General features: G+C 56.6%; 42 protein-coding genes and 3 tRNA genes (1 of these 45 cut by a window edge). 20 read left to right on the top strand and 25 right to left on the bottom strand.

Translation table 11 applies throughout. The annotated features are described in order from the left end of the window. The first annotated feature begins 88 nt into the window (after nt 1-88). Nucleotides 89-1,006: an IS5 family transposase gene (locus tag AB5Y76_RS12250; protein ID WP_100645812.1), complete on the top strand. Its 918-nt coding sequence runs from the start codon at nt 89-91 to the stop codon at nt 1,004-1,006. On the opposite strand, the gene AB5Y76_RS12245 is transcribed toward AB5Y76_RS12250, so the two are convergent. The 5 genes from AB5Y76_RS12245 to AB5Y76_RS12225 form a co-directional block, all read right to left on the bottom strand. Then, complete coding sequence (locus AB5Y76_RS12245; protein WP_368177729.1) at nt 913-3,402, bottom strand: DUF4011 domain-containing protein; 2,490 nt, start codon at nt 3,400-3,402, stop codon at nt 913-915. The two genes, AB5Y76_RS12250 and AB5Y76_RS12245, sit on opposite strands and share 94 nt — an antisense overlap. A 182-nt stretch (nt 3,403-3,584) precedes the next feature. Continuing rightward, on the bottom strand, nt 3,585-5,627 hold the full coding sequence (locus AB5Y76_RS12240; RefSeq protein WP_263717044.1) for a DUF262 domain-containing HNH endonuclease family protein: 2,043 nt from the start codon (nt 5,625-5,627) through the stop codon (nt 3,585-3,587). Further along, on the bottom strand, nt 5,620-7,074 hold the full coding sequence (locus AB5Y76_RS12235; protein ID WP_263717043.1) for a DUF262 domain-containing protein: 1,455 nt from the start codon (nt 7,072-7,074) through the stop codon (nt 5,620-5,622). The genes AB5Y76_RS12240 and AB5Y76_RS12235 overlap by 8 nt, the downstream gene beginning before the upstream one ends. Further along, nucleotides 7,071-8,468, bottom strand: a complete 1,398-nt coding sequence (locus AB5Y76_RS12230; RefSeq protein WP_263717042.1) for a restriction endonuclease subunit S — start codon at nt 8,466-8,468, stop codon at nt 7,071-7,073. Before AB5Y76_RS12230 ends, AB5Y76_RS12235 begins: the two co-directional genes overlap by 4 nt. Then, on the bottom strand, nt 8,468-10,930 hold the full coding sequence (locus AB5Y76_RS12225; RefSeq protein WP_263717041.1) for a type I restriction-modification system subunit M: 2,463 nt from the start codon (nt 10,928-10,930) through the stop codon (nt 8,468-8,470). Before AB5Y76_RS12225 ends, AB5Y76_RS12230 begins: the two co-directional genes overlap by 1 nt. 499 nt (nt 10,931-11,429) lie before the next feature. On the opposite strand from AB5Y76_RS12225, the gene AB5Y76_RS12220 reads away from it, so the two are divergent. Next, complete coding sequence (locus AB5Y76_RS12220) at nt 11,430-12,602, top strand: hypothetical protein (protein WP_263717040.1); 1,173 nt, start codon at nt 11,430-11,432, stop codon at nt 12,600-12,602. 986 nt (nt 12,603-13,588) lie between these two features. Here AB5Y76_RS12220 and AB5Y76_RS12215 read toward each other — a convergent pair. Further along, on the bottom strand, nt 13,589-14,359 hold the full coding sequence (locus AB5Y76_RS12215; protein ID WP_263717039.1) for a hypothetical protein: 771 nt from the start codon (nt 14,357-14,359) through the stop codon (nt 13,589-13,591). 245 nt (nt 14,360-14,604) lie between these two features. On the opposite strand from AB5Y76_RS12215, the gene AB5Y76_RS12210 reads away from it, so the two are divergent. Both AB5Y76_RS12210 and AB5Y76_RS12205 read left to right on the top strand, forming a co-directional pair. After that, on the top strand, nt 14,605-15,156 hold the full coding sequence (locus AB5Y76_RS12210; protein WP_042055713.1) for a lipoprotein: 552 nt from the start codon (nt 14,605-14,607) through the stop codon (nt 15,154-15,156). Between the two features lie 195 nt (nt 15,157-15,351). Continuing rightward, entirely contained in the window at nt 15,352-17,349 is a 1,998-nt protein-coding gene (locus AB5Y76_RS12205; protein WP_263717038.1) for a hypothetical protein, read from the top strand. An 84-nt stretch (nt 17,350-17,433) separates the two neighbouring features. Here the strand turns inward: AB5Y76_RS12205 and glgC are convergent, their stop codons facing one another. Then, complete coding sequence (gene glgC / locus AB5Y76_RS12200) at nt 17,434-18,708, bottom strand: glucose-1-phosphate adenylyltransferase (protein ID WP_005337070.1); 1,275 nt, start codon at nt 18,706-18,708, stop codon at nt 17,434-17,436. Between the two features lie 189 nt (nt 18,709-18,897). Between glgC and AB5Y76_RS12195 the strand changes: the two genes are divergently transcribed. Then, on the top strand, nt 18,898-20,538 hold the full coding sequence (locus tag AB5Y76_RS12195) for an EAL domain-containing protein (RefSeq protein WP_167573110.1): 1,641 nt from the start codon (nt 18,898-18,900) through the stop codon (nt 20,536-20,538). Here the strand turns inward: AB5Y76_RS12195 and AB5Y76_RS12190 are convergent. From AB5Y76_RS12190 to AB5Y76_RS12150, 9 genes are all read right to left on the bottom strand, one after another. Beyond that, nucleotides 20,501-20,995 carry a hypothetical protein gene (locus AB5Y76_RS12190; RefSeq protein ID WP_042055706.1) on the bottom strand — a complete coding sequence of 165 codons (495 nt, stop codon included), beginning with the start codon at nt 20,993-20,995 and terminating at the stop codon, nt 20,501-20,503. The genes AB5Y76_RS12195 and AB5Y76_RS12190 overlap by 38 nt on opposite strands. Nucleotides 20,996-21,170: 175 nt before the next feature. Beyond that, the gene (locus AB5Y76_RS12185) at nt 21,171-21,533 is read right to left on the bottom strand and encodes a DUF2750 domain-containing protein (protein WP_005337077.1); all 363 of its coding nucleotides are present in this window, start codon (nt 21,531-21,533) and stop codon (nt 21,171-21,173) included. 180 nt (nt 21,534-21,713) lie between these two features. After that, the gene (locus tag AB5Y76_RS12180; protein ID WP_193860405.1) at nt 21,714-23,018 is read right to left on the bottom strand and encodes an inosine/guanosine kinase; all 1,305 of its coding nucleotides are present in this window, start codon (nt 23,016-23,018) and stop codon (nt 21,714-21,716) included. Between the two features lie 186 nt (nt 23,019-23,204). After that, entirely contained in the window at nt 23,205-23,597 is a 393-nt protein-coding gene (locus AB5Y76_RS12175) for an MAPEG family protein (protein WP_005346381.1), read from the bottom strand. A gap of 34 nt (nt 23,598-23,631) precedes the next feature. Further along, a complete protein-coding gene (hemH, locus tag AB5Y76_RS12170) occupies nt 23,632-24,606 on the bottom strand; it encodes a ferrochelatase (protein ID WP_201986855.1) in 975 nt (324 codons plus the stop codon). Nucleotides 24,607-24,704: 98 nt separating this feature from the next. Continuing rightward, nucleotides 24,705-25,349 (bottom strand): adenylate kinase, encoded by a 645-nt coding sequence (adk, locus tag AB5Y76_RS12165; RefSeq protein WP_005337083.1) that lies wholly within the window; start codon nt 25,347-25,349, stop codon nt 24,705-24,707. 302 nt (nt 25,350-25,651) lie between these two features. Then, nucleotides 25,652-26,410 carry a tRNA-(ms[2]io[6]A)-hydroxylase gene (gene miaE / locus AB5Y76_RS12160; RefSeq protein ID WP_201986852.1) on the bottom strand — a complete coding sequence of 253 codons (759 nt, stop codon included), beginning with the start codon at nt 26,408-26,410 and terminating at the stop codon, nt 25,652-25,654. 218 nt (nt 26,411-26,628) lie between these two features. After that, on the bottom strand, nt 26,629-28,149 hold the full coding sequence (gene purF / locus AB5Y76_RS12155; protein WP_005351229.1) for an amidophosphoribosyltransferase: 1,521 nt from the start codon (nt 28,147-28,149) through the stop codon (nt 26,629-26,631). Nucleotides 28,150-28,170: 21 nt separating this feature from the next. Then, a complete protein-coding gene (locus tag AB5Y76_RS12150) occupies nt 28,171-28,659 on the bottom strand; it encodes a CvpA family protein (RefSeq protein WP_005337086.1) in 489 nt (162 codons plus the stop codon). A gap of 8 nt (nt 28,660-28,667) precedes the next feature. Between AB5Y76_RS12150 and AB5Y76_RS12145 the strand changes: the two genes are divergently transcribed. Continuing rightward, a complete protein-coding gene (locus AB5Y76_RS12145; protein ID WP_180343450.1) occupies nt 28,668-28,844 on the top strand; it encodes a hypothetical protein in 177 nt (58 codons plus the stop codon). Between the two features lie 2 nt (nt 28,845-28,846). Here AB5Y76_RS12145 and serS read toward each other — a convergent pair whose 3' ends face one another. From serS to lrp, 5 genes are all read right to left on the bottom strand, one after another. Then, entirely contained in the window at nt 28,847-30,142 is a 1,296-nt protein-coding gene (serS, locus tag AB5Y76_RS12140; RefSeq protein WP_201986849.1) for a serine--tRNA ligase, read from the bottom strand. Between the two features lie 308 nt (nt 30,143-30,450). Continuing rightward, nucleotides 30,451-31,788: a replication-associated recombination protein A gene (locus tag AB5Y76_RS12135; protein ID WP_139444221.1), complete on the bottom strand. Its 1,338-nt coding sequence runs from the start codon at nt 31,786-31,788 to the stop codon at nt 30,451-30,453. A gap of 76 nt (nt 31,789-31,864) precedes the next feature. Further along, nucleotides 31,865-32,473, bottom strand: coding sequence for an outer membrane lipoprotein chaperone LolA (gene lolA, locus AB5Y76_RS12130; protein ID WP_041236057.1), 609 nt, complete (start codon nt 32,471-32,473; stop codon nt 31,865-31,867). A gap of 80 nt (nt 32,474-32,553) precedes the next feature. Continuing rightward, entirely contained in the window at nt 32,554-35,070 is a 2,517-nt protein-coding gene (locus AB5Y76_RS12125; RefSeq protein WP_201986846.1) for a DNA translocase FtsK, read from the bottom strand. A gap of 202 nt (nt 35,071-35,272) precedes the next feature. After that, nucleotides 35,273-35,764 carry a leucine-responsive transcriptional regulator Lrp gene (lrp, locus tag AB5Y76_RS12120; RefSeq protein ID WP_005300047.1) on the bottom strand — a complete coding sequence of 164 codons (492 nt, stop codon included), beginning with the start codon at nt 35,762-35,764 and terminating at the stop codon, nt 35,273-35,275. Nucleotides 35,765-35,914: 150 nt separating this feature from the next. Here lrp and ald point away from each other — a divergent pair, with 150 nt between their 5' ends. The 3 genes from ald (at nt 35,915) to AB5Y76_RS12105 (ending at nt 39,476) form a co-directional block, all read left to right on the top strand. After that, entirely contained in the window at nt 35,915-37,030 is a 1,116-nt protein-coding gene (ald, locus tag AB5Y76_RS12115) for an alanine dehydrogenase (RefSeq protein ID WP_005337098.1), read from the top strand. Nucleotides 37,031-37,215: 185 nt separating this feature from the next. Next, entirely contained in the window at nt 37,216-38,166 is a 951-nt protein-coding gene (trxB, locus tag AB5Y76_RS12110; RefSeq protein WP_019445530.1) for a thioredoxin-disulfide reductase, read from the top strand. Between the two features lie 62 nt (nt 38,167-38,228). After that, on the top strand, nt 38,229-39,476 hold the full coding sequence (locus tag AB5Y76_RS12105; RefSeq protein ID WP_368177728.1) for a diguanylate cyclase: 1,248 nt from the start codon (nt 38,229-38,231) through the stop codon (nt 39,474-39,476). A gap of 108 nt (nt 39,477-39,584) precedes the next feature. Here AB5Y76_RS12105 and AB5Y76_RS12100 read toward each other — a convergent pair whose 3' ends face one another. Then, a complete protein-coding gene (locus AB5Y76_RS12100; RefSeq protein ID WP_201986841.1) occupies nt 39,585-40,055 on the bottom strand; it encodes a glycine zipper 2TM domain-containing protein in 471 nt (156 codons plus the stop codon). Nucleotides 40,056-40,074: 19 nt separating this feature from the next. On the opposite strand from AB5Y76_RS12100, the gene aat reads away from it, so the two are divergent. The 3 genes from aat to infA all read left to right on the top strand — a co-directional run bounded on the left by aat (nt 40,075) and on the right by infA (nt 41,782). Further along, nucleotides 40,075-40,782 carry a leucyl/phenylalanyl-tRNA--protein transferase gene (aat, locus tag AB5Y76_RS12095; RefSeq protein WP_201986838.1) on the top strand — a complete coding sequence of 236 codons (708 nt, stop codon included), beginning with the start codon at nt 40,075-40,077 and terminating at the stop codon, nt 40,780-40,782. Beyond that, the gene (locus AB5Y76_RS12090; protein ID WP_201986836.1) at nt 40,779-41,495 is read left to right on the top strand and encodes an arginyltransferase; all 717 of its coding nucleotides are present in this window, start codon (nt 40,779-40,781) and stop codon (nt 41,493-41,495) included. Before aat ends, AB5Y76_RS12090 begins: the two co-directional genes overlap by 4 nt. Before the next feature lie 68 nt (nt 41,496-41,563). Further along, nucleotides 41,564-41,782, top strand: coding sequence for a translation initiation factor IF-1 (infA, locus tag AB5Y76_RS12085; protein ID WP_005300033.1), 219 nt, complete (start codon nt 41,564-41,566; stop codon nt 41,780-41,782). Between the two features lie 68 nt (nt 41,783-41,850). Here infA and clpA read toward each other — a convergent pair whose 3' ends face one another. Next, a complete protein-coding gene (gene clpA / locus AB5Y76_RS12080; protein ID WP_100653551.1) occupies nt 41,851-44,106 on the bottom strand; it encodes an ATP-dependent Clp protease ATP-binding subunit ClpA in 2,256 nt (751 codons plus the stop codon). Nucleotides 44,107-44,165: 59 nt separating this feature from the next. Next, nucleotides 44,166-44,483 (bottom strand): ATP-dependent Clp protease adapter ClpS, encoded by a 318-nt coding sequence (clpS, locus tag AB5Y76_RS12075; protein ID WP_005337111.1) that lies wholly within the window; start codon nt 44,481-44,483, stop codon nt 44,166-44,168. A 229-nt stretch (nt 44,484-44,712) separates the two neighbouring features. On the opposite strand from clpS, the gene cspD reads away from it, so the two are divergent. Beyond that, complete coding sequence (cspD, locus tag AB5Y76_RS12070) at nt 44,713-44,931, top strand: cold shock-like protein CspD (protein WP_005300025.1); 219 nt, start codon at nt 44,713-44,715, stop codon at nt 44,929-44,931. A gap of 117 nt (nt 44,932-45,048) precedes the next feature. On the opposite strand, the gene folD is transcribed toward cspD, so the two are convergent. Further along, nucleotides 45,049-45,903: a bifunctional methylenetetrahydrofolate dehydrogenase/methenyltetrahydrofolate cyclohydrolase FolD gene (gene folD / locus AB5Y76_RS12065; protein ID WP_005346435.1), complete on the bottom strand. Its 855-nt coding sequence runs from the start codon at nt 45,901-45,903 to the stop codon at nt 45,049-45,051. Nucleotides 45,904-46,116: 213 nt separating this feature from the next. On the opposite strand from folD, the gene AB5Y76_RS12060 reads away from it, so the two are divergent. The 7 genes from AB5Y76_RS12060 to mprF all read left to right on the top strand — a co-directional run. After that, nucleotides 46,117-46,193: transfer RNA gene (locus AB5Y76_RS12060), tRNA-Pro, on the top strand. A gap of 37 nt (nt 46,194-46,230) precedes the next feature. Continuing rightward, nucleotides 46,231-46,307: transfer RNA gene (locus AB5Y76_RS12055), tRNA-Arg, on the top strand. 52 nt (nt 46,308-46,359) lie between these two features. After that, nucleotides 46,360-46,435: transfer RNA gene (locus tag AB5Y76_RS12050), tRNA-His, on the top strand. A gap of 311 nt (nt 46,436-46,746) precedes the next feature. Next, a complete protein-coding gene (rstA, locus tag AB5Y76_RS12045; RefSeq protein WP_201986834.1) occupies nt 46,747-47,457 on the top strand; it encodes a two-component system response regulator RstA in 711 nt (236 codons plus the stop codon). 21 nt (nt 47,458-47,478) lie between these two features. After that, nucleotides 47,479-48,804, top strand: coding sequence for a two-component system sensor histidine kinase RstB (rstB, locus tag AB5Y76_RS12040; protein WP_201986832.1), 1,326 nt, complete (start codon nt 47,479-47,481; stop codon nt 48,802-48,804). A 54-nt stretch (nt 48,805-48,858) separates the two neighbouring features. Beyond that, the gene (locus tag AB5Y76_RS12035; protein WP_005337116.1) at nt 48,859-49,041 is read left to right on the top strand and encodes a hypothetical protein; all 183 of its coding nucleotides are present in this window, start codon (nt 48,859-48,861) and stop codon (nt 49,039-49,041) included. 150 nt (nt 49,042-49,191) lie between these two features. Then, on the top strand, nt 49,192-50,629 hold the 5' portion of the coding sequence (gene mprF, locus AB5Y76_RS12030; protein WP_201986830.1) for a bifunctional lysylphosphatidylglycerol flippase/synthetase MprF. Its footprint extends 1,112 nt past the window's final position; only the first 1,438 of its 2,550 coding nucleotides appear in the window; it begins with the start codon at nt 49,192-49,194; its stop codon lies off the right edge, out of view.

Below are 50,629 nucleotides of genomic sequence, written 5' to 3'. Positions count from 1 at the left end.
GGCGTTGTTGCCTAAATCGATGCAGTTTGAAGGGAACTTACTGAGGACTCGGAGATCTGATCACCACCATCCTCTTCAAGTTTGCATCATGGGCACGTCGCTTCACCCCATCACCAACTGGCCTACATACAACAAGTCTTTGATTAACCGTGGTTCACTCACCTTCTGGGTTGATGCCGAAGCCATGAACAGCTGGTTTCACCACGACCATCATGGGCGCCGAGGTCGCAGCCAGCTTTACACCGACCAGACCATCTGTACCTTCCTGATGCTCAAGGGGATTTTCAACCTCACTCTACGGGCCACTCAGGGACTACTAGACTCCCTGTTCGAGTTGATGAATGTACCGTTGTGCGCACCGGACTATAGCTGCGTCAGCAAGCGAGCACGCTCGGTGACTGTGGCTTATCGACAGCCCCCAAAGGAACGTATTACCGACTTGGTTATCGACTCAACCGGGCTGAAGGTGTTTGGGGAAGGCGAGTGGAAGGTCAGAAAACACGGTTCGGAGAAGCGGCGAGTGTGGCGCAAGTTGCATCTGGCGGTAGACCCGGTGACCCACGATATCGTGGCGGCGGAAGTCTCACTGGAAAATGTCCATGATGCCGAGGTGTTGCCCACCTTGCTCAACCCTCTGCGGCGTAAGCTGGGACATGTTTATGCGGATGGTGCCTATGACAGCAAAGCCAGCCATCAGCTTATCTCGCGCAAAGGGGCGACAGCCTGTATCCCGCCTCGTAAGAGCGCGGGGTTATGGAAAAAGGGGCATCCAAGAAATGAGGCCGTGCTGGTGATGCGCAAGAAAGGGCTGGCGCACTGGAAGAAGATATCGGGGTATCACCGTCGCTCGCTGGCAGAGACGGCGATGTATCGGCTCAAGCAATTGCTGGCGGGGAAAATCAGTCTGCGTAACTACAACGGCCAAGTGGGAGAAGTCATGGCGTATGTTAGCGCCATAAACAAGCTGAATACCCTTGGTCTACCTGTCAGAAAGCCCCGAGTGTAGCGGTCACCAGGGGCTGGGGCAGTTGCTGCTTGATGGTTGATTTGGGAAACAACGCCGGACTCAAGCCATCTCACCAAGTCACGAAGAGTGAAATCTTCCGCAACACCATATTTTGCCAACTCGTCTCGAGGAAAGTCACACTGCTGCCCTTGCTCTAACAAACGCAGTTTCTGGTGCTCGATGACTTGGCTCAAGGCCTCATAATGCCCTTGTAGCAAATCAAATCTATGTAGGTAATGACGCACCCGCACGATGGCATCTGATGAATCCAACTCAGGGAGCGCAGCAAACAACTCTGATCCGTCGAGTGCAGGCAGATGGGCCTGATCTTCTATAAGTTGCTCAATATGCTGAAGCGTATCAAGGTTCTCATCTTTCAAAGACCACTTGTCTAGATATCCTTGATAGTCATCGTTAAACTCGCTAATTGATGTCTGCCAAGCTTGTAGCAGTTCGACTATTCGATCCCGGTCAAACAACTGTATTTTAGTGTTATTCACACCACTCCAGGGATGATCATAAATTTCTGCATCAGACCCAACCTGCTCTCTTACTTCCTTATAAATACGACTGAACTCGACAACTTGTTCGCTTAGCCGTAACCGGGTAACTGCATCCAGTTTTTTACCTGAAAAATTTTCGATATGGAGCGCGTTTGCATCGATATCCAATTTGTGACGATAACGGGTTGCACCACTCAATATCTGATGGATCGTTTTACCGGTTTTTTCCCATTGGGTATTAATCAATACGGCATATTCATTGAGCTTCTGCTTGAGATCTTCATAACGCAAAATCCGGGCATCGATCTCTTCTGTCGTAGGTATTGTGGACTGGTGAGCTATACGTGCAGCAATATCTTCCAGAACCTTACGCTTATGCGTTTTGTGGCTGTGCAGCTCCAAGCAAAAATCACCTAGGCCAGCACGATCCAAGCGATGTTTGACGACCTCCAGTGCAGCCATTTTCTCGGCTACAAACAACACCTTCTTGCCGTTGAGCAGGGCCGCGGCAATCAGGTTGGTAATTGTCTGTGATTTGCCACTACCGGGTGGCCCCTCAATGACAAGATTATGACCGTGGATGGCATCGATCAGCGCGCTGTGCTGCGAGCTGTCAGCATCATCTATGAGTGGGATCTTGTCATGAATATCAGGATAACTATCGATGCAATATTCATGCTGACCGAAGCCGCCGGTTGAACCGGAACTATTATCAGCAGCGTCCTGACTGGTGAAAAAGCGACGAATAACGTCATGAGACAAGATGTTACGTTTGTCCTGAGGCCAACGAGCCGGATCGAGGTCAAGATACATCATCATCTTGCCAAAATTGAGTAAGCTCAGTGAGCCATAACGCTTCACTGACCACTTGGGTTTGTGCTGCTCGACAACCTTCTTCACCGCTGCAAGATAAGATTCGGGTGTAGCGTCTTCATTGAATAGGGGAAGGGCTAGACCAAAGTCAGCTTGTAGCTTCTCCTTCAAGGAGAGATTGGGCAAGATATCTTCGCCCGTGTAGTGGAGTTGAAATTTGTAAAGCCCATCCTTGGGGTCTAATTTGCCACGCTCACATCTCACCGGAATCGTGAATAAAGGGGCATAACGAGCCTTTTCAGACGAGTCACTTTCATACCACTCGAGGAAGCCCAACGCCAAATACAGGATATTGGCGCCACTCTCCTCCAAAGCAGTTTGGGCCTTACCGTAAATGGCACGCAAACAAGCTTCAAGTTCATTTGGATATAACAGGACCTGTATCCGGTTATCATCATGACTGGGATTGGAAGACGATATAGTGAGTTCATTCCCTGCTTTTGCCTGCCGTTCAAAATCCTCAAGCCCTTCATAACCCGCCAAACAGCAAGCCGCCGTCAACGCAGATAAATTGATGCCTTGCTTGGTATACTCAGCCCGGATACCTGTCAATTTACCATTTTGCCTCTGCGCATATTGGCAAATAAAGTGATGAGCCTGCTCCAGCAGCCTCCTGTTTGCGTCTGAAACAGGGTTTTTGTGGCTATCGGGTAAGTCAAAATCGGTGCATATCCCCAATACCTGAGCCCAATCCTTGGCACTTGGGTTTGCCTTTAGCTGTACATCCTTACCATCCTGCCCAACTTTGAGATAGCCATGGTCTAACAGTTGCTGCCTGGTTGGATCTGGAACGGGAGCAAACTCCATCGGCGTTTCCGAACCGAGAGTTTCATAGAGCTGGTCAGGTAATTCATCAACAATGCGCAGTGAAGACCCTTTATGTGTGATTGGGAAGTTCAGTAGTCGATTCCGAGACGTAAGATCCAGCAACTTCTTACGCATAGCCTCGAGGGAAGTCAGAACAAAATCTGGCTCTCCTTGATTGAGCGTCTCTGCTGCAGAGGTATCTACAATCGACATAATCTTCTCCATTCTTAGGGTCAACAGGTGAAACGTTTTACGCTGATGTATCACGACAGGATAGCGGCAAACTGCCGTAAAGAAGGGGGGCGTTTAGCCCCCCTTCTTTGTCAACCCATCATACTATCAACTTAACTGTCATTAGTTGATGTCGGCCAAATTTAATAAATAGATTCAGCCTGTTATTGCACAATCTGGCTGGATAACAACACTTGCAACATCTGCTTTTGATGCTCAGCTATCTCATCCTCCTGCCAGCGACCCTTCTCTTTCATAAGCCTGATCATTGCGAGCAACTTGAGGCTATCAATCTGGTTGTTGGCAAGGCTCGCTTCAAAGTGCTCCTGCTTCTGTTGCGGCTGGAAGTTACTCAAGCGCGAGTTCTTGCTGTGGCTGATAAGGCAAAGGTTGCCAAACGAATGGAGTGCACTCTGCTCAACCGGTTTATAGCCATCCATCGGATGCTGGGGTGAGAAGTGCTCCACCGAGCTGCGGAAAGTGAACTCAAAGGGGCCAGCAACTTTGTCGCTATTCCGATCTCGTACCCACAGCAGGTAGTCGAGGAAATTGAAGACAAAGTTGTTCTCGATATGACCGAAGCGAAGTTTGGATGTAATCACCTCGTGCCAGCTCTCATCCACATTGATGGCGGGCAACAGGGCATTATCAAGGTAGAGCATCTGGTAATAGGAAGCCCCTTCACCCGGCGCCAAAAAGCGCTGGAAGACAAAGCGGCGAGCCTGACTCTCCAGATAGGACAGATAAGCCCCTGCCTCTACCGGTTGATCAGGGTGACAATTGTCGAACAGATATCTCAGTGCACCATTCAGCCAATGTTTGTAAACCAGGGTCGGGGTCGACACATGAAACGCCGACAGCAACATCAGGATCCGCCGGTTAACACCAGAGAAACCATTCTCATTTTCATCCTTGTCAAAGGTATTGATGTAACTGACGCTCTTTTCCGAATACCAGTGCAGCCGCTTCAGACTCCAACCATCCTTGCCATCGGCAAACTCGCGCTTGATGATGAACTGATCAAACAGATACTTGCTCTTTAACAGGCCATAGATAAAACGCTTAACTGCCGCTACTGGATCCGGTTGCCTTATCACTCGGACCTCAAACTGATCAACCAGTTGTTTATCATCAAGAGGCACCCCCTCCGTATCACCCGGGTCGCGGCTAACGAGTCGCAGCACATGGAGCAAGAAGTTGGAGAAGTTGATGACGCTGTTAAAGCGTTCGGAGCCTGCGCTCTCCTCCTCCACCATCTGCTCACCATCGAGCTTGTCATCCTGCAAAATGGCCAACAAGGTACGCCCCTGGCTACCGGCAGTGGCCCCGTTTTTATCGGCAGCGTCGGCCGTGTTAGGGGACCCTAGCAGATCAAGCAGATGGGCAAAATCACGGGGCACAAACTGGCCCCAGTCGCTCTCACCAAACAGACGGTGGCGCTCTTGCGGGGTAAAGCCGTACTGGATATAGCGCTCCATATTGGCGCAGGCATCCCATACCCGGGTCAGGATATGAATACTTTGGCGACGATGCTCTTCCTCGGGTATCTGGTTCAGCGTCTCCATCAGCCGCGCCTTGATCACTTCATGCTTTTCCAACTGCTCGCCGCGATTGTTCATCGCCTCGAAGAAGTGATTGAGATCGGTATCCTTGGGTACCTCAATACGAGAGATCTGCACATGCGTGAAGAGGTAGTCGCAAAAGGCCGTCAGTTTAGCCCCCACCAAACCAAGATCCGCCATTGCCTTGCCAATCAGCTCAAAACCGTTCACAAGACCTTCATTGAAGGTACTCCCCCGCAAATCGTGGGGGGCAACACCTTGCCATAAGCGCTCGAAGGTATGGCTCGATATCGGGCGACTCTCAAAAGCGAGGTTGATGGTCTGATACCAGCTCATATCCACCGAATCTTTCGCGTGGTGTTTGAGCCAATTGGCCAGCAAAGAGAGGGTAGTAAAGCGCTGCTGGCCATCGATTACCTCGAAACTGCCATCGTCCCGGGCAAATACCACCAAGGTGCCGATATAGTAGGTTTGCTGTTCCTTGGCTCCGACCGATTTTTGCTGATAATCCAGCACATCTTGCAGCAGCTGGGTGATCTCTCCCTCTCCCCAGGCGTAGTTGCGCTGGTACATGGGCACCAGATAGCGGGCGCGATCTTCAAGCAGTGCACGAATGGGAAAGGGGTGGACGCCTGCATCACTCATAATATTTCATCTCCCGAAACAGCCCGACCAGTTCATCTTCGGCGCCGTTGCGATTGTTCTTGTTCTCTCGACTGCTCATGCTAGGCAAAGGGAAGCCGTGCAGATCTCCCGGCAGACGGGCATCACGAATGGCACGGATCAGATTGTGCTCCAGCACGTAGTTATCCATGGTCGCCAGTTGCACCACCTGCTGGCGAATACGGCAGCGATAGGCCCAGATAAAGCACTTCTCGATGGCCAGTGACAGCCCCTGACTGCCGAACTTGTCGATATAGAAGATCAGGGCACAGTCGAACATGGCCCGCACATAACGATCCCCGGTGCGGTGGCGGCGCTCGTAGCTGCCCAAGGTCGAGAGCACCTTGCTGGCCATCGGCGTCAGCGTTTCGCCAAGCAGGGTGGCAGATTGCGTCTTGCCGGAGTCAGACTCCTCGGCCACGATGGCGGCCACCCGCGTCTGGTAATACTCGGCCATCTCGAAAAAGCGCCGGCCATTGATGATCATCTGGTCGAGGTGAAAGGGAAACGTCATGCGCTGGCCATCTATCTTGCGCTGGTACTGGCCGTTGTACTCATCGACAAAGTGGTGGGCGATACGCAGCGACTCCACGTAGGGATAGTGCCCCACTCGGTCGAGGTTGACCCCCTTGAAGAGATCCACCTCCCCCTTGCCAAAGTAGCGGGCCGACTTGCCCTCGGCCCACTGGCGTACCCGATAGAGATAGAGGGCGAACAGATTGGCCAGCTCGTCGCTTGGCAGGCGCTCCCAATGGGCGACCGCCTCGGCCTTGAGGTTGGCCTCATGGTCGGCAAACTCGCGCAGGTGAAATGCCTTGAGCAGATCGTGAGGAGCCAGATCGCGCCCCCGGGCATTTTGCGAATCGAAGAACTGGAACGCCTCCGAGATATCCTGCAGCACAAAGCAGACTACCTGACAGCGGTTGAGCAGAAAGTCGATTTGCTGCTCGTCAAATTCAGGGCGGGCGACCAGCCGACGCAACTCCAGATAGTTGCGTCTGAGGTTGAACTCCGAATCCCGGCTGGGGAAGCGCTGGCGCTGCATAAACGCATCGATAGGTCCACGCAAGGCCTGCAATTGCTCACGCAGATCCTGACGTTGAAACCGGATACTCTTCTCTTTGCCACTGCGAGTTTCGTTATCCAGCACCTCGATCAGCGCCTTGACGGTCAACATCAGGGTCAAGGTGCGTTGCTGGCCATCGACGATATCAAGCATCTCGCCCTGCTCACTATCGGTGTGCTGATGAAACACCACCGAGCCCAGCCGATAGGCGCTCTTGTCCTGATGGGTCGCCAGATCGGTGAAGAGATCAGAGATATTCTTGGCGCCCCAGCGGTACGGCCGCTGATAGCTTGGGATAGCCAGTTGGGGAATGGCCAGCAACTGGCGTACCGGCCGCACCTGATTATTGATGCTCTCCATCATGCCTCCTTCGATAGCGGCAGGCGGATACGGCCGGTCAACAACTGCTGCATCATTCCCTGTTTCAAGGAGCGGGCCTTGGCCAGCTTCTGCTGCAGAGCGGTAAGCTCGCTATCCATATCGGAGAGGATGGTGGCGATGGCGGTTTGTTCTTCAAGGCAAGAGGGAACCGCTACAAACATTTTCTCAAATGTTGATCTTTTAATACCCTGTGCTGTTGAGCCTGTCGCACTTTCTGAAATGTATGATTGAAACATATCAGACAGAAAAACTTGGATAATGAACGTTGGTAAAAATTTAGAGCGTTCAAGCTGAAGCAATATAGTTCTTTGGCTAAGAATGTATTTTTCCTCATTAGGAATCAAAGCAACATTCCCTAGTGGAGCCTCCATGGTAAAAACAATATCACCTTTGCTTGCATCGCCAGATGTCATCCATTTTTTATATAGTTCATCTGAGCCGAAATAGCATTCAGCTTCATAATCAATGAAACCTTTCTTTACGTTACCTGCAGATAGAGCAAGAATATCACCACCGCCCCACTCTAATCCCAGCTTCCTTGGCGTGCGCCCACGATAGTCAATGATATTACTCGTAATATCTTTAAGCGTTGGGGTAATCCAATCCTCTGGGATTTGTCCCAACTCGCTGGATTTATAGCCTTTGAGGGTGCCATCCGGGCGCAGGGCGAACTGCGGCAAGCGAGTACAGCCAGTCAACAATTGCTGCATGGCGGCGGTCTTGATGGCCTGTTTCTTGGCGATCAGCTGCTCCAAGCCAACAATCAGTGCATCGGTATCCGACAGCACATTGGCAATGGCGGTTTGTTCAACAACCATAAGAGGTAATGCAAATTTCAACTGCCTTACTTGAGCAAAGTTCAATCCCTCTCTATTGCCACCAGCTTGAAAGCTATCGATTTGATTTTGACCAAGGCTTGAATTAATAAGCTCAACCAAAACAACTGGAGCAATTTTTGAATCTTCGACTCTGATTATGCAGACATGCTGGTTTACATTGCCACCGATGACTTGTTCTTCTGCTTTTGCACAGCGCCCGATTGATGCGCCAGTTATATTTAGCAGTACATCATCACGCTTTATTTCTGAACCAAGAAAAGTAGAGTGAACAGCCTCAGTTATATATGCAACATCGGACAGTTCGAGTTTTCCCCATCCGACATTTTGGCTTCTAACAAATGGTTTTCCACTATCAACATATACAGACGAACCTCCAGTTGGCGTTTTTCCACTACCAACCTTTACCGCACAATTATCAATTAAAAAAACATCCCAATCCACCGGAATAACGCCGACTTCGGTCTGCTTATAGCCCGCCGGAATAGCCTGCTTGTCTGCCATCTCACCCGCTTTATGCTGCATCATCTGCTTTGCCATTATGCCCACTCCAGCCCCATGGCCTTAAGGTGGGCCGCCACCTTGGCCTCCAGTTCGCTGACGTTTTGGGTGAGTTGTGGCAGGGCGCTGCTATAGCGCTCTTCCAGCTCCTTGACCCGGTTAGCTAGCTGCTGGGTGACCCGCTCAATCTCGGCTTCCAGCGCAGCACACAGGCTCGCCTGCCATTTATCTTCCACCAGCAGGGTTTTAATCTCGTTATCCTGCAGCTTGGGGTAGTGAGCAAACACCGCTTTATCGAGGGCGTCACAGGCCTCCTTATGGGCCTTCTTGGCGCGGGTCTCGGCGTCGAACAGCTGCTGCACCTGCTTGAGCACTGCCAGCTCTTCCTTGTCGGTGGCGGCCTTGATGCGGGCCTTGACGCTGGCGGCAGTGACCTTCTCCTTGTCGTTCATCGCCTCAACCAGGCCGCCCTCTTCCCCGCTCTGCTCCTCGATAAAGCTCTCCAGTGCCTGGCTCGCTTCATCCAGCGCGGCTTGCAGGGTATCGAGCTCTTTTTGCTCATTGGCAAAGAAGCGGGCCACCAGCAAGGCGGGCGGAATAAGCTCGGCCTTGTACTTGGCTTTGCCAATCACCAGATCCGGACTCTCTTTGATCTTCTCGCCCTTGTCGGCGATCAGCTCGCGCAGCACCCGACCCGCTGGCCAACCATCCTGAGAGAGGACATAGAGATCGTCTTGCAGCTGGTTCTGCCAGTAGTCCATCAGCAGCTGATAGATGGCGTAGGGGTCGAGCAGCTCACCGGTCGCCTCGGCGCTCGCGCGGTAGTGCTCAAGCAGTGCTTCACTCACCTCGTCGATCAGCGCCTTGGGCGAGTCGCCCTTGGCAAACTCACCGAACTGGCACTCGCTAAACCACTGGGCGAACGGCGCCAGCGCCGCCTGTTTGAAGCGGGCAAACTCCTCACAGGCCAGTATGGTGCCTTTGACCTTGGCGGCGGCTACCCGCGCCTCACTGTAGCCGGGACGAAGCGGGGCAAACAGGGTCGCCTTGAGGGTCGGGAATACTCGCCAGTAGGAGCCAAGCGCCGCGATATCCCGCTCGGGGATCCCTCCTTGCAGGTGACCGGCCAGATCGTGCAGATCTTCCCCTTCGCTGCCATCGATATAGCGCGGGATATTGAGGTTGTAGTCGTTGCGGGCGATCTCGCTAAGCGGTACCCAACGGCTGTAACCCTCCAGGGTCAGGCCACGGGTGAAGGTGTCGACAATCTTGTGAATGTCCTGCTCGCGCAGCCGGTTCTTGTTGCCATCTTTGATAAAGCCTTTGCTGGCATCGATCATAAACAGCCCTTGCTCATTGCCAGCCAGAGCATTGAACGCCCGGGTGTGGGCGCTCTCTTTGTCGATGACGATGATGCAGGCGGGAATACCGGTGCCGTAGAAGAGGTTGGCGGGCAGACCGATGATCCCCTTGATGTAACCCTGCTTGAGCAGGTTCTCGCGGATACGCGCCTCGGCATTGCCGCGAAACAGCACACCGTGTGGCAGGATCACGGCCCCCTTGCCGGTGCTCTTCAGGCTCTTGATGATGTGCAGCAAGAAGGCGTAATCGCCGTTTTTCTCTGGCGGCACGCCCCAGACAAAGCGGCCGAACTCGTCGTGCTCAGCATCGAGGCCACTGGTCCAGTTCTTGTTTGAAAATGGCGGGTTGGCCACGGCGAAGTCGAAGGTCTTGAGCTGGTTGTTGCCCTCTTTCCATTGGGGCGCGGCCAGGGTGTTGCCCTTCCAGATTGCTGCGGTGGGATTGTCGTGCAGGATCATGTTCATCCGCGCCAGCGCACTGGTGGCGTTGTCCATCTCCTGCCCGTAGATGGTCAGCCCCTTGGGACCGGCCTCATCGCTCGCCTTGAGCAGCAAGGAGCCAGAACCACAGGTGGGGTCGTAGACGGTGGCATCTTGCGGGGTCTGACGGCTGATGCCGATCACCTTGGCCAGAATGCGCGACACCTCGGCCGGGGTGTAGAACTGCCCCTTGGATTTGCCCGACTCGGTGGCGAAGTGGCGCATCAGGTATTCGTAGGCATCCCCCAGCAGGTCATCCCCTTCGGTGCGGTTGGCAGACAGATCCAGCCCCTCGAAGATCGCCACCAGCTTGGAGAGGCGGTCGATCATCTCCTTGCCCTTGCCGAGTTTGTCCTCGTCGTTGAAGTCAGCAATGGTAATCACCCCTTGCAGATCGTTGGCAGTCGCCAGCGCACTGATGATGGTGTTGATCCCCTCGCCTATCTCCTTGCTGCCCTTGAGCGCCACCATGTCGTCAAAACTCGCCCCGGCTGGTACCTCGATCATGGCGTACGGGTTGCCCTTGGCCTTGTCGGAGACGTATTTCACAAACAGCAGGGTCAGCACATAGTCCTTGTACTGGGAGGCATCCATCCCGCCGCGCAGCTCATCGCAGCCAGCCCAGAGGGAGGAGTAGAGTTCGTTCTTCTTGATAGCCATGAGTCAGGTATTCCGATAAGAGTCAGTTTGCGCCAAGGGCGCAGTGGAAACGATGTGAATGGGTGACGCCGCCATGTTGGCACCACAAAAAATTGACAAGAAGTTTAACCAGTTGAGCTCGGTGAGGCCATGCCATACATCACAACTGGCCCCTCAACTTGGCTATTTGCTCTAAAAGACACCACTCACCCAGAGATGGCCACTGATGGCGCATGACTGGCCTAGCATCAGTTGCCTGAACTTCGATGGCTTTCAGATGTTATGGGGGCTGAAGACTACCCATTATGGGAGGTTATGATCTTCCTAACACTCCCCTGTGAGCCCCAAAAAATGGATTTGCGAAAATCATACCGTCTGTTGTAGGGTATTCTTGCTTCGCCAGCATGACCTTCGCACGAGTCGAAACAGGCCTGATGATTCTTAACCTTCTCGTAGTTGATATCATGACCTTGGATGGTTAAACGTGCGGCATGAAAACCCAAGGTTCGAGGATGCAACTATGAACCTATCCAATCTCGCTCGTGAAGCACGCAGAGCTCTGCAACTCCTTTCTGGTACCACCACCACTCATCAACAAACGCTGGAGTTGCTAGCTGCAGCTCTGGGTTTTGGCTCGTATGCCGCGCTGACATACAGGTCGATCGTGCTGGTTGATGCCGACGTTCAAGAGACACCCATGTCTACCAATATCGAGCGTGTCCAGGAGCGAGCCAAAGACATTCTTGGCCAAGAGATACCAGCCCACATTATCGTTGACATCATGCGCCAGCATCGAGTCCATGTGCTGACCCTCCTCGAAGAAGATGAGGTCAACAAATACGAAAATCCACCTTATAGACCGTCTTATATACCGGCTTATGCTCTGCACCAATTAGCACGCTTGGCCCCCCTCATCGACCACCCCAATGGGGAAAATTACGAGGTCGTTGACAGTCTGGTCAAGCAGGTCAGACGCATAGCTGAGAGAGAGCACATCCCCGCTCTTCTCGTGGCCTTGTCTGACCATTTGTCTGTCCCGTTACAAGAACCCGAAGCATACCTGGATTTTGCTACGCTGGAACGTCGTGATGAGGCTTACCGGTTGTACCTTGGTGGTGCTGAGCTGCACGGCGAACAGCTGCAAATTGCAAAGTCCGAGGCATACGCTAGATGGCGAAAAGGCATGCACATAGATTTGCTGCTCGATGCCATTGCACTTGACGATGAAGATGCCGAAGATTTACTGGCAGATTGGATTAGGCACGACGATCAAGGCGTAAACCTCAAGTACATCAGTGGTAGGAATCTTGCGTTGGTTGCACCAATGCTGATGGAGTCCAGCTACCATGATGACGCAGTTCAGGCATGGCTGGCTGCCACCAAACATAACGGTATCAAGCACAGGCTTGTATCATCCTGTTACCAACACGATCTCCTGTATAGAGCTACCGTGAATACCTACTTCTCTCGCTTGTTTTCAGATAATAGGTGGCGCAGTTGCGAGCCGAAGATTGAGCATAAATACCACGACTATCTGCTCCTACAATGCGATACAGAAGAACAGGCGTCGTACCTCTTTCCCGATTGGAATAATCGGCAAGGACGTTCCGCTCTCAGAGCCTTGAGTCCTGCACTCGATGAACAGGCCAAGCTTGATGCAAAAAGAATCTTTGATGCCTACCATGCTCGCTGACAAATTATGGTAATAGGCAGTTGAGTCTGTAAAGACTCACCTTCCCATCTGCATCACAATGAACGGCCAGCTTGACCATCGTTTGAAGGCCAAGCTGGCTTCGTCAACTCCAGCCTCAATACAGACAGCACTCCAGCTCGTTTGCTTACCTGATTTGCTCGATAGCTGGTCAGGATGCCACGCCGCCCTAACATCCGGTTAGTTTTCATCATCTACATCCCCCTCCCTTGTCAGCAAAGCTGGCCGCCCCTGTTTGCCCAGAGCGCCTCCAAGGCCCATAGCGCAATCTATGAACAAAAGGGGCAATGACGCCCCCATATCCCAGCAAGCACTCTGGGGCACTGAGCAGCGTCAGGACAGGGGGAGGATATGGCATGCAACAAGGGACATTTGTCACCACATGACACTCTGACGCCCTCTCATTCGCGACCGGTGTCACTCGCATCACGCCCCCAAATGCCAGCAGCTCACCCCCCAAAGCACCACCCTTAATAATCAACAACTTAACCAGTAACATGCAACGTAGCCTACACTTCGAAGGCGATTTACTTGAAGGCAGTGACAGAATGACACCGTGACACAAGAAAGAGCAGCCTGAAACTTGCGGGAAACCTATTTGGGGACTGATTTGATTCCTGAAAAGTACCTAAAAAGTTGGTACCAAGCACAGTGCCAGCAATCAATTTCATAACCACAAATACAGTTGAATTACAATGAGTTGCGTTGCAATTTCAGATGATGTCGAGGGAGCCAAATACTAAAGCCCAGCCTTTTGGCTGGGCTTTTTCGTATCTGCTGCTGTTTGCCTCAAACTTATCTCGCTTTCCCATCATCCTTGGCTGAGCGCAATCCAGACTCCCTGTTTCGCTCAGCCTCAACCAGACTCGATGATGACTCTGATTCCTACCCGACCAGCTCAGTTGACTACATGTTTACGAGCAAGCAGTTTCCCGGAAGGTCGGGCATGACACAACAGGGGGAATTGCTTATTGGCGGGTGATCCGGATCTGCAGGGTCTGGCGCTCGCTCTGGCTGCCTCGCCCACCCTGTAGCTGGGTGCCGAGGCTACTCTCCTGATCCGCTGAGCTGGTCGAAAGCTCCCCCACCGTCAGCCACTGGCCCGGGGCCCCGCTCACCTCGGTGGCACTCTGCCCACGATTGATGGTGCCCTGATCCAGCCTCGCCTGTTCGCTGCTCAGCGCAATCTGCACCCGATCGCCAATCAAGGTGGCCGTGGCATAGAGGCCGTTCACCAGCGGCATCATCCCCACTACGGCGCCCCCGTTCCACTGATAGAAGGTGACCGGCTGATAGGAGCCCATCTGCAGCAGCACGGGACGGCCCGACAGCCCGCGCACCTGCCAGCTGTCGTTCTGGCTGCGCTGGTACTGCTGGGCGTTGCCATCGACCAGCCACTGCCGCTTGGCCTCGTCGCGACTGATTGAGCCCCCCAGTTGCTGACCGCTGGCGGCACCATCCACCCGCCACTCGATAAGCAGGCTTTGCGGTGGCTGGTTGATCTGCGCCAGCGTGGCTTCGGCCTCCTGCAGCTGGGCTGGCGTCCCGCTCAGCACCAGCTGATTCCCCATGGCGCTGACCCCAAGCTGGGGATAGATCTCCTTGAGGGTCTGCACCGCCGCCTGCGCCTCGAATACCGGGATCACTTTCACCTCGGCCCACAGCGATGGGCTCCACAGTCCCATCATGCAGCCAAGCCACAGCAGCGCCCTGCGGCCAACCTTGCCCATCCGAACCATTACGCTCTCCTCGTTCTCTGTACTCTTCTCACACTCTGTTCTCTTCTCTCTGCTTAAGGCGTAGACCTACGCCTGCAGTCAACAGCTCAGCCCTATTCCGCTCACCCGTCGATGATGAACCCGGCGGTTGCCAAAAAACAATCGGGAATGCAGCAACTCCGTGATTTCCCACGGTATGAGGCTCTCATTCCACGCCCGTTATCGCGTAAGATAGCGCCATCATAGTTGCCCAAGCGGAATCCATCATGTTGAAACAGCTGTTGTTACTCCCCCTCGCCCTGCTGCTGGGGGCCTGCTCGCTGACCCAGTACAATGTCAGCGAGGCCGAAATCAACCAGTACCTCAAAGATCAGGTCTCTTTTGAAAAACAGCTGGGGATCCCCGGCATCATGTCGAGCAAGATCCGTCTGGACGAGATGCAGAGCCGCATCGGCCGCAAACAAGCAGATCGCATCGAGCTGGACGCCGCTGGCGATCTGCAGGTGAGCAGCCCCCTTGGCAGCCAGCAGATGAAGATCCGCTTTGCTTTGAGCGCCCGCCCGGACTATGTGGCCGATCAAGGCGCCATCTATCTGCGCGACCTTGAGCTGCTCTCGGTCAAGACCGAGCCGGCCGATATCGGGGCTGCCCTCACCCCGCTGCTACCCACCTTCAATCAGTCGCTCTCCCTGTTCTTGTCGCAGACCCCGGTCTACCGCCTCGACAGCAGCCGCAAGAACGAAGCCAGGATCAAGGAGAAGGTAGAAGCCCTCAAGGTAGAGCCGGGCCGTCTGGTCATCCCGTTCAAGCTGCTCTGATCGCCGTCGCACCGGCACTTTCATCGCAATAAACAGATAACCGTCCTCTTCGACAGCACACATCCGGTTTAACGTGCAGCCGAATGGGGCGGTTTTTTACTTCTCAAGTCCCCTGCAACACAGCATAATGCAGACCATTCTCATTTAGATTCGTTATGAGAAGCGTCAATAATAAAACCAATGGTGAGAAGGGACATGAGAAAAACCGTACTGGTTCAGGCGATTGCCTGCGCACTGATCAGCGGCGCCGCACACGCTGCCGTCAAAGTCGAAGACAAGACATTCAATACCGCCGCCAACATGCTGGCCTATACCGAATTCGAGCTCTCCGGTGAGCCGCTGGCCGAAGCGCTGGGGCTGGATCTGGATGTGCTGGATGCCAACCGTGCCGATGAGCCGACCCCGTTCGACTTCGCTGCCGGCATCGAATCCTACGAATACTCCGAAGAGGCGATGTACGCCCTCAACTACCAATCCGGCATGGGCCCGCATCTGGTGAACGGGCCGCAAAACCTGGCCCGTGGCGGCACCATGGCATCTCTGGGGCAACGGGTGTTGGCCATGGCCGATGCCGTTGGCTTCCCGGCGGATGAAGTGCCGCAGGGCATGTATCCCCTCTCCCTGCCCTACGCCTCTGCCAATCCGGAGTTTGCCCAGGCCGTCAACGCCACCCCGGTCAATGGCGACCAGATCACCATCAAGACCGCCAAAGGGACCGAGAAAACCGTCAAGACCCAGGTGCCCGCCTACTTCCGTGACTACAGCACCCTGCGCTGGAGCGGCAGTGACAACCTGCTGGTGCCCGCAGCGGTGGGCGGCATCCTGCTCAAAGAAGTGATGTGGTCCCAGGACTTCCTCGGCGGCATGCACGTAGCCGAAACCGATGAAGAGGTAGAAGCCGCCTCCGCCACCATGGATCAGGATGGCAAGCACAAGCTGGGCGTCTCAGCCGCCGATGGTTTCAACGGCATGATGCTGACCGAGCAATCCATCGACAAGCTGGCCATCATGCAGAACCAGCTTGGCTTCGATGGCAAGCAACTGGGCGCCAAAATCACCCCGCAGTACGATCCGGCCAAGGGCGTGATTTACTTCCCCCATCAGGTGAAAGTGACCGAAACCAGCAACAACGATGCCGGTGCCATCAGCAAGCTGGAGGTGGTGGATGGTTCCGCCCAGCTGCGCGATGCCTGGATGATGCTGTGGCCGCTCTCCGAGTTCTATGCCTTCAGCGATCAGCGCAGCGCCAACACCAACCAGAACCCGGCCTTCCACGCCGTGTTTGACGGTGCGCCGTTTGCCGCCGCACCGGCTGCCAACAAGACCAATGACCTGGGCAAAGCGGTCACGGGCAGCGATGCCTTCTCGCTGGCGATAAATCTCTCCAACCTCACCTTCAAGAACCTGGCAGCCCTGCACTTTGATACCAAGGCTGGCACCCTGGTCGACAGCTGGCAGGCAGGCAAACAGGGCAAGCACGTCACCACCTTTGACGCCGCTTACGCACTGGTCGCCCTGCAGATCTTCCAGCGCGCTCAGGATGCACTGCCGGTCGGTTACGCCGCCGGTGACAATGGCGAGCTGAACCTCAAGACCAAGCAGGGTCAGCAGGCGCTCGACTTGATCCGCAAACAGGCCGATTTCATCCTTGCCAACCTCAAGGGCAAAAATGGTCTGGTGCATGACGGCATCACGCTAGGTGGCAAGCTCGATGCCGGCCACTCCATCGATGCACAGTTCGCCGCCATCCGTGGTCTGACCGCCGCGTTCCTCGCTACCTCCGATGCCAAGTACCGCACTGCCGCCCGCGAGCTGTTTATCGCTGCCGACAAGGCCTACTTCAATGCCAAGGCGGGCACCTGGCTGGCGGGTAAACAGGGTGAATACACTCCCTGGACCCAGGCTGCCATCTCCGGCGCCCTGCGCTCTGCCATGCTGAACCTGCGCAACGAAGGGGCCGAGAAGGCGCCCGAGCTGGAGCTGGCCAAGCTGACCGGTCAGTACGTCAGCTGGTTCCGTGGCACCGTCAACGGTGGCATGCAGATGGCCGAGTGGATCGGTGACTCCGGCGAGAACATCATCGAAGGTGCCGGCAGCGACACCGATGAAGATGGCGTACCGCAAGTGACCGCTGCCGGTGGCAAGCACGGCACCGCCATGGTGATGGCCGCTAAAGCAGTGGTTAGCGAGTAATCCTCGCCATTCACCAGCATGAAAAAGGGAGCCAAATTGGCTCCCTTTGCATTACAGCGTCTGACACAGTTTCAAGGGCCTTCCTCAAACCAGCTTGTCCAGCATCTCCTTGGTCACCAGCACAATCCCCTGCTCGGAGCGGTAGAAGCGGCGGCTATCCTCATCGGCATTCTCGCCCACCACCAGCCCATCGGGCAGCACACATCCCTTGTCCACCACCACCCGGCGCAGACGGCAACCGGCGCCAATCTCGACCCCGGGGAAGATGATGGCCTGATCCAGGGTACAGAAGGAGTGCACCCGCACATTGGTAAAGAGCACCGAGTTGAGCACAAACGACCCGCTGACGATGGTCCCGCCCGAGAACATGGAGTTGATGGTCATGCCATGCTGACCGTTGCGGTCCTGCACAAACTTGGCCGGTGGTGTCAGGGTCTGGCTGGTCCAGATGGGCCAGTTCTGATCGTAGATATCAAGCTCGGGCAGCACGGAGGCGAGATCCATGTTCGCTTCCCAGAACGAGTCCAGCGTACCTACATCACGCCAGTAGGGCTTTTGCCCCTCGCGCGCCCCGACACAGGACATGTTGAAGGGGTGAGCAAATGCCATCCCCTCCTCCACGATGCGGGGGATCACATCCATCCCGAAGTCGTGTTTGGAGTCCTGATTGTGAATATCTTCCTCCAGCAGTTGGTAGAGGTACTCCGCCTCGAAGATATAGATCCCCATGGAGGCCAGCGAGCGATCTTCGCAACCCGGCATGGCAGGCGGATTGGCCGGTTTTTCGACGAAGGCGCGGATCTTGCGCTGCTCGTCGATATCCATGATCCCGAAGGCGGATGCCTCAGCCCGCGGCACCTCGATACAAGCGACCGTCACCTTGGCACCGAGGCGCACATGGTCGAGCAACATGGCGGCGTAATCCATCTTGTAGATGTGATCCCCCGCCAGCACCACCAGGTATTTGGGGCCGTAGTCACGGATGATATCGACGTTCTGGTAGATGGCATCGGCGGTGCCGCGATACCAGTGCACCTCGTCCACCCGTTGCTGGGCAGGGAGCAGGTCGATGAATTCGTTCATCTGGTAACGCAGGAAGGACCAGCCCGATTGCAGGTGACGCAGCAGGCTGTGAGATTTGTATTGGGTGACTACACCAACGCGGCGGATCCCCGAGTTGATACAGTTGGAGAGCACAAAATCAATGATCCGGAATTTGCCACCGAAATGGACGGCAGGCTTGGCGCGGTTGTCAGTCAACTGCTTCAGGCGACTACCACGTCCACCCGCCAGCACCAGTGCCATACTCTGGTTCAATAATTGTCGTGCTTTGGCACTATTTTCGGGCTCTAACAACATGATTTACCTCTGCCTTGTTTGATCTATTTTCAACTCATCTTCGCCTGTTTCGGCACCTGTGAAAGTGGTTTCACTCACATTTAACCGATCTCAATTGACCCTTTTCACCGAGTTGCGAGGAATAGCATGCTTTGCTCCGCCAGCTTGGTTAAAATTCCCCCACAAAGCAGCCACTTCAAGGATGACAAGATGGTTCACAAGCTCGGACGTACCCTCTTTCTGATCGCCACCATAGTGACCATACCCCTGCTGCTCCTGCAAGCAGTTTGGTTGGCCCTTCAGAGCACACCGCTCACATTGGCCATTATTCTGGCCACCACACTGCTTGGCATGATCCTGCTGTTGATGCTGGCCATCCGCACCATGGATGGCATGCTCCAGCATCAGGAGCTCACCTGGGTCAAGGCGATCAGGGGACGGGATCCCTCACAACTCGATGAGCCCGCCTCCCAGGAGGTGCTGCAACAGCTGCTGGAGCAGTTCGAAAGCGCCGAGCAGAGCGCCCATCGCCAGCTGACCGAGCTCAGCAACCTGGCCACCACCGACGAGCTGACCCAGCTTCTCAACCGCCACGCGTTTCGCCGCGACATGACCGAGTTGCTGCAGCGGGATCAGGACACCCAGACCGCGACCCTGGTGCTGATCCGTGCCACCGAGCTTGGCAAGATCAACGCCCAGCGCGGCTTCCAGTCTGGTGATGCCTACATCAAGGACATGGCCGCTCTCATCAAGCGGGTGGTAAGCCGCTTCCCGGGCAATCAGGTCTACCGCATTTCGGGGGCCGATTTCGCCGTGCTGGTGCAACCGGTGGCCAATATTCCTCCCCATCTGCTGGGACAGGATTTGAAGGTGGCCTTCGATCACTATCAGGATCAGCACGAGCTGGAGAGCACCGGTTACTCGGGGCTGACCAAGCTCAGCAGCGGCCAGAAAATCGAAGCCGTGCTGGCCAGAGCGGATCTGGCACTGGCTCGCGCCCAGACCGAAACCATCAACGGCTGGGCCATCCAGCAAGATGACAGCGCCTCCGAGCTACAGGGGCAACACCACTGGCGCGACGTGCTGACCGAAGTGCTGGCACAGGAGCGACTCAGCTTTACCTACCAGCCGATCCAGCCCCTGCACCGCAGCATGCTGGCTTACAACGAGATCTACACCCGCTTCAGCGGCAATGACGGCACCGCCCTGCCCACCGACACCCTGTTTGCCATGGCGCAGCGGCTGGATATGGTGATGCGGCTGGAGCAGCTGGTCATTACCCACATCATGCGCCAGTACCGGGCCTTTGGTGCCAACCAGAGTCGCTGGGGGATCAATCTCTCTCCCAACTTGCTGCAAAACAGCGCCTTCCTGATCTGGCTTGACCGCCAGCTGCTCAAAGATCCCAATACCAGCGCCAATCTGGTGTTCGAACTGGATGAAGAGCATCTGGAACGCAACCTGACAGGCGCCAAGCGGGTGTTTGAACTGCTGCGCCGCAACGGCAGTCGCTCGGCCATCGCCAATTTCGGCAAGGGGATCGGCTCCTTTACCCTGTTTCGCGAGCTCAAGCCCGACTACATCAAGCTGGACCCTGCCCTGATCACCGGACTGGAGCAGGATCAGACCAACCAGCAGTTCGTGCGGATGATCGTCGATGTATCGCATCGGATGGGGTGTCAGGTGATTGCAGAGGGGGTAGAACAGCTTGGTCAGAAACAGCTGCTGCAGGGGATGTACGTCGATGGCTTGCAGGGCTATCTGATCGCCCGGCCGCAACCGCTGCGACCGGATATCAGCCAACTGGGGCTCTTTACTGAGGATGCTTCAGCTTCAACAGGGTCAGAATGATGTCATTGAGCTGGCGATAGCGCTCCAGCTCTTTCTGATCGTACCGGGTCGCCAGCGTGGTGGGGTTGTGGCGGTTCTTGAGGTAACGGTTGATTTGCAGGCGATTGAACCCCGCCACCTGATAGACCTGGCCAAGCAGGGTATTGAGTTCATCGTGCTCCAGACCGGCTCTGGCCAGATAGTCCCCATCGGCGGGACTCTCGGTCTGGTGACTCCACTTGCCAATGCGACCACTCTCCTGCAGATAGCTGAGCCACTGTTCGATATAGAGAGGTTTACACCCCGCCAACAGGTTGAAAAAGCCCACCGCGTCGCAACGACAACCGCTCAGAAGCACGACCGCCAGCTGATCGTCATCGCACTGGAAGGTCACTGGTCCGGCTTGCGCCCAATCCAGGGCCTGCACCCGAATACTGGCCTTCTCACCCGCAGCTCCCGTTACGTCGAATACAAACATGGCGCTCCTCCCTTGGCAAAAGGTTGATGATGGACCATCCCCCTGACAGGTGCAAAGGCAAATCGGCTTTTAACTCATCAATCGGGCTATTCGACCATAAAAAAGACCGGCACCCTCACGGATGCCGGTCTTTGTCCCGATGGCCTGTGCGTTCAGGCCATCAATGGAGGCGCTTTCAGGCGTCCAGTTCAACCAGTGCCTTGGCCAGCTCGATGGGTTCGAGCTCCTGACCTTCCAGATCGGCGTTCCAGTTCGGGCCGACCAGTACATCGTCTTCATCCAGATCGTTGATCCAGATATCGAGAAACTCTTCCAGATCGATCACTTCCGGCTCGTAATCGGCCCACTCGTCGACGCAGTGCAGACGGGCGTCCTCTTCGGCAGACCAGAGCGGCATCACGTCGGCATCTTCAAATTCGGCGGAGCGGCAGACGACCCAGTCTTCCCCATAGCGCAGACCCCACACCTGACCCGACTCGCGGACTTGTTCGATAAACAGTTGGAAATTGGCGTCAAGGTTGTCGTTAAGCATGCTCATGGGATTCTCTCTTTCTTTCGGGTGCTGCGGCATTGTCGGGCGACAATACGATGGCCAAATGGTGTCGCAAAAGTGACATGGACTCAAGCATATTGGGGTTATTCCGGGAAAAAAGCCGGGATAACCCATATTTGCCTGCAAAAACGCCTCCCGATGGAGGCGTCTTGCAGATTCAGGAGATCAACGCTCCCAGTAAACCTCTTCCAGACTGTCCTCTTTCTCCGGCAAACCGCGGGAGAGACGGGGACTGCTCTGGGCCAACACCTCGTAGCTGACGCGGTTGGCGTATTTGCACACCTGGGCCAGTGAGGAGTAGGTCAGGAACTCGGAGATGTGCTTGGCGGAGTTGGGCACATTCATCCGGTGATAGGAGTTGGCCACCATGTCGTGCAGCACGGCGGAAAGGGCGCCATCCCCTGCCCCGTTGGTGTTCTTGATCTTCTCCGGGCCACCCATATACGGGGAGATGTGGGAGTAGATGCGGGCCGGTTTACGGCACTTGGCACGGGCCATCGGGCGGCTGAACTCATACATGTTGAACTCGGGGATAACGCCGGGCAGCAGGGTATGAGTGGTCTCGCGCTTGTAGTCCTCATCGGTGTAGCTCGCCATGTAGAGGCCGATGGGGCCAGCAGTACAGAGCACCATATCGGCCCAATCCAGCGCCTTGTCGGCCGCACCGAGCGGATCAGCGATACCGGTCAGGGCTTCACCTTCGTCTTCGTTCATCGCCAGCACAGTCACGTTCTCGGCAATGAAGTCGCGCCACCACTGGGGGTTTTCGTCGATGACGAAACGGGTGCCCAGGGTCAGCACCACGGGAATATCGGCCTCACGGGCATAACGCACCGCAGTCATGGCCGCCTCTTTCATCGGGTCACCATCGTCACCACGCACCAGATAGGCGGTGATCACCAGGGCAGACGCCCCTTTGATCACATCCTCCGGAATATGCTGCACATCCAGCTGGTTCATCTTGCCGGCGTTGATGCCGAAGCTGCGTTCGCCGCACTCGGTGATGAAGGTGAAGCAACGGCCGATGGGGCCATCCACCGGCTGCAGATAGTCCAGATTGACGCGGGAAGAGGTGTTGCACAGATAACGGTAGGCGTAGCAGCCGATGCGAATATCCTGACTCATCACACCCAGCAGGATGGAGTGGGAGTCGGCCAGTACCGAGTAGTTGTGTACCGTGTTGCCGATAGTGCCACCGGCAAACTCGCTCACTACCATGTTGTTGGCCTTGAGCTCGTCATAAATCCGTTCGGCCACGTCGTCGTTGATGACGACGGAGTGCCCCTTGCTCAGACCATAACGGGTCAGAAAGTCTTCATCCACATGGGCTTCGATATCAACCAGGGTCTGATCAATCCCGACGACGTAGGCTTTGCCCAGCTCGGTTAACAGGGGATTTTGCGGAACCAGGGGATCGCGTCTGTCGACAGGGAAGTAGTGTTTGGACTTGCGCTGACCGGGAAATTTCATGGCAATGTTCTGTGCTCTGGGGGAAAGAGGGGCGGGATTTTAACACAATCCGCCGCCCCGAAAAGTCGCCCTGTTTAAATAATGGAGTCAGTATAGACAAGGCTTGCAAGGAAAAACGTTTGCCTTTTCACCATAAAAAAACCACCCCGTCCGGGGTGGTTCCCTAGCATAAAAAAGCGCCTGTTTTCAGGCGGCCGCCATGCCCTGCAACAGGGCCAGTACCGAAAAGAGGCCGAGGGCGAGCCAGAACAGCAAGGTGCCCAAAAAACGGGGCACATTGGGGGCTTTGGGGATCTGGATGCCAATGGCATGCAGGATGCGGCCGACCAACAGCATGGCGCCACCGGCATGCAGCCAGAGCGCACCGGCACCGGATAGCTCGCACAGCGCCATCAGCAGCAGGGTCAACGGCACATACTCGGCAAAATTGCCGTGAGCCCGGATCGCCGCCAGCAGCTCGGGGGCTTCCCCCTGCCCTATCATCACCCCGAACTGGGCGCGGCGTCTGACCACCCAGAAGGAGAGCCCCAGAAACAGCAGCCCCAGCAGACCTGCATAAATCAGCGTGATATGTACCATGACTCGACTCCTTGTTTGACTGACTGCCGGTCACTCATGCCAATTCGCGGCAGATGAGCGAGACCATCATCCTGATATGGGCCTGATCGCTGTTGAGGGCCGGAATATATTCAAACCGCTCGCCACCGGCCTCCATGAAGATCTCCCGATTCTGTACCTGAATTTCCTCAAGGGTTTCGAGGCAGTCGGCCGCAAAGGCAGGGCAAATCACATCGAGTCGCTTGATGCCCGCTGCAGGCATACCGGCGATGGTCACGTCTGTGTAGGGCTTGAGCCACTCCTCCTTGCCAAAGCGGGACTGGAAGCTGGCCGTCCACTGCCCGGTCTCCAGCCCGAGCGCCTCGGCCAGCAAGCTGGCGGTATGGCGACACTGGTGACCATAGGGGTCCCCTTCGTTCTCGTAGCGCTCGGGAATGCCGTGGAACGACATCAGCAGATGATCACCCTGACCGTGCTGCTCCCAGTGACGGCGTACGCTCATGGCCAGCGCCTGAATGTATTCGGGATGGGCGTGATAATCACGAATGAGCCGCACCACCGGCAGATTGCGTTCTCTCTTCATCGCCTTGCCCCAGGCATCGAAGACCGAGGCGGTGGTACTGACCGAATATTGCGGATAGAGCGGCAACAGGATCACCCGGTTGACCCCTTTGGCCTTGAGCGCCTGCCAGCCATCATTCACTGACGGGGAACCATAGGTCATCGCCAGCTCCACCGGCACCTCGACCCCCTCCCGCTTGAGCTCCTGCTCCAGTGCGGCGCGCTGCTGCTTGCTTATCACCATCAGCGGCGAGCCCTGCTCGGTCCACACCTGCTGATAGAGCTTGGCCACTTTGGGCGAGCGCGTCGGCAAGATGATGAAGTGGAGCAGCGGACACCAGAGGTAACGGGGCAGGTCCACCACACGGGGATCGTGCAGGAACTGGCTGAGGAACGCTTTGACGGCAGCGGTGGTCGGTGCGGCTGGGGTACCCAGATTGACCAGCAATATTCCGGTTTTCGTGGTCACGTTGGCTTCCTGTCTATCTGTCATTATGCAAAAAGGGCCCGACAGGGCCCTTCTCTTTATTTATCTGATGGCACGGGAAACAGTGCCGGCAGCAAAGATCAGCCCAGAATGGTGGCAAGCTGCTTGCTGACCAGATCAACCGGCTGGGTGCCGTCGATCTTGACGTAACGGGTGTGGCCCGCTTCCGCCTCTTTGCCGTAGAAACCGATCAGCGGCGCGGTCTGCTGATGATATACATCCAGACGCTTGCGTACTGTGGTCTCTTCGTCGTCGGCGCGGATCACCAGATCTTCACCGGTCACGTCATCCTTGCCTTCCACTTTCGGCGGGTTGAACACCACGTGGTAGGTACGGCCGGAGCCGGAGTGAACGCGACGGCCGCTCATGCGCTTGACGATCTCTTCGTCCGGCACATCGAACTCCAGCACGAAATCAACCACGACACCAGCGTCCTTCATGGCTTGCGCCTGGGGAATGGTGCGCGGGAAACCGTCCAACAGGAAGCCTTTGGCGCAGTCCGGCTGAGCGATGCGCTCTTTGACCAGACCGATGATGATGTCGTCAGAGACCAGCTGACCTGCGTCCATCACAGCTTTGGCTTTCAGACCGAGCTCGGTGCCCGCTTTGATCGCCGCACGCAGCATATCGCCGGTGGAGATCTGGGGAATACCGTGTTTTTCCATGATGAACTGAGCCTGGGTACCTTTGCCGGCGCCCGGAGCCCCCAACAGAACAATGCGCATACACGCTCCTATTGATTGGTTATTCAAATCTTGCGAAGGCAAAAAAGTACACGGTTTCGCCCGTTTCTACAAGGGTGAGCCACTTGAATGAGCACTTTATCACCACAATAACCGGCTGATCGAACAGGATTTCATCGCAAGGGGAAGACGCAAAAATAGCCAGGGATTCAGCATAGAGCGCCAAAAGCAGGAAGGACGTACGACAGAAAAAAGATCCCGGCTCAGGGCCGGGAATTGCGCTCAAAAGTAACTACTTGTCGCTCGTAGTAGGAACAGGGCAATAGTAGTTTTCCCCCTGTGCGTCAACAACTGTCAGATGTGACAGGCAGGCCGCTATGAAACCGGAACTGCGGATCCGGCGAGCAGATTAGCTCGGCTTCCAGCTTGCCAAAGAAGGCCACCCGCTCGCTGATATCCTCCCCTGCGTACTGTTCGGCCAGGCTCAGGTAATCCTGATAGTGGCGCGCCTCGGAGCGCAGCAAAGAGACGTAGAAGCGGCTCAGCTCTTCGTCCAGATGGGGCGCCAACTTGGCAAAACGCTCGCAGGAGCGGGCCTCGATATAGGCGCCGATGATCATCTTGTCGACTATGGTGGCCGGTTCATGGGTGCGCACATGCTGCATCAACTGGCGGGCATAGCGGGAGGCCGTCACCGGCCCGTATTCGATGCCGCGGGCCTGCATGATCTCCAGCACCTGCTCGAAGTGATGCAGCTCCTCCTGAATGAGTCTCACCATGGGAAACAGCAGCGGATTGCGTTCCAGCTCGGCAAAGACGGTGCGATCAGACTCCCCCATGCTGCGTTTGCCCAGGATCTCGGCCTTCTCCGGGATGGCATCCAGCTCGCGATAGAACTCCAGCTTGGGCAGCAGATGGCGCTGGCCCTTGGGCAGGCAGTAGCGGCGCACCAGACTGTGGGCAGTGAGTGCGGCCTTGGTCTCGCAGTTGGCGTGATCGATGAGCAGGGTCGGTAAACGGGCCGGATCCCGCGCCATCTCCACCCACTCATCCGGGGTCTCGCACTGCAAAAACTGGCGCACAGGGGCTAACAGATCATCCATCTAAACTCTCGTTTGTTAAACACGCCGGTTAAAAGCGTATCGGTCATATATGTTGCCACCTATGCTAGCGGATCCTGCTGGCCATGCCCATATCCGGCAAGATAAACGGATGTTTTTCAAACAGATACCCCCTCCCCCTTCTGCCGGTGCGAGGTAGAAACGACAATGGGGGCCACTGGCCCCCATTTCGCTATCCCATCCGGCAAAACCGCAAACGTTTAACTGCCTTCGTTAAAAATTTCCAGATTGCTGGTGCCTTCCTGCCATTCACGCACCGCTTTGGTGTCATCGTTGCGCAGGGCGTTGAGGTGATCCAGATAGGACTGGTCCACGTCGGAGGTGACGTAGTGGCCATTGAAGACCGAGGTCTCGAAGTGACGCAGATCCGGGTTGATCTCCCGCACGGCGGCTTCCAGATCTTCCAGATCCTGGAAAATCAGGCCGTCAGCGCCAATCAGCTTGCATACCTCTTCCACTTCACGGCCGTGGGCGATCAGCTCGTTGGCGGTGGGCATATCGATGCCATAGACGTTGGGGAAGCGAATTTCCGGTGCCGCCGAGGCGAAGTAGACCTTGGCTGCCCCCGCTTCACGGGCCATCTGGATGATCTGCTCGGACGTGGTGCCACGCACGATGGAATCATCTACCAGCAACACCTTCTTGCCCTTGAATTCGGAGCTGATGGCGTTGAGTTTGCGGCGCACCGACTTCTTGCGCTGGGTCTGGCCCGGCATGATGAAGGTACGGCCGATGTAGCGGTTCTTCACGAAGCCCTGACGGTATGGCAGATCCAGGGTGTGAGCGATCTCCAGCGCCACATCACAGGAGGTCTCGGGGATGGGGATAACCACATCAACGTCGAGATCTTCCCACTCGCGGGCAATCTTCTGACCCAGCTTGCGACCCATGTTGAGGCGGGCGGCGTAGACCGAGACCTTGTCGATGCACGAATCGGGACGAGCGAAGTAGACGTATTCGAAGATGCAGGAGCTCATCTGCGGGTTCTCCGCACACTGCTCGGAGAAGAGCTGGCCCTGCTCGGTGATGTAGATGGCTTCACCCGGCGCAATATCCCGCACCGTCTCGAAACCGATGGCGTCGAGTGCCACGCTCTCGGAGGCGAGCATGTACTCCACCTGGCCCTGCTCGTCCTGACGACGACCGAGGATCAGCGGGCGAATGCCGTTGGGATCGCGAAAACCGATGAGACCATGACCAATCACCAGCGAGACCACCGCATAAGCACCGCGGATCTGCTGATGGGTTCTGCGCACCGCAGCGAAGATATCTTCGGGACGCAGGGCCATCTTGTCACAGCGATCCAGCTCGTGGGCCAGCACGTTCAGCAACACTTCCGAGTCGGAGGTGGTGTTGATGTGGCGGCGGGCGACCTTGAACTGCTGCTCCTTGAGCTCCTTGGCGTTGGTGAGGTTGCCGTTATGGGCCAGCACCATGCCGTAGGGAGAGTTCACATAAAAAGGTTGGGCTTCAGCGGCACTTGAGCTGCCTGCAGTGGGATATCTGACATGACCTATGCCGATATTCCCTTGCAGACGCTGCATGTGGCGCACTTCAAACACGTCCTTCACCAGGCCATTGGCCTTGCGTTGCCGGAAGTTTCCACTATCAATGGTCACGATCCCGGCGGCATCCTGTCCCCTGTGCTGCAACACCGTCAAGGCGTCGTAGAGGGCCTGATTGACGGGGGTGGTGCCAACTATACCGACAATACCACACATGTCTTTGCTACCTCGAAGTCACTATACCTGTTTAAGAAAACTGGATGAGTTCAACATGAACCCGAAAAACCACTGGATCACCGGCTTGAACTCCGGCACCAGCTTGGACGCCACCCACCAGTCGCTCTGGGAGAGGCTGGTGAAGGTATCCATGAAAAAAAGCAGGGCACTGACGATCAGCACCCCGCGAATTGCACCGAAACAGACCCCCAGCACCCGATCGGTACCGGAGAGACCCGTCTTGTCCACCAACAGGCCCACCACATAGTTGACCACGCTGCCGAGGATCAGGGTCGCCACAAACAGCGCCGCGATGGCCAGGCCGTTGCGAACCAGCGCGTCGGAGAAGGAGGTGAAATAGACGGCGAGATCGGGATAGAAATGGCTGGCAATAAAGAAGGCGACGAACCAGGTGACAAGAGACATGGCCTCCTTGACGAAGCCGCGCACCAGGCTGATGAGAGCAGAGAAACCGACGATGCCGATGATGGCGTAATCAATCCAGACCATAGAAAAAGATGTCCTGCGAAATTGCGGCGCAGTCTAACAAAAACGATTGCGCATTGCTTGATAAAAATGTGTTAACTGTTCAACGCGACGCCGAAAAGCCGCATTTTTTCAGCACTAAAACGGTTGATCGGCGCCAGAATGCACAACGCCATGGCAATGCCATGGCGTTGTGGTCTGCGGCGTGAACTTACCCGATGTGGGTCAGGCCACCCATGTAGGATTGCAGCGCAGCCGGGATGGCGATGCGGCCATCTTCCTGCTGGTAGTTCTCCATCACGGCAACCAGAGTACGACCCACAGCCAGACCGGAGCCGTTCAGGGTGTGCAGCAGCTGCGGCTTGCCGTCGATGCGCACGCGAGCCTGCATGCGGCGCGCCTGGAAGTCGGTGCAGTTGGAGACGGAGGAGATCTCGCGGTAAGTGTTCTGGGCCGGCAGCCACACTTCCAGATCGTAGGTTTTGGAAGCGCAGAAGCCCATGTCACCGGTAGAGAGCGCCATCACGCGATACGGCAGCTCCAGCAGTTGCAGCACCTTCTCGGCGTGACCCACCATCTCCTCCAGCGCATCCCAGGATTTCTCCGGGTGAACCAGCTGAACCATTTCGACTTTGTCGAACTGGTGCATACGGATGAGGCCACGGGTATCACGACCGTAGGAACCGGCTTCGGAGCGGAAGCAGGGGCTGTGGGCGGTCATCTTGATCGGCAGCTCTTGGGCGTCAAAGATCTCGTCACGGGCCATGTTGGTGAGCGGCACTTCGGAGGTCGGGATCAGAGAGAACTTGCGTACCTTGCCCTCTTCTTCCCCTTCACCTTCGATACCGGTATTGAACAGGTCCTGGGCAAATTTCGGCAACTGGCCGGTGCCATAGAGGCTGTCCGGGTTCACCAGATAGGGCACGTAGCACTCGATGTAACCATGCTGCTGGGTGTGCAGATCCAGCATGAACTGAGCCAGGGCACGGTGCAGACGGGCAATCTGACCCTTCATCACCACAAAACGGGTACCGGAGAGTTTGACGCCGTTTTTGAAGTCAACGCCCTTGGCCGCTTCGCCCAGATCGATGTGATCGCGTACCGGGAAGCTGAACTCGCGCGGGGTCCCCCAACGGCGCACTTCCACGTTGTCGTTCTCGTCACGGCCCACCGGAGTGGTCTCGCTCGGCAGGTTGGGGATGGCGTCGGCAATGGCTTTCAGCTGGGCCAGCAGGGCATCCAGCTCGACCTTGCTGGTTTCCAGTTCGTCGTTGATCTTGGAAACGATGGCCTTGAGCGGGGCAACATCTTCACCACGACGGGCAGCTTCACCGATGGATTTGGAGCGGGCGTTGCGCTCGGCCTGCAGCTCCTGGGTACGGGACTGCAGATCCTTGCGTTTCTCTTCCAGAGCGTTGACAGCCGCTACGTCCAGAACGTAGCCACGTGTCGCCAGACGAGCGGCAGCCTCTTCGATATCGCTGCGCAGATATTTGGGATCCAGCATGGTTTACCTACTTTTTTAAAATGGGATCTGGGCCTGAGTCGTCATGACGGGCTGGGAAACAGATCCGGAAGTTAACATCGGTTGGCGCACCCCAATCGTCTTCAGAATCGGGCCTTAACTATCACAGGCCTTCGAGATCAAGAAGATGGCGCAAGGCCAAGACAAGCGGGGTCAGACGGGCAGTGTAGCAGACCGCCCCCCCGCCCGAACAGGGACTATTTGTGTCGTTTTTACCGACTTTGGCACGCAAACCGTCCTGCATATTCAAACGCCTGACCAATTTTCAGCCATGCGAGGTAACAAAGGGGCTATTTGCCCCGTTGCTGCGGACTTTGCCTGTCCAGTTCATGGAGGTAATCGAGCTTCTGGCCAATCTGCTTTTCAAGGCCGCGATCGGTGGGCTGGTAGTACTGCTTGCCCGCCAGCTCGGGCGGGAAATACTGCTCGCCCGCAGCATAGGCGCCCGGCTCGTCATGGGCGTAGCGATACTCGGCGCCATAGCCCAGATCGCTCATCAGTTTGGTCGGCGCATTGCGCAGGTGTACCGGCACCTCGAAGTCAGGGAGGTTTTTGGCATCATGAAGCGCCGCCTTCCAGGCGGTATAGACCGCATTGCTTTTCGGGGCACAGGCGAGATAGACGATCGCCTGGGCGATGGCCCGCTCCCCTTCCGCCGGCCCGATCCGATGGAAACAATCCCAGGCCGACAGGGCGACCTGCATGGCGCGCGGATCGGCATTGCCCACATCTTCCGAGGCAATCGCCAGCAAGCGGCGGGCAATATAGAGGGGATCGCAACCAGCGCTCACCATGCGGGCGTACCAATAGAGCGCCGCATCCGGCGCCGAGCCGCGAATGGATTTGTGCACCGCCGAGATGAGGTCGTAGAAGTGATCGCCCCCCTTGTCGAAGCGGGCCACGTGCTCCCCTACCACGGCGGCGAGCAGGGAGCTGTCGATCACCCGCGCCCCTGCGCTGTCGGTTTCGGCCATGTCGGCCAACAGCTCCAGATAGTTGAGGGATTTTCGCCCGTCCCCATCAACTGCCTTAGCCAACGCCTCTTTGACGCCGGGGGCAAAGGTGAGTGCCGGATCATTAAGACCACGGGGATCGGTCATCGCCTGATCGAGCATGGCGAGAATATCGCTCTCCTCCAGTCGCTTGAGCAGATAGACCCGGGCTCGTGAGAGCAGTGCGTTGTTGAGTTCGAACGAGGGGTTTTCGGTGGTGGCACCGATAAAGGTGATGGTGCCATCTTCGATGTGAGGCAGGAACACATCCTGCTGGCTCTTGTTGAAGCGGTGCACCTCATCCACAAACAGGATGGTACGCACCCCGCGCCAGCTGTTCTCCTTCGCCTTGTCGATAGCGGCGCGGATCTCCTTGATACCGGAGGTGACCGCAGAGAGTCGCTCCACTTCCGCTTGGCAGTAGTGAGCCATCAGCTCCGCCAGCGTAGTCTTGCCGGTACCGGGCGGCCCCCACAGGATCATCGAGTGGCAGTGACCCGCCAGAATGGCTTTGCGCAGGGGCTTGTCAGCCCCCAGGATATGTTGCTGACCGATATACTGGTCGAGGTTTTGCGGCCGCATCCGGGCCGCCAGCGGACGAAAGTCCGATGAAAAATCCAGCGACAAGTTACTCATCTGTATTGACCACCCAACGTCACGCCACTCACCTTTGACTGGCGCAGTGGCGAGCAATCCAACGACCGCTTGCTCATTAGCGCTGGTCGTCCAGCTCGACCCCCTTCGGGATCTTGAAAACAAATTCGTTGCCCTTGAGCACCGGCTTGCGGTTGAAGCTGCTCAGGGTGAATTCACTCCACTGCCCTTGCGCCTCTTTCACATCGAAACGACTGATGTTGTCTTGTCTGTCGAAGGTGACACGGAAGGAGGCGATCAGCTCATCCTTGTTGCGGCTGGTGACGGTGTAGACATCCCCCTCCTGAGTCACGTCATAGTTCTTCCAGAACTTGTCGTCATTGCCAGCGATCAGAATAAAGGGGGTGTTGAGCACCGCATCTTTCAGCTTGAGGGCGGTCACCTGCTCGACGAAGGGATCATAGACCCAGACATCCTGACCATCGGCCACGATCAGGCTCTCGTCCGGCGAGGTGGTGTGCCAGTTGAAACGGTTTGGCCGCTGCACCAGCAGATCGCCGCTGGCCTTTTGCAGCTCCTTGCCCTTGCTGTCATAGACGGTCTGGGCAAATTTGGCGGAGAAGAGGCTCACTCCCGCCAGCTTCTGTTTGAGATCGCTGGCCGCATCGGCCCACACCTGGCTGCTGGCCATCAGCAGCACGGTACCCATCAACAGTTGTTTTTTCATCACGCTCTTCATAAAGACGCTCTCGATAAAAGGCCACGCCCACGGAGGGCATGGCCAGGGATAGTAAGAAACGGTGAGGCTTAGTCCCGCACCGGCGGCGGTGCCAGCACGTCGCGCTGACCATTGCCACCCGGTGAGCTGACGATGCCCTGATTCTCCATCTGCTCGATGAGACGGGCTGCCCGGTTGTAACCAATCTTGAACTTGCGCTGGACACTGGAGGTCGAGCCACGGCGGGACTCCACCACAAAAGCGACCGCTTCGTCGAACAGGGGGTCGAGCTCTTCATCGCCACCACCGCCATATTCGCCGCTGCCACCTTCGCCACCCGGCTCACCGGAGAGGATCTCCTCGATGTAGTTCGGCTCGCCGCGCAGTTTCCAGTCCGCCACCACCTTGTGCACTTCGTGGTCATCGACAAAGGCACCGTGTACCCGGGTCGGGTTGGAGGTACCGGCCGGCATGTAGAGCATGTCGCCCATACCGAGCAGAGATTCGGCGCCGCCCTGATCAATGATGGTGCGCGAGTCGATCTTGCTCGACACCTGGAATGAGATCCGGGTCGGGATGTTGGCCTTGATAAGACCGGTAATGACATCCACCGACGGACGCTGGGTCGCCAGAATGAGGTGAATACCGGCGGCCCGCGCCTTCTGGGCGATACGGGCGATCAGCTCTTCCACCTTCTTGCCGACGATCATCATCATGTCGGCAAACTCGTCCACCACCACCACGATGTGGGGCAGCTTCTCCAGCTCCGGCGGCATCTGGTCCATGGAGTCACCCGGGCGCCACAACGGATCCAGCAGGGGTTCCCCCTCCTCGATGGCGGCCAGCACCTTGTCGTTGTAGCCCTTGAGGTTGCGCACCCCGACTGCCGACATCAGCTTGTAACGGCGTTCCATCTCGCCCACACACCAGCGCAGGGCGTTGGCGGCGTCCTTCATGTCGGTCACCACCTCGGTCAGCAGATGCGGGATCCCTTCGTAGACCGAGAGTTCCAGCATCTTGGGGTCGATCATGATAAAGCGCAGATCATCGGGGGATGACTTGTAGAGCATCGAGATGATCATGGTGTTGACCCCCACCGACTTACCGGAACCTGTGGTACCGGCCACCAGCAGGTGTGGCATCTTGGCCAGGTTCACCACCACCGGCTCTCCGGCGATGTCCTGACCCAGGCCCATGGTGAGCGGGTTGCGGCTATCGCGGAAGGCATCGCAGTCAAGGGTTTCGCGCAGGTAAACGGTCTGGCGCACCCGGTTGGGCAGCTCGATACCGACATAGGTTTTACCCGGGATCACTTCCACCACCCGCACGCTGCTGGCAGAGAGGGAGCGGGCCAGATCGCGCGAGAGGTTGGTGATCTTGCTCGCCTTCATACCCGGCGCCAGATCCAGCTCGAAACGGGTAATAACCGGGCCCGGATAGACACCCACCACCTTGGCCTGCACGTTGTAGTCGGCAAGCTTGGCCTCCACCAGACGCCCCATGCGATCCAGCTCATCCTTGCTCATCATCTGGGTCTTGGCCGGTGGACGGTCGAGCAGCTCGATACTCGGCAACGGCGGCATTGTTGACTGCGGACGACGCTTGGGCTTGGTCGGTGCGACGGCTACCGGCGCGGCAACCTCGTCGTCCCCTTCGGCCCACGGCAGATCCAGATCGTCCTCATTATCGTCATCGGCCACAGCCAGTACCGGCTGACGGCGACCATTGGCGGCCGCCACCGCACGTTTCGGCTTGGCAGCCGGAACCGGCTCATCATCTTCATCATCAAACTGGGGATCGAACTCGAAGGTATCGTCGTCGAGTTCCGGCAGCCACTCTTCGGAGGCAGCCTTCTGGTTCTTGGCCTTGGGCTTGCGCGTCCAGCTGGTGTGCGGCTCATCTTCCTCGTCATCAAACGCGATGGCCCCTACCCCGCCTTCCAGCAAGGGATCCGGCCCCTCGTTGCGGGGTTGACGCCAGCCACCGGTCAGCCAGCGGCCGAGGGTGGTCGGGAAGTGGTAAACAGCGCTGACCGAACCGGTACAGGCCGCACCGATCTGCTCGACAATAGTGAGCCAGGACCAGCCGGTAAACAGGGTGATGCCGGTTGCCACGAAGCAGAGCAGCATCAGGTTGGCCCCGACGCCGCCAAACAGCGGCACCACTGCGGAGGCTATTACATCCCCCACCAGACCACCGGCGGAGAAGTTTTGCATATCGTTGAAGTTCATACTGGCAATGGCCGACATGCCGAGCACAGTCAGGATAAAGCCGATGATCCGCACCCCCAGGGTGAGGTAATCCACATCGAGCAGACGGCTCGGACGCCAGAACAGACTCCAGCCCAGCAGTACCACCAGCGGCGGCACCAGATAGGAGAAGGCACCAAAGGTAAACATGGTGATGTCGGCGAGCCAGGCACCGGCACTACCGGCGAGGTTCTTCACCTCCCCTTGCCAGGAGGTCTGGGACCAGCCGGGATCAGCGGGATGATAGGACAACAGGGCAAGCAGAAGATAAGCAGCCATCAGGGTGATGGCGATCAAGACGGCTTCGAAGATCCGTTGTGTACCTGATAAAGGAGTAAACAGCTTTTTATCGGCCAAACTCCGGCTCCTTTCTGAAAACATGTAATGCAGGAAATAAGGGGGCCTAGTATCCCCGAAAAGCCCATCGATTGTCAGCCAGAGCCTGATGGGACGGGGCCATATTTGCAATTATCTTTACAAGAAGAAACGAGCGGACCGGCCGCTCGTTTCTGACTGTCATGGTGTCTCATATGGAAAAGATACCACGGCATAACCTGCTTTATCGGGTGCTGATCACCAGACGACTGCTCTGCTTGACCTCTTCCATCACCACGTAGGTGCGGGTGTCATTGACACCGGGCAGACGCAGCAGGGTTTCCCCCAACAGACGGCGGTAAGCCGACATGTCGCTGACTCGGGTCTTGAGCAGATAGTCGAAGTCACCGGAAACCAGATGACACTCCTGGATCTCTTCGAGCACCTGAACAGCCTTGTTGAACTGTTCAAACACATCAGGCGCCCCGCGATTGAGGGTTATCTCTACAAACACCAGCAGAGATGCGTCCAGATAATGAGGGTTCAGAATAGCGGCATATCCTTCGATATAACCTTGTCGCTCGAGGCGACGAACCCGTTCCAGACACGGTGTAGGACTCAGGCCAACTCGCTTGGACAACTCAACATTCGAAATCCTGCCATCCTTTTGCAGTTCATTAAGAATGTTGCGGTCAATCCTGTCCAAATCCTTTAGCCGACTCTTAGCTTCCATCATTTTATTCCATCCTTTGGCTATTTTTTGGTAAGAATCACCAGTCATTTTATAATTATGGTCACAAATCCTGTCAATACCTGAATATACTAGGCGCAAATGTTGGTTAACATTTTGGCAACATGAAACACCAATCTATAGACGAGGGATAGCATGATTATCGGTGTACCTAAAGAGATAAAAAACCATGAATACCGCGTAGGCATGGTTCCGGCCAGTGTACGTGAACTGACAGCACGAAACCATACTGTTTTCGTCCAAAGCGGTGCTGGAAACGGCATTGGCTTTAGCGATGCAGATTATATCGCTGTTGGAGCCGAAATTTTGGCCTCTGCAGCAGAGGTTTTCGCCAAAGCCGAGATGATCGTCAAGGTCAAGGAACCTCAGCCTGTCGAATGTGCCATGCTGCGTCCGGGTCAAACCCTGTTCACCTATCTGCATCTGGCGCCAGACTTGCCCCAGACCGAAGCCCTGCTGAAAAGCGGTGCCATATGTATCGCCTATGAAACCGTCACCGACGGCCGTGGCGGCCTGCCCCTGCTGGCCCCCATGTCGGAAGTGGCCGGACGCATGTCTATTCAGGCGGGAGCCCAGGCGCTGGAAAAATCGCGTGGTGGGAGCGGTGTGCTGCTTGGCGGCGTACCCGGTGTCGAACCGGCCAAGGTGGTGATCATTGGTGGCGGCGTGGTCGGCTCCAATGCAGCCCGCATGGCCATTGGCCTGCGCGCGGATGTGACCATCCTCGACAACAACGTCGATACCCTGCGTCGTCTCGATAACGAGTTCCAGGGAGCAGCCAAGGTGGTCTACTCCAACAGCGAGACGCTGGAGCGCCATCTGCTGGCGGCCGATCTGGTCATCGGCGGCGTGCTGGTGCCGGGTGCCACTGCGCCAAAACTTGTCCGCCGTGACCACATTGCACGCATGAAGCCGGGTTCTGCCATCGTCGATGTGGCCATCGATCAGGGCGGCTGTGTGGAAACCTCCCACGCCACCACCCACCAGGATCCGACCTATATTGTCGATGAGGTGGTGCACTACTGTGTCGCCAACATGCCGGGGGCGGTGGCCCGCACCTCGACCGTGGCGCTCAACAATGCCACCCTCCCCTTTATTATCAAGCTGGCCCAGCAAGGGTATCGTCAGGCACTGCTGAGCGATCCCAACCTGCTGCACGGGCTCAACGTGATGGAGGGCAAGCTCACCTGCAAGGAAGTGGCCGTGGCACATGGCCTTGCCTACACGGATCCCCTGACCCTGCTGAACTGATCTGCGCTGGCCTGCGCCAGTTGGAGATGAGTGAAAATCCGCCCGCGATGGGCGGTTTTTTTATTCCTTTATTTTGCATGTCACCCCTTGTGAACACGATTAGTGCAATCGACTCACCAGCCTTTGACCCCGGATCACGAATTACCTACAATCGCGCAAACTCATCACATCCCGGAAATGACATCATGAGCCAAGTCACTCACAGCAAATTGCTGATCTTAGGGTCAGGCCCGGCCGGTTACACCGCGGCCGTCTACGCCGCCCGCGCCAACCTCAATCCCCTGCTCATCACCGGCATGCAGCAAGGGGGTCAGCTGACCACCACCACCGAAGTGGAAAACTGGCCAGGTGATCCGGAAGGGCTGACCGGCCCGGCCCTGATGGAACGCATGAAAGAGCATGCGGAGAAGTTCGATACCCGCATCCTGTTTGATCACATCAACAGTGTCGAACTGACTCAGCGCCCGTTCCGCCTCAAAGGGGACAACGGCGAATACACCTGCGATGCCCTGATCATCGCGACCGGTGCCTCCGCCAAGTATCTGGGTCTGCCCTCCGAAGAGGCCTTCAAAGGTCGCGGCGTCTCCGCCTGTGCTACCTGTGACGGTTTCTTCTACCGCAATCAGGAAGTGGCGGTGATCGGCGGCGGCAACACCGCAGTTGAAGAAGCCTTGTATCTGGCCAACATCGCCAAGAAGGTGCACCTGATCCACCGCCGCGACGAGTTCCGTGCCGAGAAGATCCTGATCAAGCGTCTGCACGACAAGGTTGCGAGCGGCAACATCGTGCTGCACACCCACCAGACCCTGGACGAAGTGCTGGGCGATCAGATGGGGGTCACCGGTGTGCGCCTGCGCAACACTCAGGACAACAGCACCAGCGAGCTGCCGCTGATGGGCGTCTTCATCGCCATCGGCCATCAGCCCAATACCCAGATCTTCGATGGCCAGCTGGAGATGCAAAACGGCTATCTGAAGGTACGTGGCGGCCTCGACGGTTTTGCCACCCAGACCAGCATTGAAGGTGTCTTCGCTGCCGGCGATGTGGCCGACCACAACTACCGTCAGGCGATCACCTCTGCCGGTACCGGCTGCATGGCAGCCCTCGATGCCGAACGCTACCTTGACGCGCAATAAATAAGCGCAGTTGTGATATAAGGCATACCAGTCGGTATGCCTTTTTTATTTAAAGGAGTCTAATGAAACAGAAGATATTGATTGTCGAAGATAGCCTGACCATCCGCCGTATGCTGACTCAGGCCATTGCCCAGCAAACTGGCCTCGAGATTGACGCCTTCGATACCCTCGAAGGTGCCCGTCACTGCCGGGGCGAGGAGTATGTGGTCGCGCTGGTGGACCTGACCTTGCCGGATGCGCCCCGTGGCGAAGCGGTCAACGAGCTGCTGGCTCGAGGTTTGCCGGTGGTGATCCTCACTGCCGACATCAGCGAGGATAAACGTGCCGCCTGGCTGGAAACCGGCGTGCTGGACTATGTGATGAAGGATTCGCGCCACTCGCTGCAATATGCCGTCAGTCTGGTGCACCGCCTCTATCTCAACCAGTCGATCGAAGTGCTGGTGGTCGACGACTCACGCACCTCCCGTCACCGCACCATGGCCCAGTTGCGCAAGCAGTTGTTGCAGGTGCATGAGGCCAGTCATGCCCGTGAAGCGATGGCGATGCTGGAGCAACACCCGGACATCCGGCTGGCACTGGTCGACTACTATATGCCGGATATCGATGGCATCAGTCTGGTGCGGATGCTGAGAGAGCGTTACAGCAAGCAGCAACTCGCGATTATCGGGATCTCGGTCTCGGACAAGCGCGGTCTCTCTGCTCGCTACCTGAAGCAAGGCGCCAACGACTTTCTCAACCAGCCGTTCGAGCCGGAAGAGCTGCAGTGTCGGGTCAGCCACAATCTGGAGGCCCTCGAGCAGTTCAACAGCATTCAGGAGTCAGCCAATCGTGATTACCTGACCGGTCTCTACAACCGGCGCTACTGGTTCAACGAAGGGCAAAAATGGTTTGAAGAGCATCAGCGCCTGCAGACGCCTCTTGCACTCTGTGTGCTCGATGTGGATCACTTCAAGCAGGTCAACGATCACTGGGGCCATGCCATCGGCGATCAACTGCTCTGCCATCTGACCCGGCTACTGACCCAGTTCTTCCCCGATGCCATGATCGCCCGCTTTGGCGGAGAGGAGTTTGCCATGATGGTGCCTCACTGTACCGTCCCTGTGTTGATCAAGCGTCTTGAAGGGCTGCGTCAGCAGCTGCACCAGCAACCCTTGTCACCGGAAACCCCGCTCTTTGTTCGCGCCAGTTACGGCGTGATCAGCGTCGGGCGGATATCCATGGACGAGGCGCTGAGCGTAGCGGATCGGCTGCTCTATCAGGCAAAGAACACCGGTCGCGATAAGATAGTCTCTCAAGAGACAGCTATCTGAATCCTCAGGGCATCAGTCCCGTGTATTACCGCCCGACAGACTTTCCGACAGGAGAGTCTGCGGGTTCCTTTCCTGCCACAGTCTCCCCATCACAATGACTATCGAAAGTCAGTAAGTCTTGTCGACCCGCACCCCATCATCGAAGTAGAGAATGCGCACCTTGTCCCCGTTGGTAAAGACCATGGCGGGATCATAATCCTGGATCACGTTGATAAGGGCATTTTGCTCGTTGCGGATCAGCAGCTCCACCAGCTTGTTTTCCACCACGGTTCCCCCTAACTGGTATTGCTGCGCAGCTGCAGCACCTGCAAGCGCGCCGACGGCGGTGGCGATTTCACGGCCATGACCGCCGCCAAACTGGTTGCCCAGCAGACCGCCCAACACGGCACCACCCAGCGTCTTCCAGCCAGAGTGCTCGGACTCCAGGATCTGGCGCTGGGTAATATTACGCACCGTTTCGACCTGACCAAACACCACCTGATTGACCGGCCGCGCGGTATTGCGCTGGTAGACCTCCGCCCCGGCGGGCGCCGTGACAAAGCAGAGCAAGCTGGATACTATCAGGATAATGGCCTTCATCTATGAACCTCGTTGCCTTATGTCTCGCTATCTTACCCAACTGGATGATGAGCTTTGCTGGTTTCCCGACCCCAGCCATGCGCTGGAAGAACCCAACGGCTTGCTGGCGATCGGCGGGGATCTCTCCCCGGCCAGATTGCTGGCAGCTTACCACAAGGGGATCTTCCCGTGGAATGAACCCCACCAACCGACCCTGTGGTGGTCACCGGATCCCCGCGGGGTGATCCGTCCCGACCAACTCCATGTGGGGCGGACACTGCAGAAGATTATCCGTCGAACCTCATTCGATATTTCCGTCAATCGCGCCTTTAATGAAGTCATTACCGCCTGCGCCGCCCCTCGTCGCACTGCCGATGGCACCTGGATCAGTCAACCCATGATCGAGGCCTACCAGCAGTTGCATCGGCTGGGTCATGCCCACTCTATCGAGATCTGGCAGGAGGGAGAGCTGCAAGCGGGACTGTATGGCCTCTCTATCGGCCGACTGTTTTGCGGTGAATCCATGTTCAGCCGGATTGACAACGGCGCCAAACTTGCCGTGGTGGCACTCTGTCGCCACTTCGCACGCCATCGCGGCGCCCTCATCGATTGCCAGATGCAAAACCCGTTTCTGGCGACCCTGGGTATCGAGGAGTGGCCAAGGGCCCGTTTTCTGGCCGAGCTGGCACGCCTTGGCCATCAACCACTATTGGCTTCCTGCTGGCAAGAAGGGGAGATCAGCCTATGACTGAAGAAGTGATCCTTAAAGTAGGGCTGACTCCCAAGCATCCCTGCAGTTATCTGGACCATGAGCAGGAGCAACTGCTGGTACTGATGGATCACAATCTGCTCAACGCCAACGGTTACGAGCGATTGTTGACTGCCGGTTTTCGCCGCAGTGGCAACGACATCTATCGCCCCCACTGCCCGGCGTGCCATGCCTGCCAGTCCCTTCGTATTCACAGCGAACACTTTCGTCCCAGCCGCGGCCAGAAGCGGATCCGCCGGCTCAACAAAGATATCGAGATCGTCCTGAGCTACGATGACAAGCCCGAGTATTACCTGCTCTACGAACGCTACATTCGTGAGCGCCACCACGATGGCAGCATGTACCCGCCCAACCGCAACCAGTATCGTGGTTTTCTCCATTGTGACTGGATGCCGCCGCTCTACCTGGAGATGCGCAAAGAGGGCCGTCTTATTGGCGTGGCTACCACAGACCTGCTCCCCCACTCCTTGAGCGCCATGTACACCTTCTTCGATCCGGACTATGCCGATCGCTCCCTGGGCACCTTTGCCATCCTCTGCCAGCTCGATCTGGCCAAGCGAACAGGGCGAAGCTGGCTCTATCTTGGCTATCTGGTGGAGGCGTGCCGCAAGATGAATTACAAGCGCAATTATCTCCCTCACGAGCTGTTAATTCAGGGCGAATGGAAAAATATCGACACCAAGCCCGAGTAAACTTTACACATAGCCTTAAATCCGGCATGATCCAGCGGTTTTTTGTTGTGGCTTATCAAGAGGATTCAATGGCTAAAGAAGACAGTATTGAGATGCAGGGCACTATTCTCGAAACCCTGCCCAATACCATGTTCCGTGTGGAACTGGAGAATGGTCACGTGGTTATCGCTCATATTTCAGGCAAGATGCGCAAAAACTACATTCGTATCCTGACTGGAGACAAAGTAACGGTAGCACTGACTCCCTACGATCTCTCCAAGGGACGTATTGTTTTCCGCTCTCGCTAAGCCAGGAATTCAGCAAAAAACCCCAACCTTTCGGTTGGGGTTTTTTGTCGTTTTCTGATCACTGACGCTTAGTGGGAAACAGCTTCAACATTGACCTGAAAATCAAAGCTGAGGCTGTCATTTACCAACTCAACCTTCACTATTCCCCCGTCAACCAGTGAACCGAACAGGATCTCGTTGGCCAGGGGTTTCTTGAGGTGCTCCTGGATCACCCGCCCCATCGGTCTGGCGCCCATGGCTCTGTCATATCCCTTCTCTGCCAACCAGTGGCGGGCACGCTCGGACACCTCGAGAGAAACTCCCTTCGCATCCAGTTGAACCTGCAATTCGACAATAAACTTGTCGACCACCTGATGAATCACCGTCATATCGAGATGGTTGAACCAGATGGTGTGATCAAGCCGGTTACGAAACTCCGGACTGAAGGTCTTGTTGATCACCGCCATGGCATCGTGGCTCAAATCCTGTTGCTGGAAGCCAATCGATTTGCGTTGTGTCTCCTGCACACCGGCGTTGGTAGTCATGACCAAAATCACGTTACGGAAATCCGCCTTGCGCCCGTTGTTGTCGGTCAGGGTGCCGTTATCCATCACCTGCAACAGCAGATTGAATACGTCCGGGTGAGCTTTCTCAATTTCGTCGAGCAACACTACCGAGTGAGGATGCTTGATCACCGCATCAGTCAGCAGACCCCCCTGCTCAAAACCGACATAGCCGGGAGGCGCACCAATCAGACGTGAGACGGTGTGACGCTCCATGTACTCGGACATATCAAAGCGCAGCATCTCGACACCCAATGCCTTGCCCAACTGCTGGGTCACCTCTGTTTTACCAACACCGGTAGGACCGGCAAAGAGGAAGCAACCAACCGGGCGACGCTCGTTACCCAAACCTGAACGAGAGAGACGAATCGCATCGGTCAGCACCTCGATGGCTTTATCCTGACCAAAGACCACCATCTTCAGATTGCGCTCCAAGTTCTTCAGTACTTCTTTATCCGAGGAAGAAACTGATTTCTCCGGAATGCGGGCGATCTTGGCCACAATGGACTCAATTTCCTGCACATTGATCACTTTCTTGCGCTTGCTCGCAGGCAGCAACCGTTGACCGGCGCCCGCCTCGTCGATCACATCGATCGCCTTGTCGGGTAGGTGACGATCATTGATGTACTTGGCAGAGAGCTCGGCAGCTGCACGGATCGCCTTGGCGGTATAGCGTACGCCGTGGTGAGCTTCATAGCGACTCTTGAGCCCCATCAGGATGCGAGTGGTGTCATCGATAGTCGGCTCGACAATATCGATCTTCTGGAAGCGGCGGGCCAGCGCACGGTCTTTCTCGAAGATCTGGGCATACTCCTGATAAGTGGTGGATCCCACACAGCGGAGCAAACCATTGGAGAGCAGCGGCTTGATCAGGTTGGCTGCATCCAGCTGACCACCGGATGCCGCACCGGCACCGATGATGGTATGGATCTCGTCGATAAAGAGGATGGCCCCTTCCTGACGCTCAATCTGCTTGAGCAGTACCTTGAGGCGCTTCTCGAAATCACCACGGTACTTGGTGCCCGCCAGCAGAGAACCCATATCCAGCGAATAGATGGTACTGCCCGCAATCACCTCGGGCACATCGCCTTTAACGATACGGTAAGCCAACCCTTCGGCAATGGCGGTTTTGCCCACACCCGCTTCACCCACCAGCAGCGGGTTGTTCTTGCGACGACGGCAGAGCACCTGAATGGTACGATTGAGCTCCTGATCACGGCCAATCAGCGGATCGATGCGCCCTTCCAGCACCAGCTGGTTCAGGTTGGTGGCAAAACTCTCGATCTGGGCGGCCGAGACATCATCATCAGACTCGGGATTGTTATTGCTGCCGAGATCAGGCTTGTTGTCCTTGCGAACCCCGTGGGAGAGGAAATTGACGACGTCGAGACGGCTGATCTCGGCTTTTTTCAGGAAATAGGCAGCTTGTGACTCCTGCTCACTGAAGATAGCGACCAGCACGTTGGCGCCGCTGACTTCGGTATTGCCGGAGGATTGCACATGGAAGACGGCACGCTGCAACACGCGCTGGAAACCCAATGTCGGCTGGGTTTCACGATCTTCATCGTCGCGCGGTATGAGCGGAGTAGTTTGGGTGATGAATGCGCGGATCTCCTTGCGCATCTGCTCGACATCGGCACCACAGGAGCTCAGCGCCTCATGGGCTGAACTGTTATCCAGAAGGGCTAACAACAGGTGCTCGACGGTCATGAATTCGTGGCGCTCGTCACGGGCCAGTTTGAAAGCCTCGTTCAGCGTCTTTTCTAGATCTTTATTCAACATAGGCACCTCCCCTAGTACAGCTACAATGTGGTGTCACACTCGCCATCAAGTCATCAGATTCAAGCCTTTTCCATAGTACAGAGCAGTGGATGTTCGTTGTTACGTGCATAGGTGTTGACTTGGACAACCTTGGTTTCGGCGATCTCTGCGGTAAACATGCCGCAGACACCCTTACCACTATAATGCACACTCAGCATGACCTGAGTCGCCTTGTCCAAATCCATACCAAAGAACTTTTGCAGCACCTCCACCACGAACTCCATCGGGGTGTAGTCATCGTTGTTCAACACAACTTTATACATGGGTGGCGGCTGCAGCTTTGTTTTCTCTGCTTCTGCAATCTCTTCATTAGCAAAGAGTTCTTTCTGCTTGCTCATAATCGCGCTTTGGTACCTCTAGATTACTACCGTCTAACACAAGCTTGTCAATAGACTTGTTAACCAGATCACATCAGCTGTTAACAACTTCTTGACTCGCTCAAAAGTTAGACTAGATTGGTTACTTGCTAATCTGTGCCCGTCTGCTATGGGCCCATGTCCCTAGTTATAAAGGGCTGGCGCAGGTTACTCAACGACTTCTGGGTAATCAATAAAAGGATGTAGAAGTATGGCAACCGGCACAGTTAAGTGGTTTAACAACGCAAAAGGATTTGGGTTTATCTGTCCGGAAGGGGGCGGTGAGGATATCTTCGCTCACTACTCCACGATTCAAATGGAGGGCTACAAGACCCTGAAAGCGGGTCAGGCTGTCAATTTTGAACTGCAACAGGGGCCGAAAGGAAATCACGCCTCTGTGATTGTGCCAAACGAAGCACAAAATATGTAAATAACACCCGTTGGATAAATAAAAAACCGGTTCCTCTCTGAGCAACCGGTTTTTTATTGTCAGATTTCTGGCGAATCCTGCCTCCTCACGGGATCACAGGGTTATCACCAGCCATGATCAGTCGTGATATTCACTGCAGGCGATCAGGGTATTTTCCATCAGACTGGCGACCGTCATCGGGCCCACGCCACCGGGTACTGGGGTAATGAAGGAGGCATGGCTGCGCGCCGTCTCAAACTCTACATCCCCGACCAGCGAGCCATCAGCCAGGCGATTGATGCCCACATCGATTACCAGCGCTCCCGGTTTGATCCACTCGCCAGGTATGAAATTGGGCTTGCCGACCGCAACAACCAGCAGATCGGCACGGCGTACCTGATCTTCCAGATCCCGGGTAAAGCGGTGACAGGTCGTGGTTGTGCAGCCCGCCAGCAGCAATTCGAGAGTCATGGGACGCCCCACTATGTTGGACGCTCCCACCACGACCGCATGCAGACCGTGCGTCTTCACGCCGGTGGTCTCGATCAGCGTCATGATCCCTTTCGGAGTGCAGGGGCGCAGCGCCGGAATACGTTGTGCCAGACGGCCGACGTTATACGGGTGGAATCCATCTACATCCTTGTCAGGCTGGATCCGCTCCAGCACCTGAGTGGTATCAAAGTGATCCGGCAACGGCAACTGAACCAGAATGCCATCTACGTGGCTATCCGCATTCAGCTGGTCTATCAGCGCCAGCAGCTCTTCCTGACTGGCAGTGGCACTCAGGTCATAGGAGCGAGAGAGAAACCCCACCTCCTCACATGCCCGGCGTTTGCTGCCGACATAGACCTGAGAGGCGGGATCCGCCCCCACCAGAATGACTGCCAGCCCAGGAGCCCGTTTCCCTGCCGCCAACCGCTGTTGGACTTGCGCCGCGACCTGGCTGCGAATCGTTTGCGCAACCTGTTTTCCATCTATGATTTTGGCAGACATCGTTCTCCACTCACCATGTGTTCAACTGCCGCGCATTGTCGCATTTTTTTAGCCGGGATGTTAGCGGCAGACGCACGCCATACCTGTAGCGGGCAATAAGTAGGCACTTGAATTTACTGGGGGAAAAAGTCGTTGACGCTGGCCCTTACGCTTGGCTATGATGCCCGCCCGTTGCCCAGTACGACTCATGTCGATATGCTGGTCAGGGATTTTCGGTGATTAGCGCAGTCCGGTAGCGCATCTGGTTTGGGACCAGAGGGTCAAAGGTTCGAATCCTTTATCACCGACCATGTTCATCGACTCGTCCTTAAGACGTGTTGATACAAAGCGCCCTTAGCTCAGTTGGATAGAGCAACGGCCTTCTAAGCCGTGGGTCGCAGGTTCGAATCCTGCAGGGCGCGCCATTGATGTACCCCAATCCTTCTGGATTGGCGAGCGTTGATGAAAATTTCAGTGGTGGCTGTAGCTCAGTTGGTAGAGTCCCGGATTGTGATTCCGGTTGTCGTGGGTTCGAGCCCCATCAGCCACCCCATTATTCTGTCGATAATCGCCGTAAGGCGATGTTGATCGAACTGGTGCAGCGACCTTCTGGTCAGTACCATCAAAAACCGGCCAAGGCCGGTTTTTTGTTTTGCACTCGACAGCGCCATGCCTTGTCGGCAAGGCATCCTCCAGCTCGATAAACGCGGCTCCGCCCATTTGTCACGATTCGCGCCTCCTCATCGATACAAACAGCCACTCTCCCCCACACATCAGCCTGCCCGGTTCTTTTTCTGTATTTCCCAAGCGCCATTGATATGCTGATCGCTCTTCTTCTCTCCTGCTTTCCGTTGGAGCTTTTCTATGCAACGCATTCTTTTTGTCGAAGATGATCCCGAGATTGGCCAGCTCATCAGCAGTTGGCTCGGTCGCCACGATATGGACGTGATCCTCGAGCCCAGAGGAGACATGGCGCTGGCCCGGGTCGAGGCAGAACAGCCCGACCTAGTGCTGCTCGATATCATGTTGCCCGGGCAAGATGGCATGTCCCTCTGTCGGGATCTTCGGCAACGCTTCGACGGCCCCATCGTAATGCTCACCTCGCTGGATAGCGACATGAACCAGATCCTGAGTCTGGAGCTGGGCGCCAACGACTACATCCTCAAAACGACACCACCACCGGTGCTGCTGGCCCGACTTCGGGTACAATTTCGCCAGCACCAGCAAACACCAACCCAACCGGCAGCCACCAGCAGCGTTCCCCAGCAGCTGCAATTTGGTCGGCTGCGGGTGGATGGTCCAGGACGAGATGTGCGCCTCGATGGCGAGAGCATTGCTCTCTCGACCGCCGACTTTGACCTGCTGTGGGAACTCGCCTGCCACGCGGGCCAAATCTTGAGTCGGGAAGTTCTCTTTCGCAGCTTGCGCGGCCGGGAGTACGACGGTCAGGATCGCAGCATGGATGTGGCCATCTCCCGCCTGCGCCGCAAACTGGGTGATAACCCCGACAACCCGACCCGGATCAAGACGGTGCGCCAGAAAGGCTACCTCTTCGTCCCCCACGCCTGGGAATAACCCTCTTTCGGGAGCACCGCCATGCGCCGTCTCTTTATCCAGTTCTATCTGTTGCTGATCGGCTGCTTCACCCTGGCCATCCTGCTGGTTGGCGTGGTCTATCAGGTGACCGCCGAACGGGCGGGTGATCGCTATCTCGAACGCATGATGCAGGGCTCTCTTGGCCTGTTGACCGGCGAGTTGGCAAGAACCCCGCCAGAGCGCTGGCCCGATCGACTGGCCGAGCAGAGCAGTCAGTTTACCCTCCCCCTCAAGATCGGCGAGCTGGTGCGCCAGCCCCTGGCCAGCGAGGATCAGGCCTTTCTGGCCGCTGGCAATATTGTCATCGTCGAGGAGGATGACACCTTCCTGCAGCGCATCCCCGATACCGACCGGGTGCTGATTGTCGGCCCTGTACCCTACCTCTCCTACCTGCACGAGCTGCACTGGGTCGATGTGGGGCTGCTGCTGGTGATCGGCCTCTCTCTCGGCCTACCCATCCTTCTGTGGTTGCGTCCCCACTGGCACGGCTTGCAGCAGTTGGAGCAAACAGCACGTCGCGTAGGCGATGGGGATCTCTCCTGCCGAACCAATCTGCCACCGGGCAGCAGTCTGGCCCGGGTGGGACGCACCTTCGATCAAATGGCGACCCAATTGCAGGCCATGATTGCCAGCCGCAAGCAACTGACCGATGCCATCGCCCACGAGTTGCGCACCCCGCTGGTCCGGTTGCGCTATCGGCTTGCCATGCTCGATCCTGCCCCTGCCGAGCAAGAACAGCAGGCGCTGGAGCGAGATCTGGGGGCGCTGGACTCGCTTATCGAAGAGATGCTCACCTACGCCAAGCTGGATAGACCCGAGTTGCCGTTGCAACAGGACGAGCTTGAGCTCAGCAACTGGGCACAAGCGCATCTCGGCGACTGGCAAGCGCTGGCCCCCGAAAAGAAGCTCACCCTCGATCTGCCGCCACGTCACATGCCCTGGTGCGGCGATCAGCGTCTGCTGACCCGCGCGGTGGAGAACCTGATCGGCAATGCTCTGCGCTACGCCGAGAGCGAGGTCACCCTCTCCATCTCGCGGCTACAGGAGAACTATCTGCTGGAGGTGAGCGACGATGGACCGGGGATCGATCCGGCGCTGGCGCCCCAGATCTTCGAACCATTCGTGCGCCTTGATCAGAGCCGGGATCGTCGCACCGGCGGCACTGGTTTGGGGTTGGCCATAGTGCGCAGCATTGCCCGTCATCACGGGGGGGATGTGGCGTTGCTGGCCAGTGACCACGGCGCCCGCTTCTGCCTGACCCTGCCTGTACATTTGGATACAAACCGTCACCAACCGCTCACTGAAGGGCCGCTGCAACCGTCATAGGATGACTGTCATGGAGAGCGCTCCATAACATCAACCCGAATAAGGAAATTGAACATGAAAAAGATCATTCCTCTGACCCTGGCTGCCGTCTTCGCCCTCACTTCCGGTTTCACCATGGCGGCCACCCCGACCAAGACAGCCACACCGCAGGCGACCCAGACCAAGGTGGTGAAAAAACACCATAAAGCCACCCACGCTAAAACCCCTGCCGTCAAAGTCGCACCGAAAACCAAGTGATCCAAGCGGTCACTGGATAGCACAGAGGGAGGCTGACGCCTCCCTTTCCATCTCTTCCCGAAATTATCCTGACGAGTGCCTCCCTCGTCCAAACCGGATCCACGACCCAGCCCCTTTGCGGGAAACGGTCAATGACCACAGGAACATGGCATGTGGCGTCATCTGCTTAAATGGCTCGGCCCCTTGTGCAGCTTGCTGCTGCTCGGCACCGCACTGACCGTGCTGTATCACCTGACTCAGGCATGGCACTGGCACGATATTCGTGTGGCCATCTGGTCCCAACCCCTGCAGAGACTGGCGGGCGCCCTATTGCTGACCCTGCTCAGTTATGGTTGCCTCTGCAGCTATGACATACTGGCGCTCCATGCGCTGGGCAAGCGCCTTCCCTGGCAACAGGTCAGCATCACCTCCTTTATCGCCTACACCTTCTCCAACACCCTGGGATTTGCCCTGCTGACCGGCACCTCGGTACGCTATCGGCTCTACTCAGCTCTCGGTCTGGCGACCGGTGAGGTAGCCCGAGTGGTGCTGTTCTGCTCCATCACCTTTTTCCTCGGTCTGCTGGCGTGGGGAGGTAGTGCCCTACTGACCTGCGATGTATCACAGCTGCTGCCTGACTGGCCGCAGTGGGCAGATACCCTGCTCAGGCTGGCGGGCGTCATGGCTCTGCTGTTGGTGGCCAGCTACCTCTGCTGGCCTACACACCGTCTCTCCTGGCGGAAACACACCCTGACCCTGCCGGGCTTTCGGATACGTCTGTTGCAACTGTTGGTCGCGCTGGCAGACTGGATGGCCGCCGCCGCAGTGCTGTTTGTGCTGTTGCCTGCAGATAGCGTCCCCTACCCCGTGCTGCTCAGTGCCTTCGTGCTGGCCAGCTTCCTCGGGGTGCTGGCCCACGTGCCGGGCGGGATTGGGGTGTTCGAAGCGAGCATGAGCCTGTTGCTGGCTAACTATCTGCCAACCGACAAGCTGCTCGCCTCGCTGCTGCTCTATCGCTGCATCTATTACCTGCTTCCCTTTCTCTGTGCCCTGCTGCTCTTTGCGAGTCAGGAGATGCTGCAACAAAAAGCGCGCTGGCAGCGGCTACAGGGGCTGATGAGCGCAGTGCGCGAATTTCTGCCTGCCCTTATCAGCATGGGAACCTTCGCCGCCGGTAGCCTGCTGCTCTGCTCGGGGATGATCCCGACCATGCGCAACCACATCGAGGTGTGGCTGCAGGTGTTGCCACTCCATCTGCTGGAGCTCTCCCACGTGCTCGGCAGCGTGAGCGGTATCCTCCTGATCCTGCTGGCGCGCAGCCTCTATCGCCGTCACGACGCCGCGTTTCGCATCACCCAGCTGCTGCTGGCTCTGGGTATCGCCTTCTCCTTGCTCAAGGGGGGAGACTGGGAGTCAGCCCTGCTGCTTGGCAGCTTCCTGCTCATCATGACCCCTTGCCGTTCCCTCTTCTATCGCAAGGGGTCACTGCTCTATCCCCAGTACACCCCGGGCTGGCTCATCTCGGTCGGCGCCGTGCTGCTGGGGGCGCTTTGGCTGCTGCTCTTCTCCTATCGTCAGGTGGAGTATGACCACGCCCTCTGGTTCCACT

It is taken from the genome of Aeromonas sp. R1-2 (assembly GCF_040908505.1).
In the GTDB taxonomy this organism is placed as follows: Bacteria; Pseudomonadota; Gammaproteobacteria; order Enterobacterales; family Aeromonadaceae; genus Aeromonas; species Aeromonas veronii.
The sequence above is the reverse complement of the archived record's forward strand: the minus strand, read 5'-3'. Positions and strand labels throughout refer to the sequence as shown.

Excerpts from the sequence above, each read along its gene's own strand:
- AB5Y76_RS12250 (WP_100645812.1), top strand. The coding sequence starts at position 89 with ATGGGCACGTCGCTTCACCCCATCACCAACTGGCCTACATACAACAAG.
- AB5Y76_RS12245 (WP_368177729.1), bottom strand. The coding sequence starts at position 3,402 with ATGTCGATTGTAGATACCTCTGCAGCAGAGACGCTCAATCAAGGAGAG.
- AB5Y76_RS12240 (WP_263717044.1), bottom strand. The coding sequence starts at position 5,627 with ATGAGTGATGCAGGCGTCCACCCCTTTCCCATTCGTGCACTGCTTGAA.
- AB5Y76_RS12235 (WP_263717043.1), bottom strand. The coding sequence starts at position 7,074 with ATGATGGAGAGCATCAATAATCAGGTGCGGCCGGTACGCCAGTTGCTG.
- AB5Y76_RS12230 (WP_263717042.1), bottom strand. The coding sequence starts at position 8,468 with ATGGCAAAGCAGATGATGCAGCATAAAGCGGGTGAGATGGCAGACAAG.
- AB5Y76_RS12225 (WP_263717041.1), bottom strand. The coding sequence starts at position 10,930 with ATGGCTATCAAGAAGAACGAACTCTACTCCTCCCTCTGGGCTGGCTGC.
- AB5Y76_RS12220 (WP_263717040.1), top strand. The coding sequence starts at position 11,430 with ATGAACCTATCCAATCTCGCTCGTGAAGCACGCAGAGCTCTGCAACTC.
- AB5Y76_RS12215 (WP_263717039.1), bottom strand. The coding sequence starts at position 14,359 with ATGGTTCGGATGGGCAAGGTTGGCCGCAGGGCGCTGCTGTGGCTTGGC.
- AB5Y76_RS12210 (WP_042055713.1), top strand. The coding sequence starts at position 14,605 with ATGTTGAAACAGCTGTTGTTACTCCCCCTCGCCCTGCTGCTGGGGGCC.
- AB5Y76_RS12205 (WP_263717038.1), top strand. The coding sequence starts at position 15,352 with ATGAGAAAAACCGTACTGGTTCAGGCGATTGCCTGCGCACTGATCAGC.
- glgC (WP_005337070.1), bottom strand. The coding sequence starts at position 18,708 with ATGTTGTTAGAGCCCGAAAATAGTGCCAAAGCACGACAATTATTGAAC.
- AB5Y76_RS12195 (WP_167573110.1), top strand. The coding sequence starts at position 18,898 with ATGGTTCACAAGCTCGGACGTACCCTCTTTCTGATCGCCACCATAGTG.
- AB5Y76_RS12190 (WP_042055706.1), bottom strand. The coding sequence starts at position 20,995 with ATGTTTGTATTCGACGTAACGGGAGCTGCGGGTGAGAAGGCCAGTATT.
- AB5Y76_RS12185 (WP_005337077.1), bottom strand. The coding sequence starts at position 21,533 with ATGAGCATGCTTAACGACAACCTTGACGCCAATTTCCAACTGTTTATC.
- AB5Y76_RS12180 (WP_193860405.1), bottom strand. The coding sequence starts at position 23,018 with ATGAAATTTCCCGGTCAGCGCAAGTCCAAACACTACTTCCCTGTCGAC.
- AB5Y76_RS12175 (WP_005346381.1), bottom strand. The coding sequence starts at position 23,597 with ATGGTACATATCACGCTGATTTATGCAGGTCTGCTGGGGCTGCTGTTT.
- adk (WP_005337083.1), bottom strand. The coding sequence starts at position 25,349 with ATGCGCATTGTTCTGTTGGGGGCTCCGGGCGCCGGCAAAGGTACCCAG.
- miaE (WP_201986852.1), bottom strand. The coding sequence starts at position 26,410 with ATGGATGATCTGTTAGCCCCTGTGCGCCAGTTTTTGCAGTGCGAGACC.
- purF (WP_005351229.1), bottom strand. The coding sequence starts at position 28,149 with ATGTGTGGTATTGTCGGTATAGTTGGCACCACCCCCGTCAATCAGGCC.
- AB5Y76_RS12150 (WP_005337086.1), bottom strand. The coding sequence starts at position 28,659 with ATGGTCTGGATTGATTACGCCATCATCGGCATCGTCGGTTTCTCTGCT.
- AB5Y76_RS12145 (WP_180343450.1), top strand. The coding sequence starts at position 28,668 with ATGTCCTGCGAAATTGCGGCGCAGTCTAACAAAAACGATTGCGCATTG.
- serS (WP_201986849.1), bottom strand. The coding sequence starts at position 30,142 with ATGCTGGATCCCAAATATCTGCGCAGCGATATCGAAGAGGCTGCCGCT.
- AB5Y76_RS12135 (WP_139444221.1), bottom strand. The coding sequence starts at position 31,788 with ATGAGTAACTTGTCGCTGGATTTTTCATCGGACTTTCGTCCGCTGGCG.
- lolA (WP_041236057.1), bottom strand. The coding sequence starts at position 32,473 with ATGAAAAAACAACTGTTGATGGGTACCGTGCTGCTGATGGCCAGCAGC.
- lrp (WP_005300047.1), bottom strand. The coding sequence starts at position 35,764 with ATGATGGAAGCTAAGAGTCGGCTAAAGGATTTGGACAGGATTGACCGC.
- ald (WP_005337098.1), top strand. The coding sequence starts at position 35,915 with ATGATTATCGGTGTACCTAAAGAGATAAAAAACCATGAATACCGCGTA.
- trxB (WP_019445530.1), top strand. The coding sequence starts at position 37,216 with ATGAGCCAAGTCACTCACAGCAAATTGCTGATCTTAGGGTCAGGCCCG.
- AB5Y76_RS12105 (WP_368177728.1), top strand. The coding sequence starts at position 38,229 with ATGAAACAGAAGATATTGATTGTCGAAGATAGCCTGACCATCCGCCGT.
- AB5Y76_RS12100 (WP_201986841.1), bottom strand. The coding sequence starts at position 40,055 with ATGAAGGCCATTATCCTGATAGTATCCAGCTTGCTCTGCTTTGTCACG.
- aat (WP_201986838.1), top strand. The coding sequence starts at position 40,075 with ATGTCTCGCTATCTTACCCAACTGGATGATGAGCTTTGCTGGTTTCCC.
- AB5Y76_RS12090 (WP_201986836.1), top strand. The coding sequence starts at position 40,779 with ATGACTGAAGAAGTGATCCTTAAAGTAGGGCTGACTCCCAAGCATCCC.
- infA (WP_005300033.1), top strand. The coding sequence starts at position 41,564 with ATGGCTAAAGAAGACAGTATTGAGATGCAGGGCACTATTCTCGAAACC.
- clpA (WP_100653551.1), bottom strand. The coding sequence starts at position 44,106 with ATGTTGAATAAAGATCTAGAAAAGACGCTGAACGAGGCTTTCAAACTG.
- clpS (WP_005337111.1), bottom strand. The coding sequence starts at position 44,483 with ATGAGCAAGCAGAAAGAACTCTTTGCTAATGAAGAGATTGCAGAAGCA.
- cspD (WP_005300025.1), top strand. The coding sequence starts at position 44,713 with ATGGCAACCGGCACAGTTAAGTGGTTTAACAACGCAAAAGGATTTGGG.
- folD (WP_005346435.1), bottom strand. The coding sequence starts at position 45,903 with ATGTCTGCCAAAATCATAGATGGAAAACAGGTTGCGCAAACGATTCGC.
- rstA (WP_201986834.1), top strand. The coding sequence starts at position 46,747 with ATGCAACGCATTCTTTTTGTCGAAGATGATCCCGAGATTGGCCAGCTC.
- rstB (WP_201986832.1), top strand. The coding sequence starts at position 47,479 with ATGCGCCGTCTCTTTATCCAGTTCTATCTGTTGCTGATCGGCTGCTTC.
- AB5Y76_RS12035 (WP_005337116.1), top strand. The coding sequence starts at position 48,859 with ATGAAAAAGATCATTCCTCTGACCCTGGCTGCCGTCTTCGCCCTCACT.